Genomic DNA, 57,250 nt, shown 5'->3' with positions numbered 1-57,250 from the left:
CGCGCCTGCACCGTTCGGTCTCGATTCCTACGCATGGGGCGGCGAGCGCATGAAGGCCGGCGTCTTCAACATTCCGAGCGCGGCTTATCGCAACAAATTCCACGTGGTCGCCGACAAGGATGGTCAGTGGACACTCTTCGACAAGGACGATAAGCAACTCGCCAAGGGCCGCGTCGGCGAACTCGTGCCGTTCCAGGTCTCGACCGTCGACGGCCAGGCGCCTGCAGAAGTGCGTATCGACACCTTGCGTGCACGTCCCGGCGTGAGCTTCGAGATCACGCGTTACTCGCAGCAAATGACGCTCGAAAACGTGTTGCTGCGCATGCGTACGTCAATTCCGCCGCGCGATTCGTCGCTGCATGATCCGTCGCTGATCCATCTGAGCTATCAGGCCGAGTCGCCGTTCGACGCGCAAGCGATGGTCAACGCCATCGTCAAGACGTATCAGGAACGCGATGTCGAACGCCGCGCCGCGCAAGCCCAGACGAGCCTCGACTTCCTGAAGAAGCGCCTGCCTGGCCTCAAGCAGGATCTCGAAACCGCCGAAAGCCGCCTGAACGCATTTCGCACGCAGACGGGCACCGTGGACATGGCGCAGCAGAATACCGCGCTCATTACCCGCATGAGCCGTCTCGAAGAGCAGCAGACCACGTTGTCGCTCGCGCTGGATGCCGCGCAGCACAAGTTCCGTCCGGAAAACGAGAACTATCAGAGCGCGCTCACGCAATTGAATCAGGTGAAGCACGAGATCGCCGAGACGGCCAAGACGGCGGCGAACCTGCCGACCGTGCAACGTCAGTACGTCGAACTCGCACGCGATGTCGCCGTCACCACGCAGCTTTACACGAGCGTGCTGACCAACGCGCAGCAGCTCGAAGTCGCTGCCGCCAGCACGCCGCCGGGCGTGGCCGTGGTAGACTGGGCGCTCGCGCCCGAGAAGCAATCGTGGCCGCGTGCGTGGATCGTGTTGCTCGGTTCCATCTTCGGTGGCTTGTTCGTGAGCACGGTGGCGATCTATCTGATCGCGTTGAATCGCCGCGAATTGCGCAGCCCCGAGGAGATCGACAGCTTCTCGGAAATCCCGCGCCTCGCCGTGGTTGCCCGCTCCGCCGCGCAATTGCGCCAGGACGTTCGCGCACTGACGCACAACGCCGCACCGGCCAAGCTGCTTGCCATGACGAGCCCGACCGACCCGAGCATCGAAGCATTGCGCTCCTTGCGCAGCAGCGTTCGTGCAATGCTGAACGGCGTGCCGATGACGGCTCATCCCGCGCTCAATAGCTGGAACCCGATGAACCCGACCGCGCCGATGAACCCCATGTCCACGTTGAGCGCCATGCCTTCGATGAACATGAGCGTGATGAACTCGGGCTATGTGGTCGATGCAGACAACCACGAAGGCAAGATCATCCTCTTCACGGGACCGACGCAAGGTGTGGGCAAGAGCTTCGTGTCGTCGAACTTCGCTTATCTGCTCGCCGAGACGCAGGCTTCGGTGCTCTTGATCGATGCGGACATGCGTCAGGGCCGGCTGCGTCATCTCGTCGACGGACGCACGGGTCCGGGCCTCGCCGAAGTGCTCGAAGGTTCGGCACGTGTCGAAGATGCCATCGTGCGGATTGGCACGAGCGGCCTTTCGATGATGGACGCAGGCGCGCTTTATCCGGAGAACCCGGCAGAGCTGCTTGGACGCCCGGCCTTCCAGGAAATGCTGGCGATGGTGCGTGGCATCTACGACTACATCGTGATCGATTCGCCGCCGGTGCTGCCTGTTGGCGACGCGCAATCCATCGCGATGCAGAACTGCGATCTCGTGCTGCTCGTGTCGCGTGCCGATCTCACTGGCGCACGCCAACTGGAAGAGACGCTGCGCCGCCTGCGCAACGTCGGCGCGAAGATCGGCGGTCACGTGTTCAACGGCTTTGCGCCGGGACGTTACGGCGCGCGCGAAGAGTACGGCTTCACGACGGCCACGCGTTAAGGAAGGGCGGGGCGAATGCCCTGCTCATCGCTGGTCTTGCGAACGGGCGCCGCATATGCGGCGCCTTTCGCATTGGCGGGAACGCTGTGATAACGTCACGCAAAACGCGCCAAGGAAACGAGAGTGACGTCGCAGATAAAACGAGCGGTAGACCGGCAATCGAGGCACGAATCTTCGTCCACGGAAGAACACTTCGAACACGGGGGCGCGCTCATGCTGGCCGTTGCGTTGTCCCTGGGAAGCGCGATCGCGCTGGGGCTGGCCCGCTTTTCCTACGCGCTGTTGTTGCCCGCGATGAAGCTCGACCTCGGCTGGAGCTTCGCGCAAGCAGGCGCGATGAACACCGCCAATGCATTCGGCTACTTGATCGGCGCGCTGGCCTTTCCACGCATGTCCCGCCGATGGCCGCCTTCCGCATTGCTTCTCGCAGGCTGCGCTTCAACGACGTTGTTAATGGCCGCAAGCGGCCTCGCGTTCTCGACCTGGCTGCTGCTGTTCCTGCGCGTTGCCACCGGCTGCGGCAGCGCGCTCATCTTCATCAGCGGCGGCGTGCTGGCGGCGCGGCTTGCATCGCTTTCCACGCGCGGGGCCGGGCTCTTGCTCGGCTTGTACTACGGAGGCACGGGCTGGGGCATCCTTGCGTCGGCGGTGCTCGTGCCTTTCACGGTGGCGCCGCGTGTGCATGGATGGCAATACGCGTGGTTCGCGCTCGCCGCAGTCTGCGCGCTCTGTTCAGCCGGGGCGATCGTGGCGGCGCGCAAGATCGAATCGAATCATGCGAGAGTTGCGCGCGGTGCCGAAGCGAATGCGGCGCCTCCGAGCGCAACGGTGGCAGTGTCGCGCATGTGGCTCGTGCTTGCGGGATACACGCTCTTCGGCGTTGGATACATCGGCTACATGACGTTCATCGTCGCGCTGCTTCGCAACGCCTCGATGAACGCGACTGTCATCACGAGCTTCTATGTCTTGCTCGGCGCCGCCACCGTGGTTTCGGCGCGTCTGTGGTCCGGGCTGCTCGACCGCATGCGCGGCGGCCAGGCGCTCGCGGTGCTCAACGCGCTATTGGGTATCGCCACGCTCGTGCCCGCGCTCTTCATGCATCCCGTGGCGGCTTTCGCTTCGGGTCTGTTATTCGGCGCAACTTTCTTGTCCGCGGTCGCGGCAACGACGGCGTTCGTGCGGCATAACTTGCCGGCCGATCAGTGGGCAAGGGGAATCAGCGCGTTCACCATCGTGTTCGCGCTCGGGCAGATCGTCGGGCCTATTGTGATCGGATGGGTATCGGACGGCGCGGGGCTCGAACGAGGCATGCTCTACTCGGCGATGCTGCTCGTCCTCGGTGCAATTCTCGCTGCAAGTCAGAAGCCGTTGCAAAGCGCGATGGCGCGATAACCTCACTCGAACGCCTTTGCCGTCAACGCCTCGCATACTTCCCACAGGCGTTTGGCCGCGTCTTTATCGAGTGCCTGCGATGCAACCTTCGCCGGTCCCACGGTGTCGCCGCGTGCTTCGAATAACCCGAGCGGTCCGTAGTAACCGCCATCGACGACATCGGGCGCGGTCGCTGCATAGAGCGTTGGCAGCGCGCCGCTCAGATCGCTGTTCAATAACGCGCCGATAAACCCGCTCAACACGGTGCGCGCCGCCCGGCTCACAGCCGACCGATCGTCGCGAAACAGGTTCGTGTTGGCTACGCCCGGATGCGCGGCCACCGACATCACGCGCGATCCCGCCGCACGCAAATGACGGTCGAGTTCGAACGCGAACATGAGGTTGGCGAGCTTGGACTGGCGGTACGACGACATCGGCGAATAGTGACGCGTTGCCTGGAGATCGTCGAAATCGAGCCGTCCCGTCTTGTGCGCGATGGATGCAATCGTGACGATGCGCGGGCGCTCGGACGCGCTTTCCGCCGCCATTTCGATTGCGGGCAGGAGCAGGCCGGTCAGCGCGAAGTGCCCGAGCACGTTGGTGCCGAACTGAAGCTCGAAGCCATCGGCGGTTTCGGCGCGGCGCGGCGGCGCCATGACGCCCGCATTGTTGACGAGGATGTCGAGCGGCTTACGTAAAGCGAGCTGACGGTCGGCGAAAGCGCGCACCGAGGAAAGATCCGCGAGTTCGAGTTGTTCGAGTTGCACGCGCGCGTCGGGCACTTCCCGTTGCAGCCGCGCGAGCGCTTGTGCGCCGCGCTGCGGATTGCGGCATGCGAGTACCACTTCGGCGCCATGCCGGGCCAGCACGGCGGCGGTGTGATAGCCGATGCCGCTATTCGCGCCGGTGACGATGACCCGGCGGCCCGTCTGCGACGCGATGTCATCGATACTCCAGGGTTTGCTCATGTGCGTGCGGGTTTCAGTGCGAACAGAGGTCACTATGCCATGCGCGGTGCACGGCGCGCGGCAAAGAGGCCCCAGCGATCGCCGCATCGGACGCCAATTTTCGGCGATTCGACAACGGCGGGCGAATCGCCGACAATCGCTACTTCGCTTTTTCGCTGTCCAGATCGGGCCCCGCTGCGGGCGTGGGCCCCCGCGTCAGGTAATATGTCGGCGCTTGTCCAGGTAATCCAGGTAACCTTCAAATGACCACGATTCTCGAAAGCCTCCCCGTTCAGCAACGCGTCGGAATTGCATTTTCCGGCGGTTTGGATACCAGCGCCGCGTTGCACTGGATGCGTCTCAAAGGCGCAGTTCCGTTTGCATACACGGCCAATCTGGGCCAGCCCGACGAGGACGACTACGAGGAAATCCCGCGCCGCGCCATGCAATACGGCGCGGAAAACGCCCGCCTGATCGACTGCCGCGCGCAGCTCGTCGCCGAGGGCATCGCGGCGCTGCAATCCGGTGCGTTCCATATTTCCACTGCGGGCGTGACCTACTTCAATACGACGCCGCTCGGGCGCGCCGTGACGGGCACCATGCTCGTCGCCGCGATGAAGCAGGACGGCGTGAATATCTGGGGCGACGGCAGCACGTATAAAGGCAACGACATCGAGCGCTTTTATCGTTATGGGCTGCTGGTGAATCCGGATCTCAAGATCTACAAGCCGTGGCTCGACCAGACCTTCATCGACGAACTGGGCGGCCGCGCGGAGATGTCCGAATTCATGCGCAAGGCAGGGTTCGACTACAAGATGTCGGCGGAAAAGGCTTATTCGACCGATTCGAACCTGCTCGGCGCAACGCACGAAGCCAAGGATCTGGAAAGCCTCGAAAGCGGCATGCAGATCGTCAAGCCGATCATGGGCGTGGCGTTCTGGCGTGACGACGTGCAGATCGCGCGCGAGACCGTCACCGTGCGTTTCGACGAAGGTGTGCCCACCGCGCTCAACGGCGTGGAATTCGGCGATCAAGTCGCGCTGCTGCTGGAGGCAAACCGAATCGGCGGGCGTCACGGGCTCGGCATGAGCGATCAGATCGAAAACCGCATCATCGAGGCTAAGAGCCGTGGCATTTACGAGGCGCCCGGACTTGCGCTCTTGCAGATCGCGTATGAGCGGCTCGTGACGGGTATCCATAACGAAGACACGATCGAGCAGTATCGCGAAAGTGGCCGCCGGCTCGGACGCCTGCTTTATCAAGGCCGCTGGTTCGATTCGCAGGCCATCATGCTGCGTGAAGCCGCGCAGCGCTGGGTGGCGCGCGCCGTGACGGGTGAAGTGACCATCGAGCTTCGCCGTGGCAACGACTACTCGATCATGAGCACGAAGTCGCCGAATCTGACGTATCAACCGGAACGCCTGTCCATGGAAAAGGTGCAGTCGACGTTCTCGCCGCGCGACCGGATCGGCCAGTTGACCATGCGTAACCTGGATATCGACGACACGCGCGAGAAACTTCGCGTGTATGCGCAAGTCGGCCTTCTGACGCCGGGCGATACCTCGGCTCTTCCGCAACTGGATGAGCCATCGAAGGCGGGTTCCAGGGAGTAACGCGTAAGAACGCGCGGGAGCCAGGTAAGAATCTGGCTCCCGCTTTTTTTTGGTTTGGTGTTCGACACCGCGCGTATCTGCGATCAGCCGCGCGAATTAAAGCATCCGCATGCATTCGAGCGCCAGTAAAAACCTCCAGCCGTAAAATCCCGTTTCGAAAAAATCGATTTTACGGGTCAGCGTGTCATGCGGTTTTCTTATGAAGGCGCGCTTTCTCGCCAAGTCTTTAGCTAAATCAAAACATGCACTATTCGCGTGATTTTCGGTTCCGGCGCGCGCCATCGGGAAAGTGGGCTTCGAATAAAGGGAAGAGTTACCCGCGAAATGAAACTTCCGAATCATTCCGCTTAAATCCATAATCGCAAACAAATAGACAATGAGCGAGGCGTTCGTCATTATCGGAGAGATTCTCACGCCGGAGCGCATGCATGATCCGATCGCAGGAAAACGCCATCGCCGGGCGGCTCTCGACCAGGAAGGTGCATACCAGTGCGCAAAAGGCGCGAGTATTGGTTGTCGATGACAATCAACACGGCGCGTGCGCCACGAGTGCGCTTCTCGACGCCGACGGTTTCCACGTAAGAACCGCTTTCAGCGGCGTGCAGGCAATCGAGATATTGCAAGATTGGATGCCGCACGTCATTTTGCTCGATATCAATATGCCCGAATTCGACGGATTCGCGGTTGCGTCCGTGATTCGGAGTATCGGCGCGACTAGCGATCTGGGCATCATCGCAATGACCGGTTACGACGAAGCGGAATTACGCCTGCGCGGATCGCTCGATGCATTCGACGGCTACTTCAGACGCGGAGACAGTGAGCTCAACCTTGTTGCGCTTCTTGAAGACATCGTCGAAGGGTGAGTGCAGCGACTGCTAATCTGCGCGATCAGACAGTTCGTACAGCGGTATATGCGCAATGCTCGATTCAACCAGACTTTTGCCCTGAATCAGATGGGCCGTTAAATCGCGCGTGGTGGACGGGCGTGTCAACATCAGGCACGTCACTTCCGGCTGTTCCACTCTCGTCGCGTGCCACGTGCGCGGATGCATGCACAGTCCGGTGCCCGGCGTAATCTCGAACGCGCGCAGCGTTGCCGGATCGGGCAACCCTTCGGCATTCGATGTAGCAACGATCTGAACGATCGGCCCGGTCAGCGGCACGATAGCCTGCTGCGTCAGAAGATGCGCTTCGAGTCGCGCCACCGTCGCAGGCTGCTTGCGATAAATCACCCAGAGAATCTCCGCAGGCTGATCGTCACCGGGCGCGAAGAGATGCGTGCGCCAGTAGTCGGACGCGGGGCTCAGGTAGGTGGCGGGATCGTCGGAGAGCGCGGGCGTGCCGAGCATCACGCCGTAGGGCGCGCAGGCGAGTGGATCGAGCGGTTCGATATCAAGGACGTTCGGCATAAGTCTCCAAGTGTTCAAGGCGAGGTACGGGCAAAGCCGGCGGCAATATCGTCAGCGGTTTCCGGCACGAGCGCGAAGCGCGGTCCGTGCTTCAAGCTGTAATCGAGCATGATCGCGCGTGCAAGCCGGGCGATGGACTCGGGCAACAGGCTGTCCGCGCTGCGCCGATACGACACGACGAGCGGCAGGCCAGGCACGTGGTGCGCGACACGCAGCGTCTGCAATTGCCCGCTTTCGATTTCGCGCATCACGAAGGCGGCAGGCACGGCTGCAATGCCGAAGCCATCGACGACGAGCCGGCTGATCGCCGCAGCGGACGAAAGACAATTGATCTGCATCTGGTTCTCGCCGGCCGCCGCGAATAGATCGACGAGAAAGGCGTGCGGCTGCGAGTGCCGCGCGAAACTCACGATCTGAAACGCGGCAAGCTCGCTCTCCGAGAGCGTCTCGTCGGACAAGCCCAGCGCCGGGCTTGCGACCCAGCACATGGGCAAGCTGCCAAGCAATGCGTTGCCGACATCGGCACCGTTGATCGGCGTGCTTAGCAACGCGGCATCCAAATGACCGTGCGCAACTTGAGCCGATAGATTCGCGGATGTGTCGCTCGTCAATTCGAGCGTGAGGCGCGGGTACTCTTCGCGCACCCGCTTGAGCAATTCGGGCAGCCATGTATGCACGACCGATTCGATTGCGCCGAGCCGCAACATGCCCGCGATGTTGCGCCGGTCGCCCACGCTCTCGACCATCGCGCGGTTGATCTGCACGATCTGTTCGGCGAAGGCGAGCGCCTTGGTGCCGTCCTGAGTCAGCGTGACCTCACGCGGACCGCGCTCGAAGAGCTTCACGCCGAGTTCGAGTTCGAGCGCTGAAATGCGGCTCGAAATCGCGGCTTGCGTGGCGTGCATGCGCTCGGCGGTCAGCCGGAAGCTACGCAAGCGCGCGAGCCAGACGAAGGTCTCGAGAAAGCGGACGTTCATGGTGGATGCCAGGGCGAGTCGTATCGGACGGCCCAGTGTAGCGCCGCAATAAGCGTCGAACGACAAGAAATTCTCCGCACTTGCCTCAAGTTTTATTTGTTGGACACGGCACGCGCTCGACGCGAACACTGTGGGCGTCGTCATCCTTATCTCGAAGCTCACATGTCAGCCATTTCATTCGTCATCGAAGATGGACCGCGATTCGCGTTCAGTCCCGCACGGCTCATCATCGCCGGCTGGGCGGGGCGCGACAGCGCTGAAGTCGAGCACCATATCGCCGAACTTGCCGCGCTGGGCGTAAAGCGCCCGGCCACGACGCCATGCTTCTACGAAGTCGCGGCGTCGCTGCTGACCGTGGACGAACGGATCGATGTCGTCGGCGGCAATTCTTCGGGCGAGGTGGAGGCCGTGCTCGTGTCGGACGCGAGCCATGGTCTGCTGGTCGGCGTCGGCTCGGACCATACGGACCGCAAGGCAGAAAGCTACGACGTGGCCGTTTCCAAGCAGATGTGCGCAAAGCCGCTCGGCGCGACGCTCTGGCGCTACGACGATGTCGCTGCCCATTGGGACCAGCTGATTGCGCGAAGCTGGCGTATCGATCCGCATGGCGAGCGCGTGCTCTATCAGGAAGGCTCGCTTGCACGATTGCTGCCGCCGGCCATTCTGTTGACCGGGCTCGGGCACACGCGTTCGTTACCTTCCGGCACGGTGCTTTATTGCGGCACGCAAGCACTGCTCGGCGCACTGCTGCCCGCGTGGAGCTTCGAGATCGAACTGCACGATCCGGTCTTGCGGCGCACGCTGGTTCATCGTTATGGCGTGAATGCGCTCGCGCACGTGGAGTGACGGCCATGCCGACCATCAGCACCATTCAGCACGCGCTCGCAACGGGGCAAGCCACGGCGTCGAGTCTCGTCGACGCCTCGTTCGAAGCGATCCAGCGCGATACCCACGTAGACCCGAGCACCTATGTGAGCGTGGATCGCGAGTCGTCGCACGCGGCCGCCATGACGAGCGATGCCTTGCGTCTGCGCGACTACGTACCGTCGTCGCTCGCGGGCGTTCCCGTCTCCATCAAGGACCTGTTCGATGTGAAGGGCGAAGTCACCGCCGCCGGCTCGCGCGTGCTGCAAGGCGCTGAACCGGCCACGCGCGATAGCGTCGCGGTCTCGCGTCTGCGCGATGCGGGCGCGGTCTTCGTCGGCCGGACCAACATGAGCGAGTTCGCGTATTCGGGGCTCGGGCTGAATCCGCATCACGGCACGCCGCGCAATCCGCATGATGCGCGTCGGGTGGCGGGCGGATCGAGTTCGGGCGCGGCGGTCTCCGTTGCGCGCTCACACGTGGCGTGGGCGCTCGGCACGGATACGGGCGGCTCCTTGCGCATTCCGGCGGCATTCTGCGGCCTCACGGCGTTCAAGCCGACCGCGCGGCGCGTGCCGCTCGACGGCGTATTGCCGCTCGCAAGCGCGTTCGATTCGGTCGGCGCGATTGCGAACAGCGTCGATTGCTGCGCGGCGGCCGACGCCATTCTGTCCGCCGAGACGCCCGATACCACGGCGCGCCCGCTCGATACGCTGCGCTTGTGCGTGACCTATGCCGATGTCGTCGATGACGCAGAGGATGCCGTGCGCGCGGCGTTCGAGCGCGCCCTCGATGCATTGCGGACGGCGGGCGCGACTATCGAGTCAATCGACTTCCCGGAGCTGCGCGACGTGCTCGAACATGCGCCCCAACCGGGCATCACGGCATCGCAGGCGTGGGCGTGGCATCGGCATCTCGTGGCTCGGGAGGGGCATCGGTACGACCCGCGCGTGCTCGCGCGCCTGCGTCGGGGAGAGCGTTTTCTGGCGGCGGATTACATCGATCTAATGGCCGCGCGCGAGCGTTTCATTCGCGGCGCACGACGACGGCTCGCGCCCTTCGATGCATGGCTCATGCCGACCGTCGCCATCGTTGCACCGTTTCTGGAAGCGCTCGAACATGACGACGAACACTTCTTCGCGGTCAATGCGAAGACCCTGCGCAATCCAGGCATCGTCAATTTGCTCGATGGCTGCGCGCTCACATTGCCGTGTCATCGCGAGGGCGAATTGCCGGTGGGAATGTCGATTGTCGGTCCCGCATTCGCCGATGCCGCCGTTCTCGCAATCGGTCGCGGCGTCGAGGCGCGCTTCAGGCAAATGCGCTCGAACGCTTAACGAATTCTTATCGCGGGCGACAGAAATTACTCGTTGGACAACGTATATCGGCCACCGAATACTGCGTTCACCTTGTTGCTAACCCCTTGTTGCCAACCCGATATCCACGATCAAAGAGGTCCAACCATGAAACCACGCGCTATGTATCCGTTGTCCGCGACGCTTGCTGTCTGTGCATCGTTCGCTCCGCTTGCCGCGCATGCCGCCGATGCGGTCGTGCTGATCGGTCATGCTGCGCCGTTGACCGGCCAGCTCGCCAACATCGGCAAGGACAGCGAGAATGCGGCGCGCTTGGCTGTCGATGAAATCAACGCGCGGCATCTCGTCATCGGCGGCAAGAACGTAACGCTGCAACTCGATTCGCAAGACGACGCGGCCGACCCGCGCACCGGAACGCAGATCGCGCAGAAGCTGGTCGATGATGGCGTGGTCGCGGTAGTCGGTGACATCAACTCGGGCGTGTCGATTCCGGCATCGCGCATCTATAGCGAAGCGGGCGTCGTGCAGGTCACGCCCGCGTCCACCAATCCAGCTTATACGCAGCAGGGCTACAAGACGGCGTTTCGTCTCGTGGCGACGGATGCCATGCAAGGTCCCGCGCTCGCACGCTTTGCCACCAACACGCTGAAAGCACGGCGCGTGGCCGTGATCGACGACTCGACCGCTTACGGGCAAGGGCTTGCCGAACAATTCTCGAAGGCGGTGTCATCGGGCGGCGGCGCTATCGTGACGCACGAAGCGACCAGCGACAAAGCCACCGATTTTCGCGCGATCCTGACCAAGGTTAAAGGTCTGAAGCCGGACGTCATCATGTACGGCGGATCGGATGCAACGGCTGGTCCGCTCGTCAAGCAGGCGGCCAATCTGGGCATCAACGCGCGCGTACTGGCAGGCGATGGCGCATGCACGGACAAGATGAGTTCGCTTGCGGGCGATGCCATCGTCAATCTGGTCTGCTCCGAAGCGGGCTTGCCGCTCGCACGCATGCCGCGTGGCGCGGAATTCGAAAAGCGCTATGTGGAACGCTTCAAGACGCCGATCAACGCGTATGCGCCGTTCGCGTATGACTCGGTATATGTGATCGTCGATGCAATGAAACGCGCGAACTCCACCGACCGCGCGAAGATTCTGGCCGCCATGCCCGCAACTCGCTATGACGGCGTGACCGGCAATATCGCCTTCGATCCGCATGGCGATCTGACCACTGCGGCGATCACCGTGTATCAGTTCAAGGACGACAAGAAGATCGTCGCGGACGTCATTCACAACTGACCGTCTGCATCACGCGGCCTTGGAAAAACTAACGTTTCTCCGCGTCCGTCTTCCTGAAAACATCCACGCTATCCGTATGCGAAGCCGCGAACGCCCTGACCAGCATCAAGCCGACGACACCGAGTATGACCGCGACCGAGGACAACTCATATAAAGACACGCTCATGAGAAATGCTCCTGGGATGATTGACATCCCAGTCTAAGCCGGCCCGGTGTCGTCGCAAAACGAGCATATTTCACGTGCATGTGAGAAATATTGAGATACCGCGCGACGCGCCCTCAAGCGTTCATTGCCGTTCCGGGAAGCGCAGTTTCGAATGTTTCCGGCCATACGACACATAGATCACCATGCCGATGACGAGCCAAACCACGAGCCGAACCCACGTGACGAGCGGCAAACCGGACATTAGCAGGAGGCAAAAGAGGATGCCCAGAATCGGGACGATGGGCACGCCCGGAACCCTGAACGGGCGATTGGCGCCGGAATCGCTGCGCCGCAGATAGATCACCGCGCCGCACACGAGAATGAACGCGAACAAGGTGCCGATACTGACCATCTCGCCAAGCACGCTGATGGGCGTGAGCGCCGCGACGATCGCCACGATCGAACCAATGAGAATCTGGCTCAAATGCGGCGTCTTGAGCCGCGGATGCACCCGCGCAAAAAGCCCCGGAAGCAGGCCGTCGGTCGACATCGTGAAGAAGATGCGGCTTTGTCCGTAGAGCAGCACGAGAATCACCGTGGTCAAACCCGTCAGCGCGCCGATCTTGATGAGAATGGAGAACCAGTTCATGCCGATGGCATCCACGCCCTTCGCGATGGGATCGGGCACGTTGAGTTCGCCGTAAGGCACGAGCCCGGTGAGCACGCCCGCAACGAGGATGTAAAGCACCGTGCAGATGACGAGCGATCCGAGAATGCCGATAGGCATGTCGCGCTGCGGTTTCTTCGCTTCTTGCGCGGCAGTGGAGACGGCATCGAAACCGATGAACGCGAAGAACACCACGGCGGAGCCGCGCAAGATGCCGCTCATGCCGAAGTTGCCGAATTCGCCCGTGTTCGGCGGAATGAACGGATGCCAGTTCGCCGGCTTCACGAAGAAGATGCCGAGCGCGATGAAGGCCACCACGACGACCAGCTTGACCGCCACCATGATGTTGTTGAGCCGTGCGGATTCCTTCGTTCCGAGCACGAGCAGCGTGGTCAGCACGCCGATGATGAACACCGCCGGCAAATTGATGACGCCCGTCACGGTGCTTCCGTCGGCGAGCTTGATGACGGTGCCGGGTGCGGCCGCGAGCGCAGGCGGAATCGTGACGCCCACGTTATGCAAGAGGCTCACGATATAGCCCGACCAGCCGACCGCCACCGTCGCCGCACCCATCGCATATTCGAGGATCAGATCCCAGCCGATGATCCACGCGAAAATCTCGCCGAGCGTGGCATACGTGTAGGTATAACTACTGCCGCATACAGGCAGCATGGCCGCCAGTTCCGAGTAGCACAGACCCACGAACGCGCATGCAATGCCGCCCAAAACGAACGACAACATGATGCTCGGCCCCGCGAATTGCGCGGCGGCGGTGCCCGTCAGCACGAAGATGCCAGCGCCTATGATCGCGCCGATACCCATTGCCGTAATGCTCGTGGCGCCAAGGGTTTTCGATAGGTGACTGCCTTCCGCGTCCGCGCTTCCCACGATATCGGCGACGGATTTGCGCGCCATGTAACTCGTATCGGCCATGATGAGTCGTCCCGTTCAAATGATGTTGGGCACGGACCGACTCGGCATGCTTCGGCTCGCGGAGGACTACAAACGCGCCTGCTGAGGAGTTGATGGGTTAATCGGTGGATAGGCGATGAATTCAGTGTAGACCGAAAATAATAAAGTCGACCAATGGATTTCCCGCGCCCGCCGCGCGCAAGGCCCGGCGTTCGCGGATTGCCACGAGCGATGGATTTACTTCGGAGAGACGTCGATATCGCCGAGATATTTCCTTGCCAGCGTCTTGACCGTGCCGTTCGCCTGCAGTTTGGCGATAGCCTTGTTCAGGCGCTCCTTCAACGCGCCGTCGTCCTTGCGCACACCGAACGCAATGCCGCTGCCGAGGATCGCGTCGTCGTTCACCGGGCCGCCCGCGAAGGCGTAGCCCGCGCCATCCGGTTTCGACAGGAAGCCGGATTGCCCGGCGGCGGAAAGCACCAGCGTGCCGTCGATCCGGCCGGACTTGAGGTCCGTATAGATCTGGTTCTGGTCCTGATAGGTCGTGACGGTCACGCCGTTATTGGCCCACTTCGCCTTTGCGTAAGTCTCTTGAGTGGATCCCTGCAACACGCCGATGTTCTTGCCTTTGAGCGATTCAGGTGTCGGCATGAGGCCGATGCCCGCTTTCGCCACGAGTTGCGTCGGCACCTTGTAGATGATGTTGGTGAAGTCGATGATCTGTCGACGCTTCTCCGTGACGTTCATCGCCGAATTGATGACGTCGAATTTGCGCGCCTGCAACGCGGGGATGATTCCGTCGAACGAACTCTCGGTCCATTCGCACTTCATCTTGAGCTCGGCGCAGACCGCATTGCCGATATCGACGTCGAGACCCTGCAGTTCGCCCGATGCCGACTTGAACTCGAACGGCGCATACTGCGCTTCCAGCCCGTAGTGAACCGTTCCGGCCGCCGATGCGGCGCCGGCACCGAGCGTCGCGGCGAGCAGGACAGCAGCCTTGAAAGAGGCGATCGACGTTACATTCCTCATTGCTTGATCTCTTAAAGGGGTTGAGGTTCGCTTCGCCGGATTAAAGCATAGGAAACGCATGGACAAACCGGCGCGGCAGCACTCGATTTAAGCAGGAAAACAATCTGGAAAAGTATTAATGCGGGTCGGGTTGCGGCTTGCCGGTAGGACGGCCTTCACGCTTACGTTCTGCATTTGCGCTACCCGATCCGGTCGATCGGACGGAAAACGCCCGTCTGAAACGGCATCGTTTTTGCTGCGCCGTTGGCTCTTAATCGTTGCCCGTGCGTCCCGACGCACAAGCCCAGGCGCGCGGCTCGTTCCAACTTACCTTCGCGAGGACTTATGCATCTTCTTCATGTGATTGGTTCGCCCCGTGCCGGGCGTTCCGCTTCGCAGCAAGTGGCCCGGGCGTTCACCGATGCATGGAAGGAGCGCCATCCAGATGGAAGCGTCGATGAATTGAACGTATGGGAAACCGATCTGCCCACGTTCGATGGCCCGATACTCGAAGCAAAATACGCGGGCATCCAGGGCCGTGAGCTCGATACCGCGCAGGCGTCCGCGTGGCGGACCGTGCACGCGCTCGCCGAACGGTTCACGAAGGCCGACGTGATCGTCTTCAGCGTGCCGATGTGGAATTTCGGCATTCCGTATCGCCTGAAGCATCTGATCGATGTCATCTCGCAGAAGGACGTGCTCTTCACTTTCGACGAAAACGGCATGAACGGCCTGCTCGGCGGAAAGACGGTCGTGACCATCGCCGCGCGCGGTGTTCAGCTTGGAGGGGACTTCCCGCCGGAGGAATACGATTTCCAGTCGGACTATTTGAAGATGTGGTCGCGCATGGTCGGCATTACCGATGTGCGCGTCGTCACTGTCGAGAAGACCCTGGCGGGTCCCGAGCAGGATCATGCATCGCGCAATGAAGCGAGCGAGAAGGCACGGGAGCTTGCCTTGAGCCTGTGAGCGCTAAGACGCGGCGCTCGAATACGCGGCGGAAATGAGCCGAACGGCACGTTTGCGCGACACGAGCGAAAAAGCGTTTCACTTCAACGCGATACGTCTTTCGCGAGCGAGTTATCCACGATCTTGTCCACTGAAACTGTGGACAAGATCGTGCGACTTCGATCAGTCGCCGTGGCCATGACCGTCGTGATCGTGATTGTCGTGCTCGTGATCGTGACCGTCGTGATCGTCCCGGCATGCGCGATCGTCGCGGCCACCCGCTCCGGGCAAGCGCTGCGCCACATATCCCGGCAGATCCGCCGAATCCATGGCAAATACGAAGAACCGGTTCGGATTGTCGATCCCGTTCGGGTGATTGGTATCCGTGACCGTTCCCACAAAGTCGTTGTCGTTAGCGATGAAGAGCGTGTGCCTGACCGCGCCCTTCACGCGGATATCCGGCCCGAACGCGAGGCTTTCGAGCTTGGCGGGAATGTCCGTCGGCGCGAAGCCATAGGCCGTCAAGGCCGCGACGACATCGAGGAAGAGCGTCTTGTTCAACGCGTAGGGCGCGAGGCCGCTCGCGCCGCTTGCCTGGCTCACGTCCTGCGCGCCGTTCAAATCGACGTGGTACACACGTTTGAACGCGGCCTTCGAATCGTCGCCGAGACCTTTGCCGTCGCGTTCGTCGAGCAGCAATTCATGCTCGTTCACGGCGACGATGTCGCTGATGGTGGGATAGTTCGGCTTCGCGTCCGTGCCGATGTTGGTCAACGGATATGCAAACTGCGTGGTCTTGCCGGTACGCACGTCGATGCGCAGGATTCGCGTGTACGGGCCGTTCGTGCCGCCGTCCTGAATCAGCGGGCTTTGCATCACGCCGAAGAGCGTATCGCCATCGGGTGAAATGGCGAGACCTTCCATGCCCTTGTTCGCCACGCGGCCCGAGGTGTTCTCGCTGATCTCATCGTTGCCGATGGACGATAGCGTCGTCACGGCGAACGAGGCCGGCACGCGATACACGGCGATCCGCTCGCCCGTGCGACGATCGAAACGATAGATATACGGACCGTACTCATCGGAGATGAAGACGCTCGCGCCATCGCGCGCCACGCGAATGCTTTCCGGGTCCAGACGCGCATCGCGCGGATACGTGGACGGCTGCGTCGGCGTGAAGTTGTCCGAGCGCCCGGTGAAATAGTGCGTGTGATTGGTGGCGTTCAGCGCAGGCGCGCCATTGCCGACGCCGGCCGCCGCGCCATCGCCATAGACGAGCGGCTCATGGCTGTGCAGCAAGGTCGTGTCGAGCAGCTTCGGGCTCAGCGAATACGGCAGCTTGCTGCCCTTGCCGCCGGCTTCGAGACGCAACGAGAAGGTCTGGAAGCGATTGATGTAGGACGCCGTATCGTCGATAGCCTTGTTATAGGAGATCGCGTTCGGGCCGCGGTCGGGCACGGCGAGGAAGGTATCGCATCCCGCATACGCGAGTCCCGAGCCGACGCCGCCGAGAAGGTTGCCCGGCGCGCCGTTTTCGAGCGGCGCGGCCGTCGCTTTCGAACGGTCGCCGATGTTGCCGCTCAACTGACCGATCGCGACGAGATCGACGCTCGCCCACGCGAACGTGCAGGCGATGGACATCGCGGATACGGCAAGCGACAAGGCAAAGACACGGGCTCGAACCATGAACGTCTCCTTCGATGGAATGATCTGAATGGCGCGCGTCGTAAATGGAAACTCCTAACGCGCGCGAAAAGAGTGCGGATAGCTGGCGACCGGCGCGCAGCTTGCAACGACATAAAAACCCGCCGCGCATTATTACGATCGAAAGATGACGTTCGTGTGACTGTCGAGCAGGCGAGGCGAATGTTCGCGAAGGGTTCGGGATACGCTTGTCGCGCGAGCGGCGCATAATTCGCGGTGGCCTTTGTTTGTCGCGACACCGTTCGATCAGAGACGAAATGAATACTCGCTTTATCAGTCTTGCACGTATCCCGTTTTTCTTGCCGCTAGCCGGCGCCATTTTGATGCTCGGCGTTGCGCTCTCTTTCACCGCGCCGTACTTGTCGCTGTTCAGCGTCGAGCAGGCCGACATGACGCCGCTGCAACTCGGCGTCTTCATGACGGTCATCGCGGCAAGCGGCGTGGTCGCCAGCGCGTTGGCAGGCAAGTGGTCGGACAAGCATGGGCATCATCGAGAGTTGCTGCTTGGTGCGCTGATCGCATCGGCAATCGGCTTCTTGCTGATGTGCTTCCTGCGCAACTTCGTCTCGCTCGTCGTGGTCGGCATCGCGTTTCTCGGGGCCGGTGGCTCGGCCATGTCGCTGGTGTTCTCGTTCGCGCGCTCGGCATTGCCCGTCGATGACGCAGCGGAGCGCTCGTTCGCGCTCGCCACGCTGCGCACCGTGCTTTCCATGGCCTGGGTATTCGGGCCGTCCGTTGGCGCGCTCGTATTGGCAGGCGCGGGCTTTTACGGACTCTTTTTGTTTGCGGCGGCGTGCTTCGCGGCGTGCGGGGCCATCGTCTGGCGGATGCATGACTCCCCCAAGGGCGACCCGCACAGCGCCCCCGCGCATTACGCGGGCGATCCATCGTCATTGCTCGAAGTCACGACGCCTGAGACCGAGGAAGTGATCGCGCCGCATGAAGGCGCGCCGCACACGCGCGCCGAGATCTGGCGCGCGACCATTGCGCTCACGCTTATCGGACTCGCCGCGAGTGCCACGATGATCGTTCTGCCGCTCTACGTCGTGCATGGCATGCATGGCTCGCGTATCGACGTGTCCGTCATGCTCGGCCTCGGCGCGTTGCTCGAAATCCCGATGATGCTCGTACTCGGCGCACGTGGCTCGCGCCTTAACAAGCAGCGCTGGCTCGCCTCGTGCGCGGCCGTGCATGTGGTGTACTTCATCGCGGTCGCCGCCTCGCAAAGCGTTCAGTTCCTGATTCCGATGCAGGCGTTCAATGCGTTCGTGGTCTCGGTGACGTCGTGTCTCGGCATGACCTATATTCAGGACCTGATGCCGCGCACGCCAGGCGCCGCGACGGCGCTCTTCTTCAATGCGTCGCGCGTGGGTTCCATTCTCTCGGGCGTGCTGTCCGGCGTGCTCGTGGCCGCGCTTGGTTATCGCGGCACGTTCCTTATTTGCGGATGCCTGACACTCGGCGCGCTCGTGTTGTTCTCCAATCCACCGTTCAAGTTGATCGCATTGCGGACGATTGCGTGGGTGAGGGCGCGGCGGCAAGCGGCCTAACGTCTGTCGTGTCATTCCGCTTTGTCGAACGATCCCGTGCGGACCTCGCCATCGCGCACATAGCGTGTCACCAGCACGCCGCCTGGCGTGCTCACCGATTGCGCCAGCGTGAACGCGGACGGCAGCGCGTCGTTGGCGAACAAACGCTTGCCGCGTCCCAGCAAGACGGGATAAGTCAGTAGACGAAGCTCGTCCACGAGGCCCGCCGCGAGCAACTGGCGCACCATGTCGCCGCTACCGAACGTCAACAGATCGGCGCCCTCCTGATGCAAGAGCGCGCGGGTTGCATCGGCTAGATCGCCTTCGAGCGCTTGGCTGTTGTGCCAGCCGAGCGATTCCGCGCGATGCGTCGTTACGTGCTTGGGCACTTTGTCGAACAGGTCGGCCATCGCGCGATTGGGCGAATCGGCCGGAACGTGTGGCCAGTACGACGCGAAGATGTCGTAAGTGCAGCGGCCTAGCAGCAAGTCGAACGGCCGTGAGAGCAGATCCTGCAAGTTGTCGCCGATGGCTTTTTCGGCAAAAGGCACGATCCAGCCGCCGAAGCGAAACCCGCCGCTGCGATCTTCTTCTGGGCCGCCAGGCGCCTGAATGACGCCATCCATGCTGATGAACGTGGAAACGATGAGCTTGCGCATGATGTCCTCTTGGTAGGCAGACGCGATCGGTCCGTATAGAGACGACGAACGATTCGCGGATGAATCGACACGGCGCTCGTTCAGGGGTTATCCCTGATCCCGAAGCTGTCGAATTCAGCGACGATGCATCGTCGTAGCAGTGTGTCCAACTTCTCAAAGCGAGGCGAATGTGATGGCTACCGGAACCGTCAATCTTCACCGCGTCTTGCGCGCGCCGCCCGAACGCATCTACCGCGCATTCCTGGAACCCCATGCCATCGCAAGGTGGCTTCCGCCGTACGGGTTAATTTGTCAGGTCCATCACATGGATGCGCGGGAGGGCGGCACTCACAAGATGTCGTTTCACAACTTCCGCACGGGCCAGAGCCAGTCCTTCGGCGGCGAGTACCTCGAACTGAAACCGTTCGAAAAGATCCGCTACTCGGACCGTTTCGACGATGCCAACCTTCCCGGCGAAATGCGCGTCACCGTTTCGTTGCGGCAGGTGTCGTGCGGGACCGAAGTTACCATCGTGCAGGAAGGCATACCCGAGGTCATTCCGGCGGAGTTGTGCTATCTCGGCTGGCAAGAGTCGCTGCTGCAACTGGCGCACTTGGTCGAGCCCGAGATCTCCGGCTGAACTCGCGAAACTAGCGGGGCTGGCACAATCGAGTGGATATCAGCTCCGCTCGGGAATTTACATGTCCGACCCTGTCAGGTCTTCGTCGTCTTCATCGTCTGCGCGTTCTTCATCCGGTGTCGCACAGCTCTTCGGCTTGTCTCCGTTCCTGCGTCCGTATGCCGGACGCTGGGCGCTCGCTTTCCTTGCGCTGGTGACATCGGCGGGCGCGACGCTGGTGTTGCCGGTCGCGTTCAAATACCTCATCGATCGTGGCTTCGCCGAGGGCGACCGGACGCATATCGATCGATATTTTCTGGCGCTCCTGGTCGTCTCGCTGGTGCTGGCGGCCGCGACGGCGCTGCGCTTCTATCTCGTCTCCTCGCTGGGGGAGCGCGTGACGGCCGATTTGCGTCGAGCCGTGTACGACCACATGCTGCGGATGAGCCCGCAGTTCTTCGAAACCACGCAGACCGGCGAAGTGCTGTCGCGACTCACCGCCGACACCACGCTGATTCAAACGGTGGTAGGTACGAGCCTGTCGCTCGGGCTGCGCAATTTCTTCCTTCTGACCGGCGGCGTGGCGATGCTCGCGGTCACGAGCCCGATGCTGTCCGCGTACATCATCGCGACGCTCGTCATCGTGGTCGCGCCTGTCGTGATCTTCGGGCGGCGCGTGCGGAAACTCTCGCGCGCGAGCCAGGACAAGATTGCGAACACGAGCGCGCTGGCAGGCGAGGTGCTCAACGCGATGCCGACCGTGCAGTCGTACACGCAAGAGCCTTTCGAGACGAAACGATATGCCGGCGCGGTGGAAGCCGCTTTCGAGACCGCGCTCACGCGCATTCGCGCTCGCGCCTGGTTGACGGCCGTGGTGATCGTGCTGGTGTTCAGCGCAATCGTCTTCGTGCTGTGGCTAGGCGCGCAGGCAGTGCTCGCCGGTCGCATGACCGCGGGCCAGTTGTCCCAGTTCATTCTCTACGCGGTGTTCACGGCAGGCGCCGTGGGCGCGGTCGCCGAGGTATGGGGCGATCTGCAACGCGCCGCCGGCGCCACCGAACGCTTGCTGCAATCGCTCGCCGCACGCTCGCCGGTCTTGGAGGCCGAGAGCACGGTCACGCTGCCCGCGCGAGGCGAGGGCATCCGCTTAGAGAATATCGGGTTCTCGTATCCGTCGCGGCCGGGTATTGCCGCGCTTTCGGGGCTTTCGCTGCAGGTTCGTCCGGGCGAGCATGTCGCGTTGGTCGGGCCATCCGGCGCGGGAAAATCCACGCTGTTTCAACTGCTGCTGCGTTTCTACGATCCTCAGTCAGGCCGAATTCTGATCAACGGCGTGCCGACGCGCGATGTGCCGCTCGTCGAATTGCGCAAGGAGATTGGCGTGGTGCTGCAGGAATCGGTGATCTTTTCTGGCAGCGTGATCGACAACATCCGCTACGGCTCGCCGGACGCCACGCTCGCGCAAGTGCAGCGCGCCGCCGACATGGCCGCCGCGGCCGGGTTTATCGAGGAGCTGCCTGAAGGCTACGACACGTTTCTCGGCGAACGCGGCGTGCGATTGTCAGGCGGTCAGCGCCAGCGTATTGCGATTGCCCGCGCGATTCTGAAGAACCCGCCCATCCTGCTGCTCGATGAAGCCACCAGTGCCCTCGATGCCGCCAGCGAACGGCTCGTGCAAAAGGCGCTGGACAACGCGGCGCACAACCGCACGACGCTCGTCATTGCGCATCGGCTTGCGACGGTTCAGCAGGCCGATCGCATCGTCGTGCTGGAACAGGGGTGTATTGTCGCGCAGGGTCGTCATGCGGAGCTGCTCTTGAGTTCGCCGCTTTATGCGCAGTTGGCTGCGTTGCAGTTCGGGGATCAGATGGGGGTTGCCGGGATTGCTCGCGGGCATGAGGCTTCGGCTTGAGCTTCGCATGACAGCCGTCGCTTGCTCAGCACACGCGTTGAGACGACTCCCGCTACAGCGCTGCAACTTGGCGCATGACGGCATCGGACGGTCGATGTGGCAACCCGGTCGCTCCATCGGCCAAAGCATCGTGGCCAACGAAGCGTCCCGACGGCCGACGAACAAGCAGTCGTCGTTTGGCCGAGCGACGACATCGAAAAGATCATGCCGAACACGCCGGGTGCAATGACGCTTACTGCTCTCTTTGTAGCACCTCGTGATCCGACTCGCATGCGCACTCGTAGGCCGATGATCGTCCCCAATTGAAGAGCCGCGAGGTCTTGCCGATGCCTGGATTGAAAGCATTGGTCGGGTCCAGTTCTTCGTAGAACCGTGCAAGAGACGCTTTCGCTTCGTACAGGTGACCGACGTTGTGTTCGGCGGGATACTCGGCGCCCCGCGCGGCGAGCAGAGCGAGGATGTCGTCCTTGATCCGGTCGCAATCGACACCTTTCTTCACCAGGTATTCCTGGTGCAGAACGTGGCAGAAGAAGTGGCCGCAATACATCGTGAACTCGATGTCTTTCAAAATATGCGCTGGCAACCGTTCGAACCAGTCGGTCGCGTTCCGTGGAAGCGCAACGTCGAGCGCGACGATGTCCTCCACGGTTCGCGAATGGACTGCCCGATAGCGCACCATGGCGCCTCCAATCGCGAAGCGGTTGAGGAAAGCCGCCTTGCCTTCCTCGGGCGTGCATTCGAAATAGCCACCCTGTTGCGACGGAAAACGCGACTCGAGGTAGGTTCGCGCTTCGTGCACCCCGTCGTTGCCCATCTTCAGCAACAGATGATGCTCGAACCGGTCGCGATACTCGATGAGCCGGCGCGGCAGATGCTCGGGCAAAAGCCGGCTCGCCGCCTGCAACAGCCGATCGCTGATGCCGTTACCAAGACGCGCTTTCTCGGTGAACCCGTCGAACCTGCTCTTCGCCGCGAATGCATGCGGCACCTTATCCGTGCCGAACGCACGAATGTACATGTACATGTCCTTGCCGTAGCGACGGGCGATATCGAACGCTCCGCGGTGCATGTACTCACCGGCGATCGGTAGACTACGGAAGCCATTTAGTATGTCGCGGCGTATGGTTTCCAGCTCGGCGGCGTCGTTGCTGCCGATATAGAACACCTGGGTTTGTTCGTCCGCCGCAAAGGTGTCGAGCCGCAGAGCGAAAACCGCAAGGTGTCCGGCCGAGCCCGATGCTTCATAGAGACGGCGCGGGTCGGCATTGAAGCGCGCGGGCGTGGACGCATCGATGTCGCGCACATGGGTGCTGTACCCGTTATCCGAAGCGAGCAGCCCTGCGGCTGCCGGAATATCGTCCGGCAATTCGCCCGCGTCCAGATGGCCGAGTATGACTTCGGCGGAGTCGCCCAGATCGATTCCCAGATGATTGACGAGCTTCAGTTCGCCGTCCGCCGTGACGCGCGCGTGGATCGACAATTGGGTAAATGCGGGTCCTCGGCGAATCAGCGAGCCGCCCGAATTGTTGCAGATGCCGCCCGTTACCGAAGCGCCGATGCAGCTTGAGCCGATCACTGAATGCGGTTCGCGGCCGAGCGGCTGCAGTCGCTTTTCAAGCTGATCGAGCGTCACGCCCGGCTGGCAGATGACCTGCTCGCCGTTTCGAATCACGTCCAGCCGCCGCAATCGCATGGTGTTCAGCACGACGACCGGGCGGTCGTAGCCGCCGTCCGCAGGCGTCGATCCGCCCGTCAACCCGGTGTTCGCCGCCTGACAGATGACGATAGTCCGTGCACGATGACAGGCCTGAAGCGCCCGCCACATTTCGACCAGCGTGCCGGGCTGAATGGCCGCCAACACCTGGCCGCTGCCATAGCGATAACCCTGCCGGAAGCGGCGCGTTTCAGTGGCGCCCGTGAAGACGAACTGGCTGCCGACGATGTCGCCAAGCGACTGAATGAGTTCATGCATGGTTGAGGACTTTGGACCCTGGGGCGGTCATGACGAGTTTGAGAATCGAACGGTGAAACTTTACGCGATTCATCCGGAAATGACATCGCCGGACACGTCGAGATCGAAACCGGACGGCTCGCTTTATGTCGTTCCAGGGTTTTAACGAGTAGGTCGGACTATGCGATGTACTTGGGCATCGACGGTGGGCAGTTTTCGCATCTGGAAAATGCAGGCCGCTTGTCGCCGGTACACGACGAATCGAGGCAGCCGCGCGGCGCACCAATTAAATTGCGCCTCTCAAAACTTGAAGGCGAAAAAAAACCCGCGAAAATCGCGGGTAATAGCACTGATGGGCCGTCTCGGCTCTCTACCAGTGAACCGCACCGAACGACGAGCCAGCATTTCCTGCTCTTCTCGATCAGTCGTTATCGGCCCTCGGGTTCAAACGAAGATTATCCAGATCAACTTGCGAGAAGGTCGCATTTACACCACACGGTTTGGATATTTTAACTATATAGGTAGTATGTTCCGACTAAGCCACTTTTCTTGGAGCGATTAGCCAGAGATCGCGAGTGATTTGCTTGAGCGTCAGTGTAGAAGTGGGTAATTCATGGCGCTCAACCGTAAAAAAAGCCCATACGTGTTATTAATGAGCGCCCGCAATGCGAATTTCTTTTAAGGCATGATGCGAACGGACGTGTTGAATTACCCGTACATCAGGCCATATGTTCAATGGCTTGCACCTTTGGCGTGAATGACGAGCGCTAACGGGGACATTTCGCGAAAATCGTGACATCGATTGAATATCGCGCGCGATCCGAGACTCGCATGTTCATAAAAAAGCAGGCTTGGCGCGCTCGGTCGGCTATCATGCCTATCCTCTTCGAAGTAGCTCTCTATGATTTCCGTCCGTAATGTCACGCTACGCCGTGGCGTCAATGTCGTACTCGACTCCGCGTCCGTCACCTTCACCCCCGGCGAAAAGATCGGCCTCGTAGGGCGCAATGGCGCCGGCAAGTCGTCCTTCTTCGGCCTTCTCAATGGCACGCTGCACGAGGACAGTGGCGAGTTTTCGATTCCCGCTGCCTGGAAGATGGGTCAGGTCGCGCAGGAGATGCCGGAGACCGAGCAGAGCGCGACCGACTTCGTAATTGAAGGCGACACTGTGTTGCTGGCCGCGCAGATCGAAGTCGCCGCCGCGGAGACCGACGACGATGGCATGCGCATGGCGCACGCCTACATGGCCCTTCACGACGCCGGTGCGCACGATGCCCCCGCGCGTGCCCAAGCGCTGATCCTGGGGCTCGGTTTCAGTGCTGCGCAACTTAGCCAGCCGGTCAATAGTTTCTCCGGCGGCTGGCGCATGCGGCTGCAACTGGCGCGCGCGCTCATGTGTCCGTCCGACTTGCTGTTGCTCGACGAACCGACCAATCACCTGGATCTCGACGCGCTGGTCTGGCTGGAGGCGTGGCTCAAGCGTTATCAGGGAACCTTGGTCGTGATCAGCCACGATCGCGAATTCCTCGATGCGGTCACGCAGGTAACGGTCCACGTCGATAACGCCAAGCTCGTGCGTTACGGCGGCAACTACAGCAAATTCGAAGACATGCGCGCCGAGCAGATGGCGTTGCAGCAGGCCTCGATGGCCAAGCAGGCGGACAAGATCGCCCACCTGCAGAAGTTCATCGACCGATTCAAGGCAACGGCTTCGAAGGCGAAGCAGGCGCAGAGCCGGGTCAAGGCGCTCGAACGCATGGAGAAGATCGCGCCCGTGCTCGCCGACGCAGAGTTCAACTTCGAGTTCAAGGAGCCACTCAACGTCCCAAACCCGTTGTTGTCGATGCTGGACGCGACCTTCGGCTACCCGGCGCCGAGCGATGCCGAGCCCGGCACGCCGCCGACGGTCATCGTGCGAGGCATTTACCGGTCGGTGCTGGCCGGACAGCGCATTGGTATTCTCGGTGCCAACGGCCAGGGTAAGTCCACGCTGGTGAAGACGGTGGCGCACGAACTTGCGCCGATTGCGGGCGAAATCAGCGAAGGCAAGGGCCTGAACATCGGCTACTTTGCGCAGCAAGAACTCGACGTGCTGCGTCCTCTCGACACGCCGCTGGAACACATGATCCGCCTTGCCAAGGACACGCCCGCGAACATGCGTGCGCCCGGCCAAAGTGGCACCGAACAATCGCTTCGCACGTTCCTAGGTACTTTCAACTTCAGTGGCGACATGGTGCATCAGGCAGTCGGCACGATGAGCGGCGGCGAAAAGGCGCGGCTCGTGCTGTGCATGATCGTATGGCAGCGTCCTAACCTGCTGCTGCTCGACGAGCCTACGAACCACCTCGACCTGGCCACACGCGAAGCGCTAGGCATGGCACTCAACGAATTCGAAGGCACGGTGATGCTGGTCAGTCACGACCGGTCCCTGCTGCGCGCGGTATGCGACGAGTTCTGGCTCGTGACCAAGGGCGGCGTCGAACCCTTCGACGGCGATCTGGACGATTACCAGCAGTTCCTGCGCGACGAAGCACGTCGCATGCGCGAGGCCGCTGGAGAGCAAAAGGTCATCGCCTGAGTTCACCCTTGGCATTGCCGCGTAAGCATCAGGTTCAGGTTCTGGACCGCAGCGCCGGATGCCCCTTTGCCAAGGTTGTCGAACACCGCGGACAGCAGAACCTGCCCGTATTCCACGTTGGAAGATACGCTCAGGTGCATGTCGTTCGTACCGTTCAGCGCCTGAGGATCGAGATGCCGCAAAACGCTCGATTCATGCGGCGGCAAGACATGCACGTGGGCCGCGTCCGCATAGTGGCGCGCGAGGCAAGCGTGTAACGTGGCGCCATCCACGTCGGATGCGAGCAGCCGCAACTCCAACGGCACCGTCAGCACAATGCCCTGGCGAAACGCACCATACGCAGGCACGAAAATCGGCCGCTGCGCGAGTCCGGCGTGCGCCTGGATCTCCGGCGTGTGCTTGTGCGCGAGCTCCAGACCATATACCTGGAATGAAGGCGCGTTGACGGCATCTTTACCTTCGTGTTCCTCCACGCCGGCACGACCGCGTCCGGAATAGCCGGATACCGCATGAATGCTGACAGGATAGCCGCCGGGTATGAGTCCGGCCTGCAACAGCGGACGCAGCAAGCCAATTGCCCCTGTCGGATAGCAGCCGGGATTGGTGACGCGACGGGCGCTTACGATGCGATCGGCTTGTCCTGCCGTCATCTCCGGAAAGCCGTATGTCCAGCCCGGCTGTATGCGGTGGGCCGAACTCGCGTCGATGACTCTGACGGCAGGATTGACGATAGCGTCCACTGCCTCGCGTGCGGCGGCATCGGGCAAACAAAGAATTGCAATGTCGCAGGCGTTGATGGCTTCCGCGCGACGGCGTGAGTCTTTACGTTCTTCGGCGGCAAGCGTGAACAGCGTGATGTCGGTCCGATCACGCAGCCGTTCTTGGATTTGCAATCCGGTGGTGCCTTGGTCGCCATCGATGAAAACAATGGGGGCGCTCATACGCGGGATACTCCGAGTGGTGGTAACGAGCAGAACGAGCGCCTATGTTCATCCAATCGTTAGAATAAGAAAATTCGAATTTCATGACTTGAACATTCAACTTTTCTGAATTTGGACGCCAACATGCGAGAGATCAGCCTTGACCGTTTGCGCACTCTCATCGCGGTTGCCGAGCGGGGCTCATTTGCCGATGCAGCGCGCGCTCTGCATCTGGCGCCTCCGACGGTCAGTTTGCATGTCGCTGAACTCGAAGACCGCATTGGGGCGCCGCTCTTGTCACGCAAGCGCGGGCAGGTCAGGCCATCGGCAATAGGAGAGTTGCTGGTGGAACGCGCGCGTCGGCTGCTGGCCGATGCGGAGCAGGCGTTGGACGATATCGAACGCCAGGTGCAGGGACTGGAAGGGCGGGTGCGGCTCGGTGCATCGACTGGTGTGATCGCGCACTTGTTGCCGCAAGCGCTCGACGTGTTGCGCCAGCACAATCCCGCAATCGATATTCAGCTTGCGGTGCTCACGTCGCATGAAACGCTGTCCCAATTGGCGGATGGGAGACTGGATGTCGGGCTGGTCGCGCTGCCTCAACTCTCCGTGGCCGGACTCGTGATAAAGCCTTGGCGCCGCGACCCGGTGATGGCGTTCGTGCCCGCGCATTGGCGTTGTCCCGCCCGTGTCACGCCTGATTGGCTGGCCGCTCGGCCTCTCATATTGAATGATGCGACTACGCGTCTCTCGCGTCTGACAGCGGAGTGGTTTGCGACGGCGGGTCATCATCCGACGCCGCGCATTCAGCTGAACTACAACGACGCGATCAAGAGTCTCGTGGCGGCAGGTTACGGCGCGGCGCTTCTGCCGCATGAGGCCACGACGCCATCGCCCGACGGACGCGTCGTCATGCGTCCGCTGCGCCCGGCGTTGTGGCGTCGGCTAGGCATTGCACACCGTGTGGGGCACGTTGAGCGCACCACTCGACAGGTACTCGATGTCTTGTGGGATCTGCGACTAGCCTAGCGTTGCCGGGTCGAGGCTCACGAAACTCCCGAAGAGAACGCCGACCACGCTTAGTGGATCGTAGAGAGCTTGGTCGTGATGGCGGAAAAGGTGGTCGACAGTTGAGTGGCGACGCCGCTGACGGACGTCATGATGCCGAGCGCAAGTACGCCGGCGATCAGGCCATATTCAATCGCGGTAATGCCGCGCGTATCCTTGAGATAGCGCTTGAAGAAGTGCGTCATGATTTGATCCTCGGGTTCAACGTTGTGGTGTCTTTGCCCGGTGTACCGATTGGTCGTCTGCATCGGTAGTCGTCTCTCTCAGTTGACGAATCCGAAGGTTTTGAATGCGCAGAAGCTTCATCGTGTACCCGGGCCTACGGTTCAGGCTCTGGGTATGAAGCGTCGCTTGAGCGCACAGTGCCTGATGCGATGCTCCATGTATCCAATAACGGCTCCCGGCGATAGAACATGAATGAGCGAGAGGGGATTTGTTCCGCCGTGGCGTCGGGGGCGCACCTTTTTACCGAAACTGCGGTTGCGCAAGCCGGCTCGTAATCGATATGCGAGCCGCCGAACCATTCTTTTCGAACCGATACGGTCGTACTACGCACATTCCCTTATGCGCAAGGGCGATTGTGACGAAGCAGGGAAGTTCTCGATTCGGATTACGGGGTGGTCGCCGCCTCGGGAACGCAGACGGGGACTGGCTCTCGCGCCGAATGGGCCGTCATCTGCAGTGTGAATCGACAGCGCCCGGTATAACGCAAAGTCATACCGCTATCAAAAAGTCTCAGTTCCCGGCCTGTAAAGTTTTCGCTAGATTCACTGCAAAGTCATAAGTGCCTATCCATGCCGGATAAACCGCTCCGGGCCAACCGCAGACGAGAACAAACAGAAGCCGTCATGACTCGACACGACACAGAGAAGACATTGCGCGTAGCCATCGTCACAGGAGCGGGCAGCGGTATTGGTCGGGCAACGGTGCACGCGCTCGCGAACGATGGCTGGTGTGTCGCGCTCGCCGGACGTCGGCAAGAGGCGCTCGACGCGGTCATTCGAGACTACGAGCAACACGATCCCGAATCCGCCAGCAAGTTGATGGCCATTGCCACCGATGTCACCAACGCGGCATCGGTACAACGTCTCTTCGACACGGTGCAGGAGCGCTACGGTCGCCTCGATCTGCTTTTCAACAACGCGGGAGTGGGCGTGGAAGGCGTGTCGGTCGAGGATCTTTCGATAGAGCGCTTTCGCACGATGCTCGATATCAATGTGATCGGCACGCTTTTGTGCACGCAAGCCGCCTTTCGCCGGATGCGTGCAAATAACCCGCCAGGCGGCCGGGTCATCAACAACGGCTCCTTGTCGGCACATACGCCGCGTCTTCATTCCGCGGATTACACGTTAAGCAAGCACGCAGTCAGTGGCTTGACGAAGGCCTGCGCGCTGGACGGGCGCAAGTACGACATCGCGGTCTGTCAGATCGATTTCGGCAACGTTCTGACAGAGATGGCCGCAGGAATGGCCGGTGGCGTTCTTCAGGCAAACGGCGAGCGAGCGCCGGAGCCGACGATGGACTTGGCGCATGCGGCGCAATCCGTCGCTTACATGGCAAGCATGCCGCCCGGCGCGAACGTGCAGTTCATGACGGTGATGGCAACCAAGATGCCGTTCATAGGACGCGGCTAGACAATCGAGCGAGCGCAGCGTGTACTGGTTGATTGGAAACCGGTGCCCGCAATTAGAAGACAAAACAAATCGATGGAGACAGGTATGCTCGAAACGCTGACCGAAATACCGGAGATGGATACCGCTGCCGAGGCGCACCTCTTCAATAAAGTAACCCGACGTATCGTTCCCTTGATCCTCGCCTGCTTCGTGGTTGCTTACCTCGATCGCGTGAACATCAGTTTCGCCAAGCTGCAAATGCAGGCTCAACTCGGCTTCAGCGACGCCGCGTACGGCTTTGGCGCAAGCGTATTCTTCGTCGGTTATTTGCTGTTCGAGATTCCAAGTAACGCGATCATGGTGCGCACCGGTGCGCGACGCTGGATCGCGCGCATCATGATTTCGTGGGGCATCGCGTCGGCGGCAATGATGTTCGTGCGCGACGAAACCTGGTTCTATATCCTGCGCTTTCTCCTCGGCGCACTCGAAGCCGGGTTCGTGCCGGGCGTGCTCTACTTCTACACGCAGTGGTTTCCCGCCGAACGGCGCGGTCGCGTGAACTCGTATTTTTTCGGGGCGATTGCACTGTGCGGAATCATCGGTGGCCCGATTTCCGGCGGCATCCTGAAGTTCTTCGATGGCTTGAATGGCATGCCCGGCTGGCAGTGGCTGTTTTTGCTCGAAGGTTTGCCCTCGGTTCTGCTCGGCATCGTGGTGCTGATCGTGCTCGATGACCGGATGGAAGACGCCAAGTGGCTGACGCCTTCGGAGAAGACGCTTCTTGCCTCGATCCTCTCGCGCGACCGCAAGGTCGACAGCACGCATTCGTTCCTCGTAGCGCTGCGCTGGCCGGTGATCTATCTGTTCTCACTGATCTATTTCGGGCTTTGCATGGGGATCTACGGCTTCCTCTTCTGGATGCCGCAACTGGTGAAGAGCGCGGGCACGAGCGACCCGCTCATCATCGGTCTGATCACGATGATTCCCTATCTCGCGGCAATGGCTGGCACGGTGCTCATCAGTCATAGTTCGGACCGTACCGGTGAGCGGCGCTGGCATCTGGCCGGCTGCGCGATCGCGGCGGCACTCGGCTATCTGATCAGCGCCACATGGCCCGGCCATACGGTGTTGCTCGTGCTCGGCCTCAGCATCTCCGCTACGGGTGTCATCGCTTCGTTCGGCATTTTCTGGATGTTCCCGGCCAGAATGCTGACGGGTGCCGCGGCAGCAGCCGGGCTTGCGTTGATCAACTCGCTTGGACAGTTCGGCGGCATCGTTGCGCCTTATATGGTCGGCAAGGTCAAGGACCTGCTGGGGAGCCCGTCGATGGGACTCTATGCAATCGCCGTGGTGTGCGCGATTACGGCTGTGCTCATCGCGTGGGGATTGCCCCGGAAGATTCGGTTCCGCGATGTCGTGGTAGCGCGAGGACAAAACTAAAAATACGGCGCGAGGCGTGGGAACCTGGAAAGTGGTCCACGCCTCGTTCCCACGCGAGCCGCTCACTGCGTCAAGCGATCCATCCATCATCTAGCCGCCAGCATCCCGAGTCGTATTGGCGACTGCTCTGGTGCGTTCCGCACCTGCAACGCAACATCGACGCCTTCGTCGAGAACGATGTTGACGCTGAGGTCAAGGCGTCGATCGAGGAACGACTTGAGCGCCGGCAAGACACGCAGCCGCGCCCATGCGCGGTCCTCCGAAAAAGCCGTCTGACGAATCGCGCACCGCCTGCTCGGCTTGCTCCGCCTCTTCGATGGTCCGGCGCGCGTGCAAATGAAAGCGCTGACCGGCTTCCGCCGGCGCGAGCCCTCGTGTCGAACGCAGCGGCAGACGCGCGCCTAGACGTTCCGCCATTTGCGTAACCGTCTTCGCTACGGCCGGCTGCTCCAACTTCTTTTGGCGCGCGGCGCCGGAGAAGGAACCCGCGTTGACAACCCCTAAAAACGTCTAAGTCGCTGCGGGCCATGTCGGTCGCGGATATCGCCTGCGACACCGTGCGCGGTCAGTACGCGGCGGGCGCGGTTCATCGCCGCCATGCGGGCCATGCGCATTCTGCGGGCAGAGCGGTTAGCGAGAACGCCGTGTTGCGATGCGTTGACCAACGGCTCAACGCCTAAGTGCAAGCGTCTCTCGGCAACCGGCCGCAGTCCATCTCGTAAACCCGCTTGCATCGTAATTTTGATCGGCCTATATTGCCATTCACCATCAACTATTGCGATGCGATAATTATGAGTGAAGACGTCCTGTTTTCCAGTCATGGCCGCGTGGCGGTCATTACGCTGAATCGTCCCGAGCGCCTCAACGCGTGGACCACGCCGATGCGCAACAAGATCATCGACGCGCTCGATCGCTACAACGACGACGATCAGGTCGCCGCGATCATCATGACCGGCGCCGGCAACCGCGCATTTTCGGCGGGGCAGGATCTGTCGGAAGCGCACGACTTCGACGGCGAGCGCGCCGTGGAATGGGTCAAGGAATGGCAGCGCTATTACGCCGCGCTGCGCGGCCTTCAGAAGCCGCTCGTCATGGCGCTCAACGGCACGGCCGCCGGCTCGGCATTTCAGGTCGCGCTGCTCGGCGACATTCGCGTCGGTCATCCGGGCGTGCGCATGGGTCAGCCGGAAATCAACGCGGGTATCGCCAGCACCACAGGTCCGTGGATCATGAACTCGATGCTCGGCATGTCGCGAACCATCGAACTCACGCTCACCGGTCGCCTGATGGACGCGGAGGAGTGTCACCGCATCGGTCTCATGCATCACCTCGTGCCGGAAGAAAAGGTGTTCGAGAAGGCGCTCGAAATCGCCACCGAACTCGCGGACAAGCCACCGGTCGCCATGCGTCTGGACAAGCAGCGTTTTCGCGAGATGACGGAGCCGGGTTTCGTCGATTGCATCGAAGCGGGCATGCGCATTCAGCGCGAAGCGTACGACTCCGGGGAGCCGGCTCGCATGATGGAAGCGTTCTTCAAAAAGCGCGCCAAATAAATCGGGCTGAAGCCGAGCCGTTCCTTTTCAATCCCTGTGCGGGAGACCTGAAACATGACGCAAGACTTCAATCCGACGCGACGCCGCGCCCTGCAAGGCGCGCTTGCGCTAGCCGTAACTGGCGCAATGCCGCTTGCAGCACGCGCGCAGAGTAAGCAGATCGTGGTGTCGGACCCGGGCGGCCCGTACACGACGGCGTATCGCGAGGCCTTCTACGATCCGTTCGAGAAAGCCACCGGCATCAAGGTGGTGAGCGTCGCGCGCGAATCTCAACCGGTGGCGCAGTTCGCGGCGATGGTGCAAACCAAGAACTACGTGTGGGACGTAACCACGCTCACGTTGTCCGCCGACATTCCGTATCTCGAGTCGAAAGGGCTGCTCGAACCGATCGGGCTCAAGGCGAGCGACTTCCCGGACATCATGCCCGAGGCGATCACGCCGAACTGGCTTGGTGTGGACGTGTATTCGACGGTGCTTGCCTATCGCGCCGACAAGTTCAAGGACAACGGCCCGAAGTCGTGGGCGGATTTCTGGGACGTAAAGAAATTTCCCGGCCGCCGCTGCCTGCGGCGCAGTCCGCTCGACACGCTGGAGCAGGCGCTGCTGGCCGACGGCGTGCCGCTCGACAAGCTCTATCCGCTTGACGTTGATCGCGCCTTCAAGAGTCTCGACAAGATCAAGCCGCATATCGCCATCTGGTGGACCTCGGGCGCGCAGGCCATGCAGGCGATCCAGAGCGGCGACGTCGACATGATCTCGACCTGGAATGGCCGCGCGCAAGCCGCGAAGGATTCGGGCGCGCCGGTCAACATCGTGTGGAATCAGGGCCTGTATTCCATCGAGGGCTGGGGCATTCCGAAGGGCACGCCGCGCGCCGATGCAGCCAGGCAGTTCGTGCGCTTTTGCGCCGATGCGAAGCGCCAGGCCGCGCTCACCCGCACGCTGGCTTACGGACCGACCAACAAGAAGTCGTTCGAGACCATCGACAAGGAGCGTGCCGCGCTGTTGCCGACGGCGCCGGAAAACATCAAGGACATGAAGCTGCCGAGTCCGCAATGGTGGGAAGAGAATCGCCAGAAAGTCACCGAGCGGTTCAATTCGTGGATCATTTCGTAAGGAGCGGAAGATGAGCTCGAAACTCGAGGCAATCGGCATCGCGAAGCGTTATGGCGACGCCATCGCGCTGGAAGCGACGGACCTCGCCGTGCAGGCGGGCGAGTTCCTGACGCTGCTCGGTCCCTCGGGTTCGGGCAAGACCACGTTGTTGCAGATGATCTCCGGGCTCGTTGCGCCGAGCGCGGGGCGTATCGAGATAGATGGCCGCGACGTGACGCATGTCGAGCCGGGCAAGCGCGGCATCGGCATGGTGTTTCAGAGCTATGCGCTCTTTCCGCACATGAGCGTGTGGGACAACGTCGCATACGGTCTGCGCATGCGGCGCAAGTCGCGCGAGGACGTGCGCGCCGCCGTGGACGACGCGCTCGCCATGGTGCGCATGACCGAATACGCCAAGCGTTTTCCGAAGGAACTGTCGGGCGGCCAGCAGCAGCGTATCGCGCTGGCGCGATGCTTTGCGTATCGTCCGTCGGTGATCTTGCTGGACGAGCCGCTCGGCGCGCTGGACAAGAAGCTGCGCGAGCATATGCAGTCGGAAATCCGCCGTCTGCACAAAGAGCTTGGCGCGACCTTCGTCTACGTCACGCACGATCAGGACGAAGCGCTCACGCTTTCGGACCGCATCTGCCTCATGAATCAGGCGCGCATCGAACAGGTAGGCACGCCCGCCGATCTCTACGACCGCCCGGCGACGCGATTCGCGGCGGGCTTCATCGGTCACTCGAATCTGCTGGAAGGCGCGCTCGACGACACGCGCGGCAAGGGCGGCGAGCCCATTCTGCTTGCCGCCGGCGGACGCATTCCCTTGCCGATGAACGCGCAAGTCGCACCGTCGACGCGCCACACGCTGTTGCTGCGTCCCGAGGCGCCGCGCCTCGTGGAACCGAAGAGCGGCTTCATCGACGGCACCATCGCCGATGTCGTTTTCTTCGGCAGCGATACGCGCGTGCAACTCGCCATGAACGACGGCAGCGAGATCACGGTGCGCTGCGAGCGCAGCCTGTCGCCACGCATCGGTGAAAGGGTGGGTCTCGTGTGGGACCCGTATCGCACCACGTTGCTGCACGGCTGAGGACGCGCATATGACCATCGCACTTCACGCGCAACGCGAGAACGAAGGCTCGCGGCGCGGCCGGTCCGTGTGGACCGCGCGCACGTTGCGCATCTTGCCTATCGTGCCGACCTTGTTGTTCCTGCTGGTGTTCTTCATCGTGCCGGTCGGCGAGATTCTGCAAGGCGGACTCGTCGGCGCGGACGGGCAATACGGTTTCTCGCAGTTCGAACGCATCGCGCGCACGCCGGTTTATGCCAAGGTTTTGTGGATTACGTTCGGCATCTCGTTCATGACGGCGGCGTTGTCCATTCTGCTCGGCTATCCGGTTGCGTACATGTTGAGCCGTCTGTCGGAGCGCGTGCGCGAACGCTGGCTGTTGTGGATCATGCTGCCGTTCTGGACCAGCTACCTTGTCAAAACCTATGCGTGGATGCTGCTGCTCTCCAAGACCGGCGTGCTGTCGACCATCGCGCTGTCGCTCGGTCTCGTGCGGGAAACGAGCGGTACGATTCCATCGCTGACCGGCGTCCTGATCGGCATGGTGCATTCCATGATGCCGCTCGCCGTGATGACCATGCTGCCTGTGATGCGCGGTATCGACGACCGTCTGACACAAGCCGCCGAAACGCTCGGCGCGCAACGCAGCATGAGCTTTTTCACGGTGTTTCTGCCCTTGTCGTCGCCGGGTGTCGCGGCGGCGGGACTGCTCGTGTTCATCTCGAGTCTCGGCTTCTTCATCGTGCCGGCGCTGCTTGGCTCGCCGAAGGAAACGATGATCGCGCAACTCGTGATCTCGTCCGTGCTCGAACTCTTCGACATGCGGTTCGCCGGCGCGCTCTCGACCGTGCTGCTCGTCTGCTCGATCGTGATCTTCTTCGTCTATGACCGCATGGTCGGCCTGACTTCGCTCACGGGCGAAGTCACCGAGCGTTCGCGCGGCTCGCGGGCGCAAGGCATCAAGGCCGCCGTTCTGATGCTGGCCGGCCGCCTCTTCGCGCCGTTTCTCATGCGCCGCAATCCGCATGCGGATATTGCCGCGCGCGCAGCCAGTCCGCTCGGCGTCTACACCTGCGCGATCATGGTGGTGCTGGTCGCGCCGGTGCTGTCGGTGATTCCGTACGCGTTCACGAAGAGCGACTACATCGCGTTCCCGCCGAAGCTTTTCAGCGGCAAGTGGTTCGGCACCTTCATGGATTCGCCCGTGTGGCACAGCGCGATCATCCGATCGTTCGAAGTGGGATTCGGCACCGCGGTGCTGTCGCTGCTGCTCGGCTTCGGCGCGACGCTCGCGATGACGCGCATGCCGCGCCGCGCCAGCAAACCGGTGTTCGCGCTGCTGGTCGCGCCGTTGATCGTGCCGCGTATCGTGGTGGCGGTCGGGCTCCTGTATCTGTTCGGACGCTTCGGGCTGACGGGCACCAACCTCGGGCTCGTGATCGGGCATACGGTGCTCGCTATTCCCTTCGTGGTGGTGACGCTTGCAGCCGGCTTCCAGCGCTTCGACTGGCGTCTGGACGATGCCGCGCGGGTCATGGGCGCATCGCCGCTGCGGCGTATTACGTCGATCGTGCTGCCGCTTCTGATGGCGAGCGTGACGGCGGCGTTCCTGTTCGCATTTCTGGTTTCCTTCGACGATCTCACCATTGCGATCTTCGTGAGCGGCGGCATCAACTCGACGCTACCCAAACAGATGTGGGACGACATCCAATTGGCCGTGACGCCCACGCTCGCGGCGGTATCGACCACGCTGATCGTGCTGATCGCGCTGGTGGTGGCGGTGTCGTCGTGGTTCAAGCGCCGCGCGCGCTGATTTCGACACCATTCAGCGACACCCAGCCATAAAAGCAGTCCATAACCCGATTCGAACATGCATCGTTATTCAGAATACTTTGGCCACCGGCACGCGAACGACGAACTCGATTGCGCGCCGCTCCTCGCGGCCGGATTGCGCGCCACGCCCGCGCGCACCGTCGTGCATTTCGACGATCATGCAATCTCGTGCGCGGACGCCTCGCGTCATATCGTGCAATTGCAACGCTGGTTCGCGGGTCAGGGGCTCGTGCCGGGCGATCGCGTCGCGGTGATGCTCGGCAACAGTCCCGAACACATTCATCTGATTTACGCACTCGTGTTGAGCGGCCTCGTCTGGGTGCCGGTGAACATCAAGTTGCGCGCGTCGGGCCTCGACTATCTGCTGCAACATGCAGAACCGAAACTCTTCGTCATCGACGGCGAGTTCGACGCGATCACGGCATCGATCGACTGCGGCATGTCCAAACGCACGCGCCTGCCCGCGTTCGATGCGGCGGATACGAACGCCGCGTTCGCCACGCCGGCGATCCCCGTCGACGCGCCGTTGTGCATCATCTATACATCCGGCACGACGGGCGCGCCGAAGGGCGTCGTGTTCACGCATCGCATGATGCGCATTGCGAGTGAAGCGGCGTTGCGTGTCGCCGACGTGCGCGAGGGAGACCGCCTGTTCCTGTGGGAGCCGCTGTGCCACATCGGCGGCGCGCAGATGCTGTTGCTGCCGTTCCTCGAACCGGTGACACTGCATGCGGTGCCGCGCTTCTCGGCTTCGCAGTTTTGGCCGCAAGTGGAGCGCGCGGGCGCGACGCAACTGCATTACCTTGGCGGCGTGCTCGATATCCTGATGCAGTTGCCCGAAGCCGCGCAGCCTTCAGCGCATTCGTTGCGCGTGGCGTGGGGCGCGGGCGTGAGCGCGTCCGCGTGGGAGCCGATACAAGCGCGCCTCAAGGTGCGTCTGCGCGAGTGCTACGGCATGACGGAGTGTTCCAGCTTCGCTACCGCGAACGTTACCGGCAAGCCGGGGTCCATCGGCCGCGCGCTGCCGTGGCTCGATATCGAATTGCTCGATGAACACGGCCAGCCGGTGCCGCCAGGCGAGGCGGGTGAGATCGTGTTGTCGAGCAAAGTGGAAGGGACCTTTTTGCCAGCGTATCTGAAGAATCCCGAGGCGACGAAATCTGCGCTTCGCAACGGCAAATTGCACACGGGCGATCGCGCGCGCCGCGACGCCGATGGCGATCTGTATTTCGTCGGCCGGCAGACGGACAGCATGCGTGTGCGCGGCGAGAACGTGTCGGCATGGGAGATCGAACGCGTTTTCGCGACGCATCCGGCGGTGCGGTTGAGCGCTGCGATGGGCGTGGCGTCGGCGGTCGGCGAGCAGGACATTCTGCTCAACGTGCAGTTCAAGGACGAGCCGGTGGACTGGGAAACGCTGCACTTATGGGCGCGAGAGCGCCTCGCGAATTTTCAGTTGCCGCGTTATTACCGCGCGGTGCCGGGCTTCGAACTGACGGCGAGCGAACGCATCAAGAAGCATCTGCTGTCGCGCAGCGTGGAAGACGCGTGGGATCGGCTGGTCAGCGTGAAAGCCTGAGGAGTTATCGCATTCAGATAGGGTAATAGGGCTATGCGATAATTTTGCCATCGACGACAAAAGCATACGAGAGATGAGCGACGAGTCCAAAGCCCCGCGAAAACGCAAGAACGCCGCCGCGAAAGGGGCGGGCGAGGCGGTGGACGCAACTGCGTCGTCGCTGTACGTGCAGTCCGTCGAAAAGGCCATGAAGGTGCTCACGGCTTTCGACGGTAGCAAGCGGCAGTTGTCGCTTTCGGAAATCTCGGCCATCACGGGCTTCGACATGAGCGCGACGCAGCGCTTCAGTTTTACGCTGGCGGCGCTCGGCTATCTGTTCAAGGACCCCGACAGCCGCAAGTACGAACTGTCGCCACGGCTGCTGGACTTCACCTATCACTACCTCACGTCGAACGATCTCGTGAGCCGCGCCACGCCGTATCTGCAGCAACTCGGATCGGAGACGGAAGAGGCCACCAATCTCACCGTGCTGGACGACACGGACATCGTTTTCGTGCTGCGCATCGTGAGCCGCAACGTGTTCAACGCGCACGTCATCACCGGCTCGCGCTTGCCGGCTTATTGCACGGCGCCCGGTCTCTCGATCCTCGCCACGCTCGCCGACGGCGAGATCGACGACATTCTCTCGCGTACCAACCTCGTGCCCTATACGGCCTCGACGGTGTATCAGCCGCGCAAGATCAAGGAGCGTGTTGCACAGATTCGCAAGCAGGGCTATGCGCACACGGAGGACGAATATTTCGTCAGCGATATCTCCACCGCGGCCGCCATCACCAATGCGCACGGACGAGGCATCGGCGCGGTGAACATTGCGGTGGCGCGTTCGCGCTGGCAGGCCGATCGCGACGAAAAGCGCTTCGCGGACCTCGTCATTTCCACGGCGTCCGCCATTTCCACGCGCAGGCGCATCGAATAGGCCGCAACGGATACGTTCGACGCCGCTTGGAGCGCGACGATCGGCACGCCCTCCAACGACGGGCACAACAGCGATACTGTGTAGATTCAAGCGCCGGCAAAAAGCCGCGCAAGCGCCGCACGATAGTCGCGATAATGCCGCGCTTCATCGTGATGCCGACGCTCACGGATCACGCACTCGCCGCCAACGAACACATCGCGCACGGGCGATTCGCCGTGTTCGCAGAATACGACGGAAGAGAGCCACGTCGCGCTCGTCTGTTCCGCGAGATTCGGATGATCGGCGTCGAGCACAATCCAGTCCGCGCGCGCCCCCGGCATGAGCGCGCCGACTGCGCGGCCGGTCGCGCATGCGCCGCCTTCGAGGGCGTCGCGAAACAGGCGATCGGCAACCTGCGCCGTTTCGTGCGATGCCAGCACGTTACGCTGCCGCCGCGACAGACGCTGGCCATATTCGAGCAGTCGCAGTTCCGCGCGCCAGTCCACGCCGACATGACTATCCGAGCCGATACCGAAAGCGCCGCCTGCGTCGAGGTATTCGTTCGCGGGGAAAATCCCGTCGCCGAGATTCGCTTCGGTGGTGAGGCACAGGCCCGCAATGGCGCCGCTTTTCGCGAGCGCAGCGGTTTCGCTGGCGTCGATATGCGTCGCATGCACGAGGCACCAGCGCGCGTTCACGTCGAAACGATCCAGCAGCCATTGCACGGGCCGCGCGCCCAGCGCGGCAAGCGAAGCATCCACTTCTGCCGTTTGCTCCGCGATGTGGATATGAACCGGCGCGTCAGGCGAGATGTCGTTCAACGCTTCGATGACGACGCGCAGAGACGCCTCCGACACCGCGCGCAGCGAATGCGGCGCGACGCCGTATCGCAGCGCGCCGTGTTCGGGCCGGGCATGACGCAACGCGGCTAGCAGATCGAGATAGCCTTCGGTGGTATTGACGAAGCGCCGCTGATCGTCGCGAGGCGGCTCTTCGCCGAAGCCGCTGAACTGATAGAGCACCGGCAGCATCGTCATGCCGATGCCGGTTTCGCTCGCCGCATCCACCACGCGTTGCGCAAGCTCGGCGGCGTTTGCATGACGTGTTCCATCCTCCGCGTGATGCACGTAATGGAACTCGCAGACGGACGTGTAACCAGCCTTGAGCATCTCGACATACAGCCAGCGCGCAATGGCGCCGAGCGTCTCGGGCGTGATGCGCGCGGCGAAGCGATACATCAGTTCCCGCCAGCTCCAGAAACTGTCGGTCGGGTTCGCGCGATACTCGGTGAGTCCGGCCATCGCGCGCTGGAACGCGTGCGAATGAAGATTCGGCATGCCGGGAATGACCGGTCCGGCGGCACGCGCGACGTCGGCGGGCGCATCGCGCTTATCGGGTGTGACCGCCACGAGCGTACCTGTGGCGTCCCATTCGAGCAGCACGTCGGTGCGCCAGCCTTCGGGCAAAAGCGCATGCGCCGCAAAGAGTGATTTCGTGCGTGTATTCATGAGCGGACTACTCGGTATCGGGCATCGGTGAAACATTCACGCACGCGACAAAACCGCTTGCAGGAACGAGCGTGTACGAGGCTGCGTGGGTGTCGAAAAGATTTGCGAGGGCGGGCCCGCCTCGACGATCTCGCCGCCATCCATCACGACGACGACATCCGCCACTTCTCTCGCAAAGCCCATCTCATGCGTGACGACGAGCATGGTCATGCCTTCGGCGGCGAGCAGCTTCATCACTTGAAGCACTTCGCCGACGAGTTCGGGATCGAGCGCGGACGTGGGTTCGTCGAAGAGCATGACGCGCGGTTGCATGGCCAGCGCCCGCGCAATGGCGACGCGCTGCTTCTGGCCGCCCGACAAACTCGCGGGCATGGCATGCGCCTTGTGTTCGAGGCCGACTTTCCTGAGCAGGCCGAGCGCGGCCGTTTCGGCATCTGCCTTCGATGCACCGCGCAACATCCGCGGTCCCACGGTAATGTTGTGCAGCACCGAAAGATGCGGGAACAGGTTGAACGACTGAAACACCATGCCCACTTCCGTGCGCAATGCATTCAGCGCGCGCTCCTTGAGCATGGTTCCCTGATCGACGAGACGATGCCCGCAGATGTCGATGGTTCCGCGCTCGGGTTGCTCCAGACCGTTGCAGCAGCGCAGAAACGTGCTCTTGCCGGAGCCGCTTGGCCCGATCACCACGACAACTTGACTCGGCTCTATATCGAAGTCGATACCGTTCAATACGCGATGCGTCCCGAACGACTTGGTGAGATCGCGAATGCTGAGAATGGGTTGGGCGCTGTTCATTGCACCATGCCTCCTGCGCGCAGCCGTCGTTCCACGCGATGAAGAATGTAGTTCGTCGTCTGCGTCAGCACGAGATAGACGAGCGCGACGACGAGATACACCTCCAGCGACCGGTACGACACGCTGATGATCTTCTGTGCTTCGTGCATGAGATCGTCGATGGTCAGAAGCGACACCAGCGCCGAGTTCTTGATGAGCGCGATGAACTCGTTGCCGAGCGGCGGAATCATGCGCACGACGGCTTGCGGAAGAATGATCGCTCGCATGGCCTGACCCGCCGACATGCCGATGGAGCGCGCAGCTTCCATCTGTCCACGATCCACCGATTGAATCGCGCCACGCACGACCTCCGACACGTAGGCCGCCGAATACAGGCCGAGCCCGAGCATGCCGCACACGAAGGCAGGCAGCAGGATATTGAACTGCGGCAGGCCGAAGAACAGCAGAAACAGTTGCACGAGCAGGGGCGTGCCGCGAAAGAAGATCAGATATCCGGTGCAGAAGCCGTAGACGATGCGCCGCTGCGGCGAGAGCCGGCCGATGCCGATCAGAAGTCCGAGCAGGCACGAGAGCACGAGCGCGGCGGCGGTCACTTCCACCGTGACGAGCGCGCCATGCGCCAGATCGTCCCAACCGGCGAAGGCTGGCGTGAAGTCGAGTTGCATGGCTCAGGTCCGCCGGCTTACTTCGCGCTTGCCGTCGTGCCGGCGCTCGCGCTGAACCACTTCTTCACGATCGCGTCGTAGGTGCCGTCCGCCTTGATCTTGGCGAGCGCGGCGTTCATCTGATCGCGCAATTGCGGCTCGTCCTTGCGCACCGCGATGCCATATGCCTCGGTCGTCAGCTCCTTGTCCAGCACGCGAAAGCCGGGGCGCGTGCGCGCGAACTGGAATGCGGCGGGCTTGCCCGTGACGGCGGCATCCGCGCGGCCGATGCCGACCAGATCGAACATCTCCTGATTCTTTTCCACTTCCACTCGCTGCACTTGCGGATAGTTGTCGCGCAGGAAGTTGACCGATTTCGTGCCGACCTGCACCGTCACTTTCTTGCCGTTGAGATCGGCGAGCGTCTTGATCGGCGAATCCGCCTTGACCAGTGCGGACAGGCCGCCCGCGAAGTACGACTGGGTGAAGTCGATCACCTGGGCGCGTTCCGGCGTGATGTAGATGCCGGAGATGGCTGCATCGAAACGATGGGCGACGAGGCCCGGAACCAGTCCCTTGAAGTCGATATCGGTCCACTGGATCTGCTTGCCCATGCTCTTGGCGAGCGCGTTCATGATGTCGATATCGAAGCCGGTGCGCTGACCCTTGTCGACGAACTCCATCGGCGGGAAGGTAGCGTCCGTGGCGACGTTCAAAACGTTCGAGTCTTGCGCGGCCGCGGCGCCAGGCAGCGCGGCAATCATCATGGCGATACCGAAACTCGCGGCGGAAAGCAGGTTCTTGATTTTCATGGCGTGGCTCCAGGGGTGTGGTCTGTCGTTGATTGGCGGTTCAGGCGGCCTGCAGCCGCGCGGATATGGCATTGGCGGCGCGCACGGTCCAGTCCGCGAGTTGCTGCTCCCGGCCTGCCGCGCGCGAGGAGGGCGCCATCAGCGTGATCGATGCGCTCGCGCCCGCGCTGCGCGACGCGCGCCGGAACACGGGCGCGCTTACGCCCCATACGCCGGGATCGACTTCGCTTTCGCTCACCGCGAAGCCGCGCGAGCGAATGCGCTCCAGTTCGGTTTCGAGCGCGGCGCGGGTGGCATCGTCGTTGGCGAACAGACGTTCCAGCGTCTCGGCGCGCAGTTTGTCGGCCATGAAGGCGAGCAGCGACTTGGCGGATGCGCCCGAGCGCAACGGCACCGAGCGTCCCTTTTCAAAAGAGCAGCGCAACGACTGCGTGCTCTCGATCATTTCGAGGCAGATCACCTGATCGTTCACGGCGACGATCAGGCCGACGCTTTCCTGCGTGGCGTTCGCGAGCTTCAGCATGCCTTCGCGGCTCGCTTCGACCAGCAGCGAATTGACGTCGAAGCCGAGCGCGAGTTGAAGACTGATCGGGCCGGGCGCGTAAAAACCGGCGTCCTCGGCGACGAAGCCCCAGCGTTTGAGCAACGCCACTTGCCGATAAAGCGTGCTCTGCGCGAGACCGGTGGCGGCGAGTATGTCCTTCGCGGACATGGCCTTGCCGTGGCTAGCGAGCGCGGTCAGCACGAGCAGCAAGCGCTCGGCGCCGGTGACGTTAGATTCCCGTTTCACTGTGATGTCCAGCCGGAAAGGCGATGTCGATGAGCGCAGAATGCCACATCGCTCCCGGCGGACAAAAAAGGGATTCCCAGCGATTGGGAATGAAGGTGAGGTTTTTAGCCGAACGTGAGGGGGTCATGCACGCGAGGCGCGGCAAGGTTTGCCCGATACGCCTCCTGGGTCAGCGCATGTCGATCGTTTCAGTCAGTTCCGGCACGAGCGAAAACAGGTCGCCGACGACGCCGTAATCCGCGACGCTGAAAATAGGCGCTTCCGGATCTTTGTTGATGGCGACGATGACCTTACTGTCCTTCATCCCGGCCAGATGCTGAATGGCACCCGAAATACCAACGGCCACGTACAACTGCGGCGCGACGATCTTGCCCGTCTGCCCCACTTGATAGTCGTTCGGCACGTAGCCGGCATCGACCGCCGCGCGCGATGCGCCCATTGCGGCGCCAAGCTTGTCGGCCAACGGTTCGAGCACCTTCGTGTAGTTCTCGCCGCTGCCGAGACCACGTCCACCCGAAACGATGATCGAAGCCGAAGTCAGTTCCGGCCGATCCAGCTTCGTCACTTCGCGGCTGACGAATGACGAGATGCCAGCGTCGGCTGCCGCTTCGATCTTCTCGATCGATGCACTGCCGCCTTCCGCCGCCACCGGATCGAAGCCCGTTGCACGGACCGTGATGACCTTGATCGGATCGCTCGATTGCACCGTCGCGATAGCGTTGCCCGCGTAGATTGGACGCTCGAAGGTATCGGCGCTGTCGACGGCGGTAATGTCGCTGATCTGCGCGACGTCAAGATGCGCTGCGATACGCGGGGCGATGTTCTTGCCATAGGCCGTCGCGGGCGCGAGGATGTGCGAATAGTCCTTCGCGATATTCAGCACCGTGCCCTCGACATTCTCGGCCAGACCTTCGGCGAGTTGAGGCGCATCCGCAAGCAGCACTTTAGATACGCCCGCGATCTTCGCTGCCGTATTGGCCACGCCCTGCGCGTTCGCACCGGCGACCAGCACATGAATAGCGCCGCCGATTTTCGATGCCGCCGCTACCGTGTTCAACGTCGCGGCCTTGATGGACGCGTTGTCGTGTTCCGCAATTACCAGAATCGTCATCAGATCACCTTCGCTTCGTTCTGCAACTTCCCGACCAGCGTCTTGACATCGGGCACCACCACACCCGCCGAACGCCTGGGCGGCTCGACGACCTTCAGCGTCTTCAGTCGCGGCGCGACATCCACGCCGAGGTCGGCCGGCTTCACGACCGTCAGCGGCTTCTTCTTTGCCTTCATGATGTTGGGCAGCGTCACATAACGCGGCTCGTTCAGGCGCAGGTCGGTGGTGATGACAGCGGGCAGCTTCAGCGACAGCGTTTCCGCGCCGCCGTCGACTTCGCGCGACACGGTGGCTTTGCCGTCGGCCACGACGACCTTCGATGCAAACGTCGCTTGCGGCAAGCCTGCCAGCGCGGCGAGCATCTGTCCGGTCTGATTCGAGTCGTCGTCGATTGCTTGTTTGCCGAGGATGACGAGTTCGGGCTTTTCTTGATCGACCAACGCCTTGAGCAGTTTGGCGACGGCAAGCGGCTGCAACTCATCGACGGACTCGACGAGAATGGCGCGATCCGCGCCGATTGCAAGCGCCGTGCGCAGCGTTTCCTGGCATTGCGTGACGCCGCACGACACGGCGATCACTTCGGTTGCCACGCCCGCTTCCTTCAAACGCACCGCCTCTTCCACGGCGATCTCGTCGAACGGGTTCATGGACATCTTCACGTTGGCGATATCGACACCCGTGTTGTCCGACTTCACCCGGACCTTCACGTTGTAGTCGACCACGCGCTTGACTGGCACCAGAATTTTCATGGGTGCATATCTCCTTGCTTGAATGATTCGAAAAGAGCCGCGCGGATCAGCGCCGACTGTCGGGCTCGACGAGGACGAGCGCAATCGATGCATCGCTTCCCGACGACCGAGGCGCGAGATGAAGCGCAGGCGCGCCCGGCATGCGCGTCAACACGTGACCTTTCGCCAGCATGATCTCGTCGTCGCTGTCGGCAGCGTGGACGAGGCAGCGGCCATTCATCGTCAGCACGAGCGCGACACATTCGAGGGGCACGAACGCGGCGTCGCGCAATGGCTCGATGCGTGCTCGATAGCGCCCGCGCAACGCCATGACATTGAGCGCGACAACAGGGCCGTCGTGCAACGTGGCTTGCCACGCAACGCCGCCGTCGTATTCCATGGCGATACCGCGCCGCAAGTGACATTGCACGGCGTCGTCTTGCAGCGTGACGCCCGCACCGGTCATGACGAGCGATTGCCGCGTCATGCCGGGAAAGCGCGAATACGGACCGTCGCGTTCCACGTCGGCCAGGCTGATGCGCCAGCCGCCCTCCGCATCTTCCGCGAGCGCGCGCGTGGTGCCGCCGCCGTTGCGCCATGCCTGCGGCGCAAAAGACGCGAGCGGTGCAATGGCGACGCCCTCGGGCGCGCGCGCTTCAGGAGACGGCGCCGACACCGTACTTTCCAGTGAGCAGCGCGCCGGTCTCGAAGCGTTCGATCGAGTAAGGCGCGAGCGAGACATCGGTTTGCAGGCCGAGTGCGGCTTGCGCAAGCACCTTGCCGACCGTTGGCGAGAGCTTGAAGCCGTGCCCCGAAAAGCCGTAGCCGACGACGAGCCCTTCGATGCCGGGCAGCGCGCCGAGCACCGGATTCCAGTCGGGCGTGACGTCGTACACGCCCGTCCACGACGACGCAATGCCCGCAGCTTCGTATGCGGGAAACCGTTCGGCGACCTGCGCGCCGACCTCGACGACATAGTCCATCGAGATGTCGCCCTGTTCGGTATCGGCCGTGGCGAGTTTTTCTCCGGCGGTGCCTTCGCTGACGAGCATCTGATTGCCGCCATAGCAGCGGTAATAGAGCATGCCGGGCGAGGCCAGATCCTTGAACACCGGCATGGTGTAGGTGTAGGCCGCGCCCTCGCATTCGAGCGCAAGCACCGCATGACGCTCCGGCGAGACGGGCAGTGTGCGGCCGGTCCATCCGGCGAGTTCCGGGGTCCAGATGTTCTGCGTGCTCACGACCATTGCCGCTGAAAAATCTCCGATGCTCGTCGAAACGCCGCTCACCTTGCCGTGCTCGATCAGCAAGCGGTTCACGGTGACGTTCTCGCGGATCGTCACGCCGCCGCGCCGCGCCGCGCGAGCGAAACTGGTCGCCGTGAGATACGCATCCGCGAAGCCCGCCTCGGGTTCATAGCCGATCAACGCGGCGTCGTCGAACTGCGCGATGGGCATGAGCTCGTGAGCCTGGCGAGCATCGAGCAATTCGAGCGGAATGCCTTGCTGCTTCTGCTGTTCGAGCGATGCGCGCAGCGGTTCGACCTTGTCGCCATCGGCCGCGACGATCATGTAGCCGCACTTCACGAGTCCGCACGAGGCTTCATCGTCGCCGACGTAGCCCGCGAAATCGTTGAACACGGCCCAGGACTTGCGCGCGAGTTCGACGTTTTCCTTGACCGAATAATGCGTGCGCAAGATGCCCGACGATTGCGACGTCGTGCCCGCGCCGATGGTCGCGCGATCGAGCACGAGCACGCTTTTGGCGCCAAGCTTTTGCAGATGAAACGCAACGGAACTGCCGATCACGCCCGCGCCGATCACCACTACATCGTACGTATTCACTGTCGCGCTTCCTTTCTCATGCGGATGATGTTTGCAGTGTGCCGGGTTGCCGCCATCGCGAGCGCTTCATAAGCAAAAGCGATGGATAGCAGCAGTACCGGCGCGTTCGAACGTCAGCCAGCGCCTTCCAGGCCTCGCATGACTTCGGCCTGCACCGTTTCCCAGATCGACTTCTTCATCTCCAGATACGCAGGCGATAGCTGCACTTCGGCGGTACGCGGCAAGGGCAGGTCGTTGCGGATGTCCTGCACGATGCGCCCCGGTTTCGCGCCCATCACGACCATGCGCGTGGAGAGCAGCAGCGCTTCGTCGATCGAATGCGTGATGAAGACGATCGTCTTGCCGCTCTTCTCGTAGATCGACAGAAGCTGTTCCTGCAGCACTTGCCGCGTCATGGCGTCGAGCGCGGCGAAGGGTTCGTCGAGCAGCATCACGTCCGGGTCGTTGGCGAGTACGCGCGCAATCGACACGCGCTGTTTCATGCCGCCCGAAAGCGCGCCGGGATAGCTGTCCTCGAAGCCTTTCAGCCCCACGGCTTCGATATAGCGACGCGCGGCATCACGCCTTTCAGCCCGGCCGACACCGCGCATCTTCAACCCGAACGCGACGTTCTCGCTGACCGTTTTCCACGGAAACAGCGCGTATTGCTGAAAGACCATGCCGCACGCCGGCTCGACATCCTTCACTTCGCGGCCATTGACGAGCACGCGGCCCTGCGTCGGCGGCTCGAAGCCGGAGATCATGTTGAGCATCGTCGATTTGCCGCAACCCGACGCGCCAAGCAGCACGAGAAACTCGCCCTTCGCGACATCGAGATCGACTTCCTTGAGCACTTGCAACGCGCCGAAGGACTTCGCCACGCCTTCGAGGCGAATCATGGGGGCATCTATCGTTGCCATGCGAGCACTCCGCGTTCGATGAGCCTGAACAAGCCATCCGTGATGAGCACCGTGATGCTGATGAGCACCATGCCGAGCACGACCGTATCGGTCTGGAAGAATTCGCGGCCGTTCATGATCATGAAGCCGAGCCCTTGCTGCGCGGCGACGAGTTCGGCGGAAATCACGCAGGTCCACGAGAGGCCGAGAATCACTTTCATGCCCGACAGGATCTGCGGCATGCAGCCCGGCAGGATGACTTCGCGCATGACCTGCCAGCGGTTCGCGCCGAGATTGCGCGCCGCGCGCACGAAGATCGGGTCGATGTTGCGCGTGGCGTCGATCACATAGAGAAGGGCAGGCGCGAACGATCCCATGAAGACGATGCTGTACTTCTGCGTCTCGGTGATGCCGAACCACAGCAGCGACAGCGGTATCCAACTCATCGACGGCAGCGGGCGCAGGAAGGACAGTAGCGGGTCGAACACGGCGCGCGCCACGCGCGAGGTGCCGAGCGCAATGCCGAGCGGTATCGACACGACCGCCGCGGCGAGAAAGCCCACCATGACCCGGCGTATGGAGGCCAGCACGTTATCGAGCAACGTATGCTGATTCCACATGCGGATGCCGCGGCTCAGCACTTGCGACGGCGCGGGCAGAAACACCGCATCGACCAAACCCGCGCGGCACACGAGTTCCCAGAGCAGCAGAAAGCCGATCAGCGAGCAGGCGCTGACGACGAAAAGCCCGCCGCGCTTCGTCCATTTGTTGTCGGATGCCATGCTGCGCGCTCAGAGATACGACGCGTTGATCCAGTCCGCCACTTTCGGCGACTGGTCGATCTGCTTGAGATCGACGAGCATGTCGCTCAGCTTTTGTACGCCGTCGACGAACGGTCCCGGCTTTCCGCCGCTGCCGACGAAAAGCGTCTTTTGCTGCGCGTGGGAATACCACTGCGTCTGCTTGAGCACGGCCATCTGCTCGTCCTGCGTGAGATTCGTGAGCGTCATCAGAATGGGCGCGACCTTCTCCGGCTCGTGCGTCATCATGTCGTTGGCTTGCGCGACACCTTGCAGAAAGGCTTTCGGCACATCAGGATGGGCGCTGGCGAATGCGGTACGCACCAGCAGCACGTCCGGGCCGGGCGTCAACTGATATTGCTTGTAGAGCGAGAACGAGGAATCGTCGAGCAGCAGTTTGGTATCGGGCAGCGCCTTGATGCGGTCGAACGTCGGTGTCCATGCGGCGGCGGCATCGATCTGATTACCGCGATACGCCGCCAGCAGTTCCGTCGCCGGCAAGTTGATGATGCTCACGTCCTTCGCCGGGTCCATGTTCGCCTGGCGCAGCACGTCGAGCAGCAGGACATGCGAGCTCGACGCATACGTGACGCCGATCTTCTTGCCCTTGAGATCGGCGAGCGACTTCACATTGCCGCGCACGAGAAGGCCTTCCGATTTGCCGAAGTTGTTCGGCGTCGAGATGAGCTGAAACTGCTTCGCGCCGCTTGCCATCAGCGCGAGCGCCGAGACGACGCCGGTCCCCGCAATGTCGATGTTCCCCGCCATCACCGCGCCCATGCGCGCCGACGAAGTGGAGAACGATTGCCAGCGGCAGTCGATGCCGAGCTTCGTGAAGATGTCCGTCTTCATCGCGACATAGGCCGCGTAGTGCCCGAGCCATGCCGAGCCGCCGTAGTTGACGACGGTCGCGGCGCGCGCGAATGACGCAAGGCCCGAGGTGGCCGCGGCTACGCCGACGAGTGAAGCCTGCTTCAGAAAACTACGGCGGTTTGTGGTCATCGTCCTGCCCTGTCTCTTAGGTTGAACTGCGTGTATCCGCTGTCAGCTACGGATGGTAGAGGCGAACGCATCCCTGCCATTAAGCCGCGCGGCCGAATCAGAAACTCTTATGTTTTGAAGCAGTTCCGCTAATTTCACGCGGCGCTTTGCGCGGCGAACGCGGCGGTGTAGGCATCGAAAAGATGGGGCGGCGCGCCGGGCAAAGCCGCAAGCAAGCCGGGTGCAATTACGTCGCGCGTCACGGCCACCGACTCGCGCGCGACGGCCTCTGCCATCGACGACCATTCGGCCTGACGCGTGAGAATGTAGAAATGACGATGCCCGATGCGCGTCGTGGCCAGCGGCACGACCGCGATATCCGCCAGATGCGCGCGTGATTGCCAGAGACACAGCGGCGACGTGATGGCGCAGCCGAATCCCGAGCCGACCAGACTCAGAAGCGGGTCGGTATCGTCGAATTCATAGCGGTTCGGGGCATTGAAATTCATGTGCCTGATGAGCCGCTCCACTTGCTGCCCGATGAGCGAGCGGCCCGTATAACGCAAGAGCGGCAACTCGCGCAGCACCTCATGAAAGGACTCGGGCGCGCGCTTGCCGCTGAAGCGCCTCGGCGCCACCGCAATGAAAGTCTCGGAGAAAAGCGGCCTTAGTTCGACGCGTCGTGGATCGAGCGTGGCTTCCGTGCAAATGGCGAGATCGAGCTCGCGATTGGTAAGCTGTTCGCTGAGGGTCGGCGTGAGGCCGGACCACATCGACAAGGTTTTCATGCGCCCGGAAAGACGTTGCACGAGATGCGGCCCGACGCTTCCGGCGAAGGAATCCACGCAACCAATGCGCAGACTCGGCACGCCTTCGCTCGTCGCCGTACGCACGTCGTGCGAGACCGCCTGCGCGTGTTCGAGCAGCGCGCCCGCGCGATCGAAGAGAATGCGGCCCGCCGCGTTGGGCCGCACCGGACGGAACTCGCGATCGAAGAGCGCCACGCCTTGTTCGCGCTCGAGCGCCGCGATGAGTTGGCTCACGGCGCTTTGCGTGACGCCGAGTACGCGCGCCGCTTCCGTCATGGAGCGGGTTTCGCAGACCGCGACGAACGCCTGCAACGCGCGCAGATCGACCCCGACGAACGAATTTCGCATGCTTTCTCCTCGGCCGATTCCGCCGCAGATGCAGCGCGTGTCGCCGCTCAGATCCCATACCGTTGCGGCGCTTCTGGCCATACGCTTGTTTTAGCGACCATAATAGCGCTCACATGCTGGCCCCAAGCCGCCTTCGCGAATGCGGAGGTTCGAATCGTCCATTGCGAATCGCGCGTTGCTCAAATCCGCTTCTTCGTCCGCCGCCGTGCCTCGCCAGTTCGTGTTCTTGCTGGCCGATGGCTTGTCCATGATGAGCCTCTCGTCCGCCATCGAGCCGTTGCGCTCGGCCAACCGCCTCGCTGGCGAAACATTGTATGCGTGGACGCTCGCCAGCCTCGACGGCGAGCCGGCGCCTGCATCGAACGGCATCGCGCTTGCCGCGCGCAAGTTCGACGACGTGCTGGCCGGCGCGGACTATGTGTTCGTCTGCGGCGGCCTGCGGCTCGCGCCCGCGCTCGAACCGGCCTTCGTCGCCGCGTTGCGACGCGCGGCGCGCACCGGTGCGGTCATCGGATCGCTTTCCACGGGCACTTATCTGCTCGCGCTGGCAGGCCTGCTCGATGGCTATCAGTGCACCATCCACTGGGAAAATCTGCCGGCTTTCACGGAGGCTTTTCCCGACCTGCTGTGCAGCAGCAAGCTGTATGAAATCGATCGTGACCGCATGACGTGCTCGGGCGGCATTGCTTCGATGGACCTGATGCTGCATCTCATCAAGATGCAGCACGGCAGCGATCTCGCGGTGCGCGTGGCGAACCAGTTCCATCACGAGCGCATGCGCGACACCGCCGACAGCCAGCGCGGCTGGCGCGACCAGAATCACGCGAGTCTGCCGCGCGGCATCCGCCGGGCGATCGAGATGATGCGCGCGCATGTCGAGACGCCGTTGCAGATCAACGATATCGGCTCGGCTATCGGCATGACGTCGCGGCAGATGGAACGCCTGTTCCTGCGGCATCTGAACGCGACGCCCGCACGCTACTACGTGCAGTTGCGGCTGGAGCGCGCGCACGAAATGCTCACGTATTCGAGCGTGCCGGTCGCGGATGTCGCGGTGGCGACGGGATTCGCGTCGCCTTCGCATCTGGCGCGCTGGGTCCGGCGCGCCTACGGCATCAGTCCGACGGAGTTGAGAGCGGCACAGACGCAGTCGTGAGCAGGCGGGCGTAAGGGCGACGCAATGCGCTCAGGCCGCTTCCAGCACCGGCGCCGATGCGCGCAGCGGCAACGGCAGCCAGCCCTGAAGCTCGCGCCAGTCCGGTTCGAGATGAGCGAAGCGCGCCAATCTCAGCGACGACAAATCCGCAAAACCGCAGCGCCCGTCCATCACGAGGTCGCGGATGGCGTGACCGCTTGCGGGCGAAAGGCCGAAGCCGACGCTCGATAGCGTCGCGACCGTCACATTGCCTCGTTCATCCGGACGATCGATCACGGGCCGTCCATCCGGCGTGTTCTCGATATATCCCGCCCAACTGCGGATGACTTTCGCGTGCGCCGCCTTGGGCAGCAACGCAGCCAGGCGCGCCGCGATACTGCACTGAAGCGGAGTCGATTGCGGCCGCACCTTCGGCACATCGTCGAGGCCGATCCATTCGTGCGGACCGCCGCCGTAAGCGAGATTGCCGCGCAGCGTCTGCCGTCCATAGAGGCCATTGCCGTCCACGCCGCCGATGGCCATTGGCGGCAACGGCTCGGTGACGATCATCTCGGCGCGTGCGGCGGCGAGCGGCACATCGATATCGAGTTGCGCCGCGAGCACGCCGGTATGCGGCCCGGCCGCGATCACGAGATGATCGCAGGCAATCTCGCCGTGAGCCGTTCTCACCGCGCTCACGCGTCCGCCTTGCCGGACGAATCCTGTCACCGGCGTGTGCTGGAGAATGCGCCCGCCGTGATCCTCCAGCGCCCACGCATAAGCCTGCAACGTGCGATGCGGATTCGCATGTCCGCCGAAGTGATAGAAGTAGCCGGCATGGACGTTGTCGCCGGCGAGCGGCACCAGTTCGCGCACCTGTTTCGCATCGAGCACGTCCGAGCGCAGGCCGTGGTGTTCGCCGTTTTCGAGCGCGCGCCGGTACAACACGAACTGCTGTTCATCGAGCGCAATGCGCAGACGCTCGGCGCGGAACTCGGTCGGATAGCCGAGCAGGTCGTCCATCATCGGCCAGAGACGCTGTTCTTCGAGAAAGAGCGGGCTGTGATGATGCGAGCAACCGCCGCCGTTTCGGCCCGACGCGCCCCAGCCGATCATTCCCGCTTCGAGCACCAGCACGTCGACACCCTCGCGCGCGAGCCACCATCCCGCCGACAAACCCGTTACGCCGCCGCCGACGATAACCACCGAAGCGCCCTTCGGCGTGCCGCTGTCCTGTTGCGTGTCTGCTTTCATGCTTGTCTGTCCGGAAGATTCGATTCGAGTGCGACGGCCGGTCGATGCTTCGTTCATTCGCTCGCCACCGGTTCGCCCTGACGGCGTGTGCCCGCGCGATACAGCGGATCGACACGCCAAAACGGCACCCATTGCGACGCCATGCCGAACCAGCTGTCCCAATGCGCGCCGGTCTCCTGCGCTTCGGCCACCTCGGCTAGCTGCCGCAGCGCGAGCGGCCGGACGGGCGCGCGGAATGTGGCGAGCGGAATCCGCGGCAGCGCGCAGCCGGAGCCTATCGCGAGCAGCGCGGCGACTTGCTCGCGGCATCGGCGGCCCTGGCACGGGCCCATGCATGCGCGCGTGAGACGCTTCACCGCGTCGGGACTGGGCGGCCCGCTTTGCGCGAGACCCGCGACGCCGCGTGTGTCGTGAAGCGCGTCGGCGGGCTGCCAGCCGAGGTAGCGCGGCGGCCGCACATCGAGGATTTCGCGCGCCGTCACTTCCTCGCACTGGCAGACGAACGGCTCGCCCGCCGCGCCGATGACGCTTGCCCGCACCCATTCGACACGCGATAGCGCGATGTCTTGCGCGGGCGCATCGGGTTGGCGCGCGGGCGGCGCGTCGGCGAGAGAAGCGCTTTCGTCCAACGACGATAAAGCCGCGCGCGCCGCAAGGCGGCCTTCTTCACGCGCGATCGTTTCGTCGCGGCTCTTCGCCGGCCAGACGCCCGCGCAGTCGCCTGCCGCGTAGGCGAACGGCAACGAGGTGCGCTGCATCGCATCGACACGGGCGATATGACCGCCGCGCGCGGCATCGAACGCAGTCGCGCAGCCTGCCGCTTCGAGCAGCTCGATTGCAGGCAACGCGGCGATGCCGAGCAGCACGGTATCGCAATCGAATGTCGTCAGGGCGGTCGTGTCGGGCGTGGCTGCGTCGACGGAAGTCACGCCATAAGCATCGCCATGTGCATGGCGCACGACATGACGCGTGAGAATGTGCGCGCCGCTCGCTTCGAGTTGCGCCGCGAGCGCCGCATCGCCGACGATTTCGCCAGCCTGTTCGATCACCGCGACGATCTGCACGCCGCGCGAGACGAGTTCGAGCGCGACGTTCAGCGCATCCGTGTCGCTGCCGACGAGCACCGCGCGCCGCGCGTCGAGCGCGCCGTAGAGAACCGCGAGCCGCCACGCGGCGCTTGCACCCATCACGCCCGGGCGTTGCCAGCCGTCGAAGGCGAGTCCCATGTCGCGCCGCCCCGACGCAACGATCACCTGACTGAATTGCAGCAGCCAGGTATGTTCGGCGTCCGCGAGACCGGCCACGTGCGTGCCGATCCAAGCGTTCGCCGGCCCGTGCGGGAAGAGTCCCCACACTGCCGTGCCCAGCTTCACGTCGATACCCGCTTCGAGCGCGTCGCCCAGTTCGGGACGGGCGTCGAGCATGGCTTCGAGCATCGCGTTGGCGTTGCCTGCCTCCGCGCCCATGCGGCTGCCGAAGTGCAGCGGCACGTCTTCGCCCATGGTTTCGAGCGGCACGGGGTTTTCGTCGACGAGCGTGACGCGCATACCGCGACCGGCCGCTTCGAGTGCCGCCGCGATGCCGGCCGGCCCCGCTCCGACGATCAGCAGATCGGTCGATTCGCCGATGGGCGGCGTCTTGCCCGCCACGGACGCGGGATCGTGGAACGGCGTTGAGAATGCGTCGGGATTTACTGGCATGGCTCGTTGTTTCGTTGGCTGATCGGAGTGTTCATGTTTGCGACGCACTGGGCGGCGTGCCCAGCACGAGTTCGCACAGGCGCCCGGCGCGGGCGTGCGGTTCGGCGAGCGCGTCCACCGCGTCTTCGAGTTCGCGCGCGAACCGTGCGCCGAAGCGCGCGCCGCAGAGTTCACGAAATTTGTCGCGCTCGGCGTCGGGTGTCATCGGGCGCGCGAGGTCGCCGCTTGCCTGCATCGGACCGGAATCGAGGCGGCGGCCATCGCGCAGTTCGACCGTCACGCGCGCCCAGCGCTCGGCGGGAAACGCGGCGCTGAACGCGGCGTGCTCCTTTGCGACGAGGCGCGGCAGCAACGCGCACGCGGCGGGATCGGCAAGGCCCGAATCGCCGATGGTGCCGGCATCGACACGGCCATGCGTCAGCGCCGCCGCGACGGGAAACAGCACGCCATACTGCGCTTCCTCGGTGGTGCGTGGCAGCGCGGACCAGAGACGCGTCGCCTCGTGGAAGGTTTCGATCTCCACGCGCTCGATGTTGGCCGCATCGAAACCATCGAGCGCGCGCACTGCAAGCGCGGCGGCGATTGCCGGATGCGCCCAGCGGCACACTGGATACGGCTTCACATACTGTTCGAGGATCAGCCAGCGATCGCCGAGGTCGGACCAGCAGGCGGGTGCATCGCGTTCGACGGTGGTCGCGGGCGCGCCGGTGTAGCCGCGCGAGGCGAGCAGGGCGGCGCTGATGCCCGCCAGCGCGCCCCAACCCGAGCCGTCCTTCAGCATGGTCGGATGATCGATGCAGCGCATCATGTCCGAACGCGGCCCGTGATATTCGGCGATGCCGAGCGCGTGGCGCGTCGCCGGTATGTCGAAGCCGAGCGCGCGGCTCGCGATAGCGGCGGCCGCCAACGCATTCCACGCGCCCGAGGTGTGATATTCGCGGCTCGTCGCATGCAGCGCGATACCGGCACGCGTGCCTATTTCATAACCGAGCACCGTCTGCACGATGAACTCGCGTCCGCTCATGCCGGGCACGCGCTCAGTCATGGCGAGCAGGGCCGGCAAGACGGTGACGCCCGCGTGGCCCTTGGTGAGCGCGTGGCCGTCATGGCCGTCGAGACTGTCGATGGTCGTTGCGCCCGCGAACGCCGCGCCCGGAGCACTGACGATGCGCCCGTCGAATAGCATGCGCGCGGGGGTGCGTCCGGCCGCGAAGCAATCGAGCGCATGCTCGCGCGCGATTGTCGAAAGCCGTGTGGACGTGCCCGCCGCCGCGACGCCGAGCAGGTCCAGAATGCGGCGCTGTGCGTCGCGCACGACGGTAGCGGGAAGCATGTCGAAGCCAAGCGTGTGCGTGAAGCGGCTGGCGTCGTGATGAAGCGTCGGTGCCGTTTGCATGTCAGAAGGCGATTTCGACATCGGTCAAGGGACGGCTCGAACACGCGAGAATCCAGCCTTGCGCTTCTTCGGCCGCGGAAATTCCGCCTGCATGTTTCATCGCGACTTCGCCCGAAAGGTGGCGCACTTTGCACGTGCCGCACAGGCCGCTCGCGCAACCGCACGGAATCACCACTTGCTGACGCGTGGCCGCGACGAGCAGCGTTTCGCCCGCGCGTACATCGAAGCGCCGGCCGTTCAGCCACGCGTTGAAAATGGCAT

52 protein-coding genes (2 of these 52 only partly in view) are annotated in these 57,250 nt (G+C 62.6%); 22 read left to right on the top strand and 30 right to left on the bottom strand.

Translation table 11 applies throughout. The annotated features are described in order from the left end of the window. A protein-coding gene (locus tag P9250_RS01525) for a polysaccharide biosynthesis tyrosine autokinase (protein WP_244831469.1) crosses the window boundary here: on the top strand, positions 1 to 1,981 show its 3' portion. 413 nt of this gene lie to the left of the window's left edge; 1,981 of the gene's 2,394 nt are visible here — the last part of the coding sequence; the start codon falls outside the window, past its left edge; its stop codon occupies positions 1,979 to 1,981. A 213-nt stretch (positions 1,982 to 2,194) separates the two neighbouring features. Continuing rightward, positions 2,195 to 3,373 carry a YbfB/YjiJ family MFS transporter gene (locus P9250_RS01520; protein WP_310390784.1) on the top strand — a complete coding sequence of 393 codons (1,179 nt, stop codon included), beginning with the start codon at positions 2,195 to 2,197 and terminating at the stop codon, positions 3,371 to 3,373. A 2-nt stretch (positions 3,374 to 3,375) separates the two neighbouring features. On the opposite strand, the gene P9250_RS01515 is transcribed toward P9250_RS01520, so the two are convergent. Further along, entirely contained in the window at positions 3,376 to 4,320 is a 945-nt protein-coding gene (locus P9250_RS01515) for an oxidoreductase (RefSeq protein ID WP_310390783.1), read from the bottom strand. A gap of 242 nt (positions 4,321 to 4,562) precedes the next feature. On the opposite strand from P9250_RS01515, the gene argG reads away from it, so the two are divergent. Beyond that, complete coding sequence (gene argG, locus P9250_RS01510) at positions 4,563 to 5,912, top strand: argininosuccinate synthase (RefSeq protein ID WP_310390782.1); 1,350 nt, start codon at positions 4,563 to 4,565, stop codon at positions 5,910 to 5,912. 96 nt (positions 5,913 to 6,008) lie between these two features. Here the strand turns inward: argG and P9250_RS01505 are convergent, their stop codons facing one another. Then, positions 6,009 to 6,338 carry a hypothetical protein gene (locus P9250_RS01505; RefSeq protein ID WP_310390781.1) on the bottom strand — a complete coding sequence of 110 codons (330 nt, stop codon included), beginning with the start codon at positions 6,336 to 6,338 and terminating at the stop codon, positions 6,009 to 6,011. 2 nt (positions 6,339 to 6,340) lie between these two features. Between P9250_RS01505 and P9250_RS01500 the strand changes: the two genes are divergently transcribed. Further along, on the top strand, positions 6,341 to 6,775 hold the full coding sequence (locus tag P9250_RS01500) for a response regulator (protein ID WP_310390780.1): 435 nt from the start codon (positions 6,341 to 6,343) through the stop codon (positions 6,773 to 6,775). 12 nt (positions 6,776 to 6,787) lie between these two features. On the opposite strand, the gene P9250_RS01495 is transcribed toward P9250_RS01500, so the two are convergent. Beyond that, a complete protein-coding gene (locus P9250_RS01495) occupies positions 6,788 to 7,321 on the bottom strand; it encodes an ureidoglycolate lyase (protein ID WP_310390779.1) in 534 nt (177 codons plus the stop codon). 14 nt (positions 7,322 to 7,335) lie between these two features. After that, on the bottom strand, positions 7,336 to 8,298 hold the full coding sequence (locus P9250_RS01490) for a LysR family transcriptional regulator (protein ID WP_310390778.1): 963 nt from the start codon (positions 8,296 to 8,298) through the stop codon (positions 7,336 to 7,338). A gap of 162 nt (positions 8,299 to 8,460) precedes the next feature. On the opposite strand from P9250_RS01490, the gene P9250_RS01485 reads away from it, so the two are divergent. The 3 genes from P9250_RS01485 to P9250_RS01475 all read left to right on the top strand — a co-directional run bounded on the left by P9250_RS01485 (position 8,461) and on the right by P9250_RS01475 (position 11,771). Further along, the gene (locus P9250_RS01485) at positions 8,461 to 9,144 is read left to right on the top strand and encodes a DUF2848 domain-containing protein (RefSeq protein WP_250469554.1); all 684 of its coding nucleotides are present in this window, start codon (positions 8,461 to 8,463) and stop codon (positions 9,142 to 9,144) included. A gap of 5 nt (positions 9,145 to 9,149) precedes the next feature. After that, positions 9,150 to 10,499, top strand: a complete 1,350-nt coding sequence (locus tag P9250_RS01480) for an amidase (protein ID WP_250528228.1) — start codon at positions 9,150 to 9,152, stop codon at positions 10,497 to 10,499. Between the two features lie 141 nt (positions 10,500 to 10,640). Next, entirely contained in the window at positions 10,641 to 11,771 is a 1,131-nt protein-coding gene (locus tag P9250_RS01475; protein WP_310391412.1) for a branched-chain amino acid ABC transporter substrate-binding protein, read from the top strand. Between the two features lie 28 nt (positions 11,772 to 11,799). On the opposite strand, the gene P9250_RS01470 is transcribed toward P9250_RS01475, so the two are convergent. The 3 genes from P9250_RS01470 to P9250_RS01460 form a co-directional block, all read right to left on the bottom strand. Next, positions 11,800 to 11,937: a hypothetical protein gene (locus P9250_RS01470; protein WP_250469552.1), complete on the bottom strand. Its 138-nt coding sequence runs from the start codon at positions 11,935 to 11,937 to the stop codon at positions 11,800 to 11,802. Between the two features lie 121 nt (positions 11,938 to 12,058). Continuing rightward, on the bottom strand, positions 12,059 to 13,516 hold the full coding sequence (locus tag P9250_RS01465; protein ID WP_244831453.1) for an amino acid permease: 1,458 nt from the start codon (positions 13,514 to 13,516) through the stop codon (positions 12,059 to 12,061). A 216-nt stretch (positions 13,517 to 13,732) separates the two neighbouring features. After that, the gene (locus P9250_RS01460) at positions 13,733 to 14,527 is read right to left on the bottom strand and encodes an ABC transporter substrate-binding protein (protein WP_244831452.1); all 795 of its coding nucleotides are present in this window, start codon (positions 14,525 to 14,527) and stop codon (positions 13,733 to 13,735) included. Between the two features lie 324 nt (positions 14,528 to 14,851). Between P9250_RS01460 and P9250_RS01455 the strand changes: the two genes are divergently transcribed. Continuing rightward, positions 14,852 to 15,475 (top strand): NAD(P)H-dependent oxidoreductase, encoded by a 624-nt coding sequence (locus tag P9250_RS01455; RefSeq protein ID WP_310390777.1) that lies wholly within the window; start codon positions 14,852 to 14,854, stop codon positions 15,473 to 15,475. A 162-nt stretch (positions 15,476 to 15,637) separates the two neighbouring features. Here P9250_RS01455 and P9250_RS01450 read toward each other — a convergent pair whose 3' ends face one another. Further along, a complete protein-coding gene (locus P9250_RS01450) occupies positions 15,638 to 17,137 on the bottom strand; it encodes an esterase-like activity of phytase family protein (protein WP_310390776.1) in 1,500 nt (499 codons plus the stop codon). A gap of 275 nt (positions 17,138 to 17,412) precedes the next feature. Between P9250_RS01450 and P9250_RS01445 the strand changes: the two genes are divergently transcribed. After that, a complete protein-coding gene (locus tag P9250_RS01445) occupies positions 17,413 to 18,705 on the top strand; it encodes a sugar efflux transporter (RefSeq protein ID WP_309965044.1) in 1,293 nt (430 codons plus the stop codon). An 11-nt stretch (positions 18,706 to 18,716) separates the two neighbouring features. Here the strand turns inward: P9250_RS01445 and P9250_RS01440 are convergent, their stop codons facing one another. After that, positions 18,717 to 19,343, bottom strand: coding sequence for a dihydrofolate reductase family protein (locus P9250_RS01440; protein ID WP_310390775.1), 627 nt, complete (start codon positions 19,341 to 19,343; stop codon positions 18,717 to 18,719). Positions 19,344 to 19,515: 172 nt separating this feature from the next. On the opposite strand from P9250_RS01440, the gene P9250_RS01435 reads away from it, so the two are divergent. Then, positions 19,516 to 19,962: an SRPBCC family protein gene (locus tag P9250_RS01435; RefSeq protein ID WP_244831447.1), complete on the top strand. Its 447-nt coding sequence runs from the start codon at positions 19,516 to 19,518 to the stop codon at positions 19,960 to 19,962. 61 nt (positions 19,963 to 20,023) lie between these two features. Further along, positions 20,024 to 21,853, top strand: coding sequence for an ABC transporter transmembrane domain-containing protein (locus tag P9250_RS01430; protein WP_310390774.1), 1,830 nt, complete (start codon positions 20,024 to 20,026; stop codon positions 21,851 to 21,853). Between the two features lie 232 nt (positions 21,854 to 22,085). Here the strand turns inward: P9250_RS01430 and dld are convergent, their stop codons facing one another. After that, on the bottom strand, positions 22,086 to 23,825 hold the full coding sequence (gene dld, locus P9250_RS01425; RefSeq protein WP_310390773.1) for a D-lactate dehydrogenase: 1,740 nt from the start codon (positions 23,823 to 23,825) through the stop codon (positions 22,086 to 22,088). Between the two features lie 880 nt (positions 23,826 to 24,705). Here dld and P9250_RS01420 point away from each other — a divergent pair. Further along, positions 24,706 to 26,382, top strand: coding sequence for an ATP-binding cassette domain-containing protein (locus P9250_RS01420; protein WP_310390772.1), 1,677 nt, complete (start codon positions 24,706 to 24,708; stop codon positions 26,380 to 26,382). Between the two features lie 2 nt (positions 26,383 to 26,384). On the opposite strand, the gene argC is transcribed toward P9250_RS01420, so the two are convergent. After that, a complete protein-coding gene (gene argC / locus P9250_RS01415) occupies positions 26,385 to 27,323 on the bottom strand; it encodes an N-acetyl-gamma-glutamyl-phosphate reductase (protein WP_310390771.1) in 939 nt (312 codons plus the stop codon). Positions 27,324 to 27,446: 123 nt separating this feature from the next. Here argC and P9250_RS01410 point away from each other — a divergent pair, with 123 nt between their 5' ends. Next, entirely contained in the window at positions 27,447 to 28,331 is an 885-nt protein-coding gene (locus P9250_RS01410) for a LysR family transcriptional regulator (protein ID WP_250469544.1), read from the top strand. A gap of 50 nt (positions 28,332 to 28,381) precedes the next feature. Here P9250_RS01410 and P9250_RS01405 read toward each other — a convergent pair whose 3' ends face one another. Then, a complete protein-coding gene (locus tag P9250_RS01405) occupies positions 28,382 to 28,555 on the bottom strand; it encodes a Flp family type IVb pilin (RefSeq protein ID WP_244831949.1) in 174 nt (57 codons plus the stop codon). Between the two features lie 663 nt (positions 28,556 to 29,218). Between P9250_RS01405 and P9250_RS01400 the strand changes: the two genes are divergently transcribed. Together P9250_RS01400 and P9250_RS01395 are read left to right on the top strand one after the other, a co-directional pair. Then, the gene (locus tag P9250_RS01400; RefSeq protein WP_310390770.1) at positions 29,219 to 30,004 is read left to right on the top strand and encodes an SDR family oxidoreductase; all 786 of its coding nucleotides are present in this window, start codon (positions 29,219 to 29,221) and stop codon (positions 30,002 to 30,004) included. 84 nt (positions 30,005 to 30,088) lie between these two features. Further along, positions 30,089 to 31,423 (top strand): MFS transporter, encoded by a 1,335-nt coding sequence (locus P9250_RS01395; RefSeq protein ID WP_250511269.1) that lies wholly within the window; start codon positions 30,089 to 30,091, stop codon positions 31,421 to 31,423. A 192-nt stretch (positions 31,424 to 31,615) separates the two neighbouring features. On the opposite strand, the gene P9250_RS01390 is transcribed toward P9250_RS01395, so the two are convergent. Continuing rightward, the gene (locus P9250_RS01390) at positions 31,616 to 31,876 is read right to left on the bottom strand and encodes a hypothetical protein (protein WP_310390769.1); all 261 of its coding nucleotides are present in this window, start codon (positions 31,874 to 31,876) and stop codon (positions 31,616 to 31,618) included. A gap of 338 nt (positions 31,877 to 32,214) precedes the next feature. Between P9250_RS01390 and P9250_RS01385 the strand changes: the two genes are divergently transcribed. The 6 genes from P9250_RS01385 (at position 32,215) to P9250_RS01360 (ending at position 39,471) form a co-directional block, all read left to right on the top strand. Continuing rightward, positions 32,215 to 32,976: an enoyl-CoA hydratase/isomerase family protein gene (locus P9250_RS01385; protein WP_250469541.1), complete on the top strand. Its 762-nt coding sequence runs from the start codon at positions 32,215 to 32,217 to the stop codon at positions 32,974 to 32,976. A 54-nt stretch (positions 32,977 to 33,030) separates the two neighbouring features. Further along, positions 33,031 to 34,092 (top strand): ABC transporter substrate-binding protein, encoded by a 1,062-nt coding sequence (locus P9250_RS01380; protein ID WP_250469540.1) that lies wholly within the window; start codon positions 33,031 to 33,033, stop codon positions 34,090 to 34,092. 10 nt (positions 34,093 to 34,102) lie between these two features. Continuing rightward, positions 34,103 to 35,164 (top strand): ABC transporter ATP-binding protein, encoded by a 1,062-nt coding sequence (locus tag P9250_RS01375; RefSeq protein WP_309965023.1) that lies wholly within the window; start codon positions 34,103 to 34,105, stop codon positions 35,162 to 35,164. A gap of 10 nt (positions 35,165 to 35,174) precedes the next feature. Then, positions 35,175 to 36,956 carry an ABC transporter permease subunit gene (locus P9250_RS01370; protein ID WP_310390768.1) on the top strand — a complete coding sequence of 594 codons (1,782 nt, stop codon included), beginning with the start codon at positions 35,175 to 35,177 and terminating at the stop codon, positions 36,954 to 36,956. A gap of 57 nt (positions 36,957 to 37,013) precedes the next feature. Then, positions 37,014 to 38,555, top strand: coding sequence for an AMP-binding protein (locus P9250_RS01365; RefSeq protein WP_310390767.1), 1,542 nt, complete (start codon positions 37,014 to 37,016; stop codon positions 38,553 to 38,555). A gap of 73 nt (positions 38,556 to 38,628) precedes the next feature. After that, a complete protein-coding gene (locus tag P9250_RS01360; RefSeq protein WP_250494786.1) occupies positions 38,629 to 39,471 on the top strand; it encodes an IclR family transcriptional regulator in 843 nt (280 codons plus the stop codon). An 86-nt stretch (positions 39,472 to 39,557) separates the two neighbouring features. On the opposite strand, the gene P9250_RS01355 is transcribed toward P9250_RS01360, so the two are convergent. The 13 genes from P9250_RS01355 to P9250_RS01295 form a co-directional block, all read right to left on the bottom strand. After that, a complete protein-coding gene (locus tag P9250_RS01355; protein WP_310390766.1) occupies positions 39,558 to 40,958 on the bottom strand; it encodes a formimidoylglutamate deiminase in 1,401 nt (466 codons plus the stop codon). Between the two features lie 36 nt (positions 40,959 to 40,994). Further along, positions 40,995 to 41,759 (bottom strand): amino acid ABC transporter ATP-binding protein, encoded by a 765-nt coding sequence (locus tag P9250_RS01350; protein ID WP_244831437.1) that lies wholly within the window; start codon positions 41,757 to 41,759, stop codon positions 40,995 to 40,997. Beyond that, positions 41,756 to 42,424 carry an amino acid ABC transporter permease gene (locus P9250_RS01345; protein ID WP_250469534.1) on the bottom strand — a complete coding sequence of 223 codons (669 nt, stop codon included), beginning with the start codon at positions 42,422 to 42,424 and terminating at the stop codon, positions 41,756 to 41,758. The genes P9250_RS01350 and P9250_RS01345 overlap by 4 nt, the downstream gene beginning before the upstream one ends. Before the next feature lie 17 nt (positions 42,425 to 42,441). Next, positions 42,442 to 43,215, bottom strand: a complete 774-nt coding sequence (locus P9250_RS01340) for a transporter substrate-binding domain-containing protein (protein ID WP_244831435.1) — start codon at positions 43,213 to 43,215, stop codon at positions 42,442 to 42,444. Positions 43,216 to 43,255: 40 nt separating this feature from the next. Beyond that, positions 43,256 to 44,005 carry an IclR family transcriptional regulator gene (locus P9250_RS01335; protein ID WP_309965011.1) on the bottom strand — a complete coding sequence of 250 codons (750 nt, stop codon included), beginning with the start codon at positions 44,003 to 44,005 and terminating at the stop codon, positions 43,256 to 43,258. A 169-nt stretch (positions 44,006 to 44,174) separates the two neighbouring features. Beyond that, positions 44,175 to 45,116: an FAD-binding protein gene (locus P9250_RS01330; RefSeq protein ID WP_310390765.1), complete on the bottom strand. Its 942-nt coding sequence runs from the start codon at positions 45,114 to 45,116 to the stop codon at positions 44,175 to 44,177. After that, positions 45,116 to 45,865 carry an electron transfer flavoprotein subunit beta/FixA family protein gene (locus P9250_RS01325; RefSeq protein ID WP_310390764.1) on the bottom strand — a complete coding sequence of 250 codons (750 nt, stop codon included), beginning with the start codon at positions 45,863 to 45,865 and terminating at the stop codon, positions 45,116 to 45,118. Before P9250_RS01325 ends, P9250_RS01330 begins: the two co-directional genes overlap by 1 nt. Positions 45,866 to 45,911: 46 nt before the next feature. Continuing rightward, positions 45,912 to 46,520 carry a HutD family protein gene (locus tag P9250_RS01320; protein WP_310390763.1) on the bottom strand — a complete coding sequence of 203 codons (609 nt, stop codon included), beginning with the start codon at positions 46,518 to 46,520 and terminating at the stop codon, positions 45,912 to 45,914. Next, on the bottom strand, positions 46,501 to 47,688 hold the full coding sequence (locus P9250_RS01315; RefSeq protein ID WP_250495307.1) for an FAD-binding oxidoreductase: 1,188 nt from the start codon (positions 47,686 to 47,688) through the stop codon (positions 46,501 to 46,503). Before P9250_RS01315 ends, P9250_RS01320 begins: the two co-directional genes overlap by 20 nt. Positions 47,689 to 47,801: 113 nt before the next feature. Continuing rightward, entirely contained in the window at positions 47,802 to 48,587 is a 786-nt protein-coding gene (locus P9250_RS01310; protein WP_310390762.1) for an ABC transporter ATP-binding protein, read from the bottom strand. Further along, positions 48,575 to 49,348 (bottom strand): ABC transporter permease, encoded by a 774-nt coding sequence (locus P9250_RS01305; protein WP_244831428.1) that lies wholly within the window; start codon positions 49,346 to 49,348, stop codon positions 48,575 to 48,577. Before P9250_RS01305 ends, P9250_RS01310 begins: the two co-directional genes overlap by 13 nt. A 9-nt stretch (positions 49,349 to 49,357) precedes the next feature. Continuing rightward, the gene (locus tag P9250_RS01300; protein WP_310390761.1) at positions 49,358 to 50,368 is read right to left on the bottom strand and encodes an ABC transporter substrate-binding protein; all 1,011 of its coding nucleotides are present in this window, start codon (positions 50,366 to 50,368) and stop codon (positions 49,358 to 49,360) included. 134 nt (positions 50,369 to 50,502) lie between these two features. Next, positions 50,503 to 51,504 (bottom strand): LysR family transcriptional regulator, encoded by a 1,002-nt coding sequence (locus P9250_RS01295; RefSeq protein ID WP_250469923.1) that lies wholly within the window; start codon positions 51,502 to 51,504, stop codon positions 50,503 to 50,505. Positions 51,505 to 51,643: 139 nt separating this feature from the next. Between P9250_RS01295 and P9250_RS01290 the strand changes: the two genes are divergently transcribed. Continuing rightward, positions 51,644 to 52,660 carry a GlxA family transcriptional regulator gene (locus P9250_RS01290; protein ID WP_244831425.1) on the top strand — a complete coding sequence of 339 codons (1,017 nt, stop codon included), beginning with the start codon at positions 51,644 to 51,646 and terminating at the stop codon, positions 52,658 to 52,660. 30 nt (positions 52,661 to 52,690) lie between these two features. Here the strand turns inward: P9250_RS01290 and P9250_RS01285 are convergent, their stop codons facing one another. The 4 genes in view from P9250_RS01285 to P9250_RS01270 are tightly spaced (at most 53 nt apart) and all read right to left on the bottom strand, a layout consistent with a single transcriptional unit that may run on beyond the window. Next, positions 52,691 to 53,893, bottom strand: coding sequence for an FAD-binding oxidoreductase (locus tag P9250_RS01285; protein WP_250528568.1), 1,203 nt, complete (start codon positions 53,891 to 53,893; stop codon positions 52,691 to 52,693). A gap of 53 nt (positions 53,894 to 53,946) precedes the next feature. Next, positions 53,947 to 55,593: an NAD(P)/FAD-dependent oxidoreductase gene (locus P9250_RS01280; protein WP_310390760.1), complete on the bottom strand. Its 1,647-nt coding sequence runs from the start codon at positions 55,591 to 55,593 to the stop codon at positions 53,947 to 53,949. Between the two features lie 31 nt (positions 55,594 to 55,624). After that, positions 55,625 to 56,989: an MmgE/PrpD family protein gene (locus P9250_RS01275; protein WP_310390759.1), complete on the bottom strand. Its 1,365-nt coding sequence runs from the start codon at positions 56,987 to 56,989 to the stop codon at positions 55,625 to 55,627. A gap of 1 nt (position 56,990) precedes the next feature. Continuing rightward, positions 56,991 to 57,250: the end of a hybrid-cluster NAD(P)-dependent oxidoreductase gene (locus tag P9250_RS01270; RefSeq protein ID WP_310390758.1), read on the bottom strand. The gene runs 844 nt beyond the window's last position; only the last 260 of its 1,104 coding nucleotides appear in the window; its start codon lies beyond the right edge, outside the window; it ends in the stop codon at positions 56,991 to 56,993.

The organism is Caballeronia sp. LP006 (assembly GCF_031450995.1).
Classification (GTDB): Bacteria; Pseudomonadota; Gammaproteobacteria; order Burkholderiales; family Burkholderiaceae; genus Caballeronia.
This window is presented reverse-complemented; position numbering and strand designations above follow the sequence as displayed.

Bases quoted from the DNA above. Each gene is read 5' to 3' on its own strand.
- P9250_RS01520 (WP_310390784.1), top strand. From the start codon at position 2,195: ATGCTGGCCGTTGCGTTGTCCCTGGGAAGCGCGATCGCGCTGGGGCTG.
- P9250_RS01515 (WP_310390783.1), bottom strand. From the start codon at position 4,320: ATGAGCAAACCCTGGAGTATCGATGACATCGCGTCGCAGACGGGCCGC.
- argG (WP_310390782.1), top strand. From the start codon at position 4,563: ATGACCACGATTCTCGAAAGCCTCCCCGTTCAGCAACGCGTCGGAATT.
- P9250_RS01505 (WP_310390781.1), bottom strand. From the start codon at position 6,338: ATGCGCTCCGGCGTGAGAATCTCTCCGATAATGACGAACGCCTCGCTC.
- P9250_RS01500 (WP_310390780.1), top strand. From the start codon at position 6,341: ATGATCCGATCGCAGGAAAACGCCATCGCCGGGCGGCTCTCGACCAGG.
- P9250_RS01495 (WP_310390779.1), bottom strand. From the start codon at position 7,321: ATGCCGAACGTCCTTGATATCGAACCGCTCGATCCACTCGCCTGCGCG.
- P9250_RS01490 (WP_310390778.1), bottom strand. From the start codon at position 8,298: ATGAACGTCCGCTTTCTCGAGACCTTCGTCTGGCTCGCGCGCTTGCGT.
- P9250_RS01485 (WP_250469554.1), top strand. From the start codon at position 8,461: ATGTCAGCCATTTCATTCGTCATCGAAGATGGACCGCGATTCGCGTTC.
- P9250_RS01480 (WP_250528228.1), top strand. From the start codon at position 9,150: ATGCCGACCATCAGCACCATTCAGCACGCGCTCGCAACGGGGCAAGCC.
- P9250_RS01475 (WP_310391412.1), top strand. From the start codon at position 10,641: ATGTATCCGTTGTCCGCGACGCTTGCTGTCTGTGCATCGTTCGCTCCG.
- P9250_RS01470 (WP_250469552.1), bottom strand. From the start codon at position 11,937: ATGAGCGTGTCTTTATATGAGTTGTCCTCGGTCGCGGTCATACTCGGT.
- P9250_RS01465 (WP_244831453.1), bottom strand. From the start codon at position 13,516: ATGGCCGATACGAGTTACATGGCGCGCAAATCCGTCGCCGATATCGTG.
- P9250_RS01460 (WP_244831452.1), bottom strand. From the start codon at position 14,527: ATGAGGAATGTAACGTCGATCGCCTCTTTCAAGGCTGCTGTCCTGCTC.
- P9250_RS01455 (WP_310390777.1), top strand. From the start codon at position 14,852: ATGCATCTTCTTCATGTGATTGGTTCGCCCCGTGCCGGGCGTTCCGCT.
- P9250_RS01450 (WP_310390776.1), bottom strand. From the start codon at position 17,137: ATGGTTCGAGCCCGTGTCTTTGCCTTGTCGCTTGCCGTATCCGCGATG.
- P9250_RS01445 (WP_309965044.1), top strand. From the start codon at position 17,413: ATGAATACTCGCTTTATCAGTCTTGCACGTATCCCGTTTTTCTTGCCG.
- P9250_RS01440 (WP_310390775.1), bottom strand. From the start codon at position 19,343: ATGCGCAAGCTCATCGTTTCCACGTTCATCAGCATGGATGGCGTCATT.
- P9250_RS01435 (WP_244831447.1), top strand. From the start codon at position 19,516: ATGGCTACCGGAACCGTCAATCTTCACCGCGTCTTGCGCGCGCCGCCC.
- P9250_RS01430 (WP_310390774.1), top strand. From the start codon at position 20,024: ATGTCCGACCCTGTCAGGTCTTCGTCGTCTTCATCGTCTGCGCGTTCT.
- dld (WP_310390773.1), bottom strand. From the start codon at position 23,825: ATGCATGAACTCATTCAGTCGCTTGGCGACATCGTCGGCAGCCAGTTC.
- P9250_RS01420 (WP_310390772.1), top strand. From the start codon at position 24,706: ATGATTTCCGTCCGTAATGTCACGCTACGCCGTGGCGTCAATGTCGTA.
- argC (WP_310390771.1), bottom strand. From the start codon at position 27,323: ATGAGCGCCCCCATTGTTTTCATCGATGGCGACCAAGGCACCACCGGA.
- P9250_RS01410 (WP_250469544.1), top strand. From the start codon at position 27,447: ATGCGAGAGATCAGCCTTGACCGTTTGCGCACTCTCATCGCGGTTGCC.
- P9250_RS01405 (WP_244831949.1), bottom strand. From the start codon at position 28,555: ATGACGCACTTCTTCAAGCGCTATCTCAAGGATACGCGCGGCATTACC.
- P9250_RS01400 (WP_310390770.1), top strand. From the start codon at position 29,219: ATGACTCGACACGACACAGAGAAGACATTGCGCGTAGCCATCGTCACA.
- P9250_RS01395 (WP_250511269.1), top strand. From the start codon at position 30,089: ATGCTCGAAACGCTGACCGAAATACCGGAGATGGATACCGCTGCCGAG.
- P9250_RS01385 (WP_250469541.1), top strand. From the start codon at position 32,215: ATGAGTGAAGACGTCCTGTTTTCCAGTCATGGCCGCGTGGCGGTCATT.
- P9250_RS01380 (WP_250469540.1), top strand. From the start codon at position 33,031: ATGACGCAAGACTTCAATCCGACGCGACGCCGCGCCCTGCAAGGCGCG.
- P9250_RS01375 (WP_309965023.1), top strand. From the start codon at position 34,103: ATGAGCTCGAAACTCGAGGCAATCGGCATCGCGAAGCGTTATGGCGAC.
- P9250_RS01370 (WP_310390768.1), top strand. From the start codon at position 35,175: ATGACCATCGCACTTCACGCGCAACGCGAGAACGAAGGCTCGCGGCGC.
- P9250_RS01365 (WP_310390767.1), top strand. From the start codon at position 37,014: ATGCATCGTTATTCAGAATACTTTGGCCACCGGCACGCGAACGACGAA.
- P9250_RS01360 (WP_250494786.1), top strand. From the start codon at position 38,629: ATGAGCGACGAGTCCAAAGCCCCGCGAAAACGCAAGAACGCCGCCGCG.
- P9250_RS01355 (WP_310390766.1), bottom strand. From the start codon at position 40,958: ATGAATACACGCACGAAATCACTCTTTGCGGCGCATGCGCTTTTGCCC.
- P9250_RS01350 (WP_244831437.1), bottom strand. From the start codon at position 41,759: ATGAACAGCGCCCAACCCATTCTCAGCATTCGCGATCTCACCAAGTCG.
- P9250_RS01345 (WP_250469534.1), bottom strand. From the start codon at position 42,424: ATGCAACTCGACTTCACGCCAGCCTTCGCCGGTTGGGACGATCTGGCG.
- P9250_RS01340 (WP_244831435.1), bottom strand. From the start codon at position 43,215: ATGAAAATCAAGAACCTGCTTTCCGCCGCGAGTTTCGGTATCGCCATG.
- P9250_RS01330 (WP_310390765.1), bottom strand. From the start codon at position 45,116: ATGACGATTCTGGTAATTGCGGAACACGACAACGCGTCCATCAAGGCC.
- P9250_RS01325 (WP_310390764.1), bottom strand. From the start codon at position 45,865: ATGAAAATTCTGGTGCCAGTCAAGCGCGTGGTCGACTACAACGTGAAG.
- P9250_RS01310 (WP_310390762.1), bottom strand. From the start codon at position 48,587: ATGGCAACGATAGATGCCCCCATGATTCGCCTCGAAGGCGTGGCGAAG.
- P9250_RS01305 (WP_244831428.1), bottom strand. From the start codon at position 49,348: ATGGCATCCGACAACAAATGGACGAAGCGCGGCGGGCTTTTCGTCGTC.
- P9250_RS01300 (WP_310390761.1), bottom strand. From the start codon at position 50,368: ATGACCACAAACCGCCGTAGTTTTCTGAAGCAGGCTTCACTCGTCGGC.
- P9250_RS01295 (WP_250469923.1), bottom strand. From the start codon at position 51,504: ATGCGAAATTCGTTCGTCGGGGTCGATCTGCGCGCGTTGCAGGCGTTC.
- P9250_RS01290 (WP_244831425.1), top strand. From the start codon at position 51,644: ATGCGGAGGTTCGAATCGTCCATTGCGAATCGCGCGTTGCTCAAATCC.
- P9250_RS01285 (WP_250528568.1), bottom strand. From the start codon at position 53,893: ATGAAAGCAGACACGCAACAGGACAGCGGCACGCCGAAGGGCGCTTCG.
- P9250_RS01280 (WP_310390760.1), bottom strand. From the start codon at position 55,593: ATGCCAGTAAATCCCGACGCATTCTCAACGCCGTTCCACGATCCCGCG.
- P9250_RS01275 (WP_310390759.1), bottom strand. From the start codon at position 56,989: ATGCAAACGGCACCGACGCTTCATCACGACGCCAGCCGCTTCACGCAC.